The 54,332-nt window shown below is 48.3% G+C and carries 69 protein-coding genes, 3 pseudogenes and 2 riboswitches (2 of these 74 only partly in view); of the genes and pseudogenes, 58 read left to right on the top strand and 14 right to left on the bottom strand.

The features are described from left to right. The 3 genes and pseudogenes from tig to WMO29_RS04025 form a co-directional block, all read left to right on the top strand. On the top strand, positions 1-1,050 hold the 3' portion of the coding sequence (tig, locus tag WMO29_RS04035; protein WP_349163865.1) for a trigger factor. 18 nt of this gene lie to the left of the window's left edge; 1,050 of the gene's 1,068 nt are visible here — the last part of the coding sequence; the start codon falls outside the window, past its left edge; its stop codon occupies positions 1,048-1,050. 178 nt (positions 1,051-1,228) lie between these two features. Continuing rightward, positions 1,229-3,568: a ferrous iron transport protein B gene (gene feoB, locus WMO29_RS04030; RefSeq protein WP_349163864.1), complete on the top strand. Its 2,340-nt coding sequence runs from the start codon at positions 1,229-1,231 to the stop codon at positions 3,566-3,568. A 47-nt stretch (positions 3,569-3,615) separates the two neighbouring features. Then, positions 3,616-4,423: pseudogene (locus tag WMO29_RS04025) on the top strand (MFS transporter). Positions 4,424-4,471: 48 nt separating this feature from the next. On the opposite strand, the gene WMO29_RS04020 reads toward WMO29_RS04025, so the two are convergent. Both WMO29_RS04020 and WMO29_RS04015 read right to left on the bottom strand, forming a co-directional pair. Continuing rightward, entirely contained in the window at positions 4,472-5,215 is a 744-nt protein-coding gene (locus WMO29_RS04020) for a TraX family protein (protein ID WP_349163863.1), read from the bottom strand. 25 nt (positions 5,216-5,240) lie between these two features. Continuing rightward, the gene (locus tag WMO29_RS04015) at positions 5,241-6,608 is read right to left on the bottom strand and encodes an NAD(P)/FAD-dependent oxidoreductase (RefSeq protein WP_178038243.1); all 1,368 of its coding nucleotides are present in this window, start codon (positions 6,606-6,608) and stop codon (positions 5,241-5,243) included. 21 nt (positions 6,609-6,629) lie between these two features. Further along, a riboswitch (purine riboswitch) is annotated at positions 6,630-6,726 on the bottom strand. A 111-nt stretch (positions 6,727-6,837) separates the two neighbouring features. On the opposite strand from WMO29_RS04015, the pseudogene WMO29_RS04010 reads away from it, so the two are divergent. After that, a pseudogene (locus WMO29_RS04010) lies at positions 6,838-6,951 on the top strand (sporulation transcriptional regulator SpoIIID); the annotation flags it as partial. A 165-nt stretch (positions 6,952-7,116) separates the two neighbouring features. Here WMO29_RS04010 and WMO29_RS04005 read toward each other — a convergent pair. From WMO29_RS04005 to WMO29_RS03990, 4 genes are all read right to left on the bottom strand, one after another. Beyond that, positions 7,117-7,800 carry an alpha/beta fold hydrolase gene (locus WMO29_RS04005; RefSeq protein WP_349163862.1) on the bottom strand — a complete coding sequence of 228 codons (684 nt, stop codon included), beginning with the start codon at positions 7,798-7,800 and terminating at the stop codon, positions 7,117-7,119. Positions 7,801-7,828: 28 nt separating this feature from the next. Then, positions 7,829-8,431: a Type 1 glutamine amidotransferase-like domain-containing protein gene (locus WMO29_RS04000; protein WP_349163861.1), complete on the bottom strand. Its 603-nt coding sequence runs from the start codon at positions 8,429-8,431 to the stop codon at positions 7,829-7,831. Positions 8,432-8,492: 61 nt separating this feature from the next. Beyond that, positions 8,493-9,017 carry a flavodoxin family protein gene (locus WMO29_RS03995; RefSeq protein ID WP_349163860.1) on the bottom strand — a complete coding sequence of 175 codons (525 nt, stop codon included), beginning with the start codon at positions 9,015-9,017 and terminating at the stop codon, positions 8,493-8,495. 118 nt (positions 9,018-9,135) lie between these two features. After that, positions 9,136-9,660, bottom strand: coding sequence for a hypothetical protein (locus WMO29_RS03990; protein WP_040647981.1), 525 nt, complete (start codon positions 9,658-9,660; stop codon positions 9,136-9,138). 195 nt (positions 9,661-9,855) lie between these two features. Here WMO29_RS03990 and WMO29_RS03985 point away from each other — a divergent pair, with 195 nt between their 5' ends. From WMO29_RS03985 to WMO29_RS03970, 4 genes and pseudogenes are all read left to right on the top strand, one after another. Next, on the top strand, positions 9,856-10,200 hold the full coding sequence (locus WMO29_RS03985) for a hypothetical protein (protein WP_349163859.1): 345 nt from the start codon (positions 9,856-9,858) through the stop codon (positions 10,198-10,200). Between the two features lie 409 nt (positions 10,201-10,609). Further along, positions 10,610-10,762, top strand: coding sequence for a hypothetical protein (locus WMO29_RS03980; RefSeq protein ID WP_349163858.1), 153 nt, complete (start codon positions 10,610-10,612; stop codon positions 10,760-10,762). A gap of 82 nt (positions 10,763-10,844) precedes the next feature. Continuing rightward, complete coding sequence (locus tag WMO29_RS03975) at positions 10,845-12,380, top strand: recombinase family protein (RefSeq protein WP_349163856.1); 1,536 nt, start codon at positions 10,845-10,847, stop codon at positions 12,378-12,380. Then, positions 12,367-12,525 (top strand): annotated as a pseudogene (locus tag WMO29_RS03970) (sporulation transcriptional regulator SpoIIID); the annotation flags it as partial. The gene WMO29_RS03975 and the pseudogene WMO29_RS03970, both read left to right, overlap by 14 nt. 80 nt (positions 12,526-12,605) lie before the next feature. Here the strand turns inward: WMO29_RS03970 and WMO29_RS03965 are convergent. The 4 genes from WMO29_RS03965 to WMO29_RS03950 are packed head-to-tail and all read right to left on the bottom strand — an operon-like array spanning position 12,606 to position 14,708. After that, complete coding sequence (locus WMO29_RS03965) at positions 12,606-12,797, bottom strand: PspC domain-containing protein (protein WP_349163854.1); 192 nt, start codon at positions 12,795-12,797, stop codon at positions 12,606-12,608. A gap of 41 nt (positions 12,798-12,838) precedes the next feature. Then, entirely contained in the window at positions 12,839-13,699 is an 861-nt protein-coding gene (locus tag WMO29_RS03960; protein WP_349163853.1) for a hypothetical protein, read from the bottom strand. Continuing rightward, positions 13,696-14,388, bottom strand: coding sequence for a DUF1700 domain-containing protein (locus WMO29_RS03955; RefSeq protein ID WP_349163852.1), 693 nt, complete (start codon positions 14,386-14,388; stop codon positions 13,696-13,698). Before WMO29_RS03955 ends, WMO29_RS03960 begins: the two co-directional genes overlap by 4 nt. Continuing rightward, positions 14,385-14,708: a PadR family transcriptional regulator gene (locus WMO29_RS03950; protein WP_349163851.1), complete on the bottom strand. Its 324-nt coding sequence runs from the start codon at positions 14,706-14,708 to the stop codon at positions 14,385-14,387. The genes WMO29_RS03955 and WMO29_RS03950 overlap by 4 nt, the downstream gene beginning before the upstream one ends. Positions 14,709-14,960: 252 nt before the next feature. On the opposite strand from WMO29_RS03950, the gene WMO29_RS03945 reads away from it, so the two are divergent. From WMO29_RS03945 to WMO29_RS03935, 3 genes are all read left to right on the top strand, one after another. Continuing rightward, positions 14,961-15,527, top strand: a complete 567-nt coding sequence (locus WMO29_RS03945) for a carbonic anhydrase (protein ID WP_349163850.1) — start codon at positions 14,961-14,963, stop codon at positions 15,525-15,527. Positions 15,528-15,677: 150 nt separating this feature from the next. Then, entirely contained in the window at positions 15,678-16,502 is an 825-nt protein-coding gene (locus tag WMO29_RS03940; RefSeq protein ID WP_349163849.1) for a DUF5685 family protein, read from the top strand. Beyond that, entirely contained in the window at positions 16,495-17,262 is a 768-nt protein-coding gene (locus WMO29_RS03935; protein WP_349163848.1) for a DnaJ domain-containing protein, read from the top strand. Before WMO29_RS03940 ends, WMO29_RS03935 begins: the two co-directional genes overlap by 8 nt. 158 nt (positions 17,263-17,420) lie before the next feature. Here WMO29_RS03935 and WMO29_RS03930 read toward each other — a convergent pair whose 3' ends face one another. The 4 genes from WMO29_RS03930 to WMO29_RS03915 form a co-directional block, all read right to left on the bottom strand. Continuing rightward, on the bottom strand, positions 17,421-17,975 hold the full coding sequence (locus WMO29_RS03930) for a prolyl-tRNA synthetase associated domain-containing protein (protein ID WP_349163847.1): 555 nt from the start codon (positions 17,973-17,975) through the stop codon (positions 17,421-17,423). Positions 17,976-18,121: 146 nt separating this feature from the next. Further along, complete coding sequence (locus tag WMO29_RS03925) at positions 18,122-19,000, bottom strand: class I SAM-dependent methyltransferase (RefSeq protein WP_349163846.1); 879 nt, start codon at positions 18,998-19,000, stop codon at positions 18,122-18,124. After that, positions 18,984-19,427 carry a threonine/serine exporter family protein gene (locus tag WMO29_RS03920; protein ID WP_349163845.1) on the bottom strand — a complete coding sequence of 148 codons (444 nt, stop codon included), beginning with the start codon at positions 19,425-19,427 and terminating at the stop codon, positions 18,984-18,986. Before WMO29_RS03920 ends, WMO29_RS03925 begins: the two co-directional genes overlap by 17 nt. 10 nt (positions 19,428-19,437) lie before the next feature. Continuing rightward, a complete protein-coding gene (locus WMO29_RS03915; protein ID WP_349163844.1) occupies positions 19,438-20,187 on the bottom strand; it encodes a threonine/serine exporter family protein in 750 nt (249 codons plus the stop codon). Positions 20,188-20,367: 180 nt separating this feature from the next. Beyond that, positions 20,368-20,586: riboswitch (cobalamin riboswitch) on the top strand. Between the two features lie 113 nt (positions 20,587-20,699). Here WMO29_RS03915 and nikB point away from each other — a divergent pair. The 47 genes from nikB to WMO29_RS03680 all read left to right on the top strand — a co-directional run. Then, positions 20,700-21,641 (top strand): nickel ABC transporter permease, encoded by a 942-nt coding sequence (gene nikB / locus WMO29_RS03910; protein ID WP_349163843.1) that lies wholly within the window; start codon positions 20,700-20,702, stop codon positions 21,639-21,641. Beyond that, entirely contained in the window at positions 21,641-22,480 is an 840-nt protein-coding gene (gene nikC, locus WMO29_RS03905) for a nickel transporter permease (RefSeq protein ID WP_349163842.1), read from the top strand. The genes nikB and nikC overlap by 1 nt, the downstream gene beginning before the upstream one ends. Next, a complete protein-coding gene (locus WMO29_RS03900) occupies positions 22,477-24,063 on the top strand; it encodes an ABC transporter substrate-binding protein (protein ID WP_349163841.1) in 1,587 nt (528 codons plus the stop codon). The genes nikC and WMO29_RS03900 overlap by 4 nt, the downstream gene beginning before the upstream one ends. A 30-nt stretch (positions 24,064-24,093) precedes the next feature. Beyond that, a complete protein-coding gene (locus tag WMO29_RS03895; RefSeq protein ID WP_349163840.1) occupies positions 24,094-24,876 on the top strand; it encodes an ABC transporter ATP-binding protein in 783 nt (260 codons plus the stop codon). Further along, positions 24,869-25,828, top strand: coding sequence for an oligopeptide/dipeptide ABC transporter ATP-binding protein (locus tag WMO29_RS03890; protein WP_349163839.1), 960 nt, complete (start codon positions 24,869-24,871; stop codon positions 25,826-25,828). The genes WMO29_RS03895 and WMO29_RS03890 overlap by 8 nt, the downstream gene beginning before the upstream one ends. Positions 25,829-25,849: 21 nt before the next feature. Beyond that, positions 25,850-26,839, top strand: a complete 990-nt coding sequence (locus tag WMO29_RS03885) for a M14 family metallopeptidase (protein WP_349163837.1) — start codon at positions 25,850-25,852, stop codon at positions 26,837-26,839. Further along, positions 26,826-28,175 (top strand): MATE family efflux transporter, encoded by a 1,350-nt coding sequence (locus WMO29_RS03880; RefSeq protein ID WP_349163836.1) that lies wholly within the window; start codon positions 26,826-26,828, stop codon positions 28,173-28,175. The genes WMO29_RS03885 and WMO29_RS03880 overlap by 14 nt, the downstream gene beginning before the upstream one ends. Before the next feature lie 342 nt (positions 28,176-28,517). Continuing rightward, positions 28,518-28,835, top strand: a complete 318-nt coding sequence (rpsJ, locus tag WMO29_RS03875; protein ID WP_087157539.1) for a 30S ribosomal protein S10 — start codon at positions 28,518-28,520, stop codon at positions 28,833-28,835. 59 nt (positions 28,836-28,894) lie between these two features. Further along, positions 28,895-29,530, top strand: coding sequence for a 50S ribosomal protein L3 (gene rplC, locus WMO29_RS03870; RefSeq protein WP_178039251.1), 636 nt, complete (start codon positions 28,895-28,897; stop codon positions 29,528-29,530). Between the two features lie 26 nt (positions 29,531-29,556). Further along, positions 29,557-30,177 carry a 50S ribosomal protein L4 gene (gene rplD, locus WMO29_RS03865; RefSeq protein WP_158363593.1) on the top strand — a complete coding sequence of 207 codons (621 nt, stop codon included), beginning with the start codon at positions 29,557-29,559 and terminating at the stop codon, positions 30,175-30,177. Beyond that, positions 30,177-30,476: a 50S ribosomal protein L23 gene (gene rplW, locus WMO29_RS03860; RefSeq protein WP_349163835.1), complete on the top strand. Its 300-nt coding sequence runs from the start codon at positions 30,177-30,179 to the stop codon at positions 30,474-30,476. Before rplD ends, rplW begins: the two co-directional genes overlap by 1 nt. 177 nt (positions 30,477-30,653) lie before the next feature. Further along, positions 30,654-31,496 (top strand): 50S ribosomal protein L2, encoded by an 843-nt coding sequence (gene rplB, locus WMO29_RS03855; RefSeq protein ID WP_178039249.1) that lies wholly within the window; start codon positions 30,654-30,656, stop codon positions 31,494-31,496. 12 nt (positions 31,497-31,508) lie between these two features. Continuing rightward, positions 31,509-31,787 (top strand): 30S ribosomal protein S19, encoded by a 279-nt coding sequence (gene rpsS / locus WMO29_RS03850; RefSeq protein ID WP_178039248.1) that lies wholly within the window; start codon positions 31,509-31,511, stop codon positions 31,785-31,787. Positions 31,788-31,819: 32 nt separating this feature from the next. Then, positions 31,820-32,206, top strand: a complete 387-nt coding sequence (rplV, locus tag WMO29_RS03845; RefSeq protein WP_178039247.1) for a 50S ribosomal protein L22 — start codon at positions 31,820-31,822, stop codon at positions 32,204-32,206. 10 nt (positions 32,207-32,216) lie between these two features. Next, positions 32,217-32,873, top strand: a complete 657-nt coding sequence (rpsC, locus tag WMO29_RS03840; RefSeq protein WP_158363588.1) for a 30S ribosomal protein S3 — start codon at positions 32,217-32,219, stop codon at positions 32,871-32,873. Next, on the top strand, positions 32,873-33,310 hold the full coding sequence (rplP, locus tag WMO29_RS03835) for a 50S ribosomal protein L16 (RefSeq protein ID WP_158363587.1): 438 nt from the start codon (positions 32,873-32,875) through the stop codon (positions 33,308-33,310). Before rpsC ends, rplP begins: the two co-directional genes overlap by 1 nt. Next, the gene (rpmC, locus tag WMO29_RS03830) at positions 33,300-33,503 is read left to right on the top strand and encodes a 50S ribosomal protein L29 (protein ID WP_158363586.1); all 204 of its coding nucleotides are present in this window, start codon (positions 33,300-33,302) and stop codon (positions 33,501-33,503) included. Before rplP ends, rpmC begins: the two co-directional genes overlap by 11 nt. Before the next feature lie 21 nt (positions 33,504-33,524). Then, the gene (rpsQ, locus tag WMO29_RS03825; RefSeq protein ID WP_158363585.1) at positions 33,525-33,779 is read left to right on the top strand and encodes a 30S ribosomal protein S17; all 255 of its coding nucleotides are present in this window, start codon (positions 33,525-33,527) and stop codon (positions 33,777-33,779) included. Between the two features lie 18 nt (positions 33,780-33,797). Continuing rightward, positions 33,798-34,166 (top strand): 50S ribosomal protein L14, encoded by a 369-nt coding sequence (gene rplN / locus WMO29_RS03820; protein ID WP_158363584.1) that lies wholly within the window; start codon positions 33,798-33,800, stop codon positions 34,164-34,166. A gap of 11 nt (positions 34,167-34,177) precedes the next feature. Continuing rightward, positions 34,178-34,489, top strand: a complete 312-nt coding sequence (gene rplX, locus WMO29_RS03815; RefSeq protein ID WP_158363583.1) for a 50S ribosomal protein L24 — start codon at positions 34,178-34,180, stop codon at positions 34,487-34,489. 23 nt (positions 34,490-34,512) lie between these two features. After that, positions 34,513-35,052, top strand: coding sequence for a 50S ribosomal protein L5 (gene rplE / locus WMO29_RS03810; RefSeq protein ID WP_158363582.1), 540 nt, complete (start codon positions 34,513-34,515; stop codon positions 35,050-35,052). 17 nt (positions 35,053-35,069) lie between these two features. Continuing rightward, entirely contained in the window at positions 35,070-35,255 is a 186-nt protein-coding gene (locus tag WMO29_RS03805) for a type Z 30S ribosomal protein S14 (RefSeq protein WP_158363581.1), read from the top strand. 186 nt (positions 35,256-35,441) lie between these two features. Continuing rightward, the gene (rpsH, locus tag WMO29_RS03800) at positions 35,442-35,849 is read left to right on the top strand and encodes a 30S ribosomal protein S8 (RefSeq protein ID WP_158363580.1); all 408 of its coding nucleotides are present in this window, start codon (positions 35,442-35,444) and stop codon (positions 35,847-35,849) included. A gap of 205 nt (positions 35,850-36,054) precedes the next feature. After that, positions 36,055-36,594 (top strand): 50S ribosomal protein L6, encoded by a 540-nt coding sequence (gene rplF / locus WMO29_RS03795; RefSeq protein ID WP_178039246.1) that lies wholly within the window; start codon positions 36,055-36,057, stop codon positions 36,592-36,594. Between the two features lie 17 nt (positions 36,595-36,611). Next, positions 36,612-36,980, top strand: coding sequence for a 50S ribosomal protein L18 (gene rplR, locus WMO29_RS03790; protein WP_158363578.1), 369 nt, complete (start codon positions 36,612-36,614; stop codon positions 36,978-36,980). Positions 36,981-37,000: 20 nt separating this feature from the next. Further along, positions 37,001-37,510 carry a 30S ribosomal protein S5 gene (gene rpsE, locus WMO29_RS03785; protein WP_158363577.1) on the top strand — a complete coding sequence of 170 codons (510 nt, stop codon included), beginning with the start codon at positions 37,001-37,003 and terminating at the stop codon, positions 37,508-37,510. Positions 37,511-37,523: 13 nt separating this feature from the next. Further along, positions 37,524-37,706 (top strand): 50S ribosomal protein L30, encoded by a 183-nt coding sequence (rpmD, locus tag WMO29_RS03780; protein ID WP_158363576.1) that lies wholly within the window; start codon positions 37,524-37,526, stop codon positions 37,704-37,706. A 28-nt stretch (positions 37,707-37,734) separates the two neighbouring features. Continuing rightward, complete coding sequence (gene rplO, locus WMO29_RS03775) at positions 37,735-38,175, top strand: 50S ribosomal protein L15 (protein WP_178039245.1); 441 nt, start codon at positions 37,735-37,737, stop codon at positions 38,173-38,175. After that, positions 38,175-39,491: a preprotein translocase subunit SecY gene (gene secY, locus WMO29_RS03770; RefSeq protein ID WP_349163834.1), complete on the top strand. Its 1,317-nt coding sequence runs from the start codon at positions 38,175-38,177 to the stop codon at positions 39,489-39,491. Before rplO ends, secY begins: the two co-directional genes overlap by 1 nt. 148 nt (positions 39,492-39,639) lie before the next feature. Continuing rightward, entirely contained in the window at positions 39,640-40,284 is a 645-nt protein-coding gene (locus WMO29_RS03765) for an adenylate kinase (protein WP_349163832.1), read from the top strand. 2 nt (positions 40,285-40,286) lie between these two features. After that, the gene (gene map, locus WMO29_RS03760; RefSeq protein ID WP_178039242.1) at positions 40,287-41,042 is read left to right on the top strand and encodes a type I methionyl aminopeptidase; all 756 of its coding nucleotides are present in this window, start codon (positions 40,287-40,289) and stop codon (positions 41,040-41,042) included. A 22-nt stretch (positions 41,043-41,064) separates the two neighbouring features. Continuing rightward, the gene (locus WMO29_RS03755) at positions 41,065-41,343 is read left to right on the top strand and encodes a KOW domain-containing RNA-binding protein (protein ID WP_178039241.1); all 279 of its coding nucleotides are present in this window, start codon (positions 41,065-41,067) and stop codon (positions 41,341-41,343) included. Continuing rightward, a complete protein-coding gene (infA, locus tag WMO29_RS03750) occupies positions 41,321-41,539 on the top strand; it encodes a translation initiation factor IF-1 (protein ID WP_158363570.1) in 219 nt (72 codons plus the stop codon). Before WMO29_RS03755 ends, infA begins: the two co-directional genes overlap by 23 nt. Before the next feature lie 96 nt (positions 41,540-41,635). Beyond that, the gene (locus WMO29_RS03745) at positions 41,636-43,558 is read left to right on the top strand and encodes a BglG family transcription antiterminator (RefSeq protein WP_349163831.1); all 1,923 of its coding nucleotides are present in this window, start codon (positions 41,636-41,638) and stop codon (positions 43,556-43,558) included. A gap of 104 nt (positions 43,559-43,662) precedes the next feature. Next, the gene (locus WMO29_RS03740) at positions 43,663-43,992 is read left to right on the top strand and encodes a PTS sugar transporter subunit IIA (protein WP_349163830.1); all 330 of its coding nucleotides are present in this window, start codon (positions 43,663-43,665) and stop codon (positions 43,990-43,992) included. Further along, the gene (locus WMO29_RS03735) at positions 43,989-44,288 is read left to right on the top strand and encodes a PTS sugar transporter subunit IIB (RefSeq protein WP_349163829.1); all 300 of its coding nucleotides are present in this window, start codon (positions 43,989-43,991) and stop codon (positions 44,286-44,288) included. Before WMO29_RS03740 ends, WMO29_RS03735 begins: the two co-directional genes overlap by 4 nt. Positions 44,289-44,306: 18 nt before the next feature. Next, positions 44,307-45,587, top strand: a complete 1,281-nt coding sequence (locus tag WMO29_RS03730) for a PTS sugar transporter subunit IIC (RefSeq protein ID WP_349163828.1) — start codon at positions 44,307-44,309, stop codon at positions 45,585-45,587. 20 nt (positions 45,588-45,607) lie between these two features. Next, positions 45,608-46,651, top strand: a complete 1,044-nt coding sequence (locus WMO29_RS03725) for an ADP-ribosylglycohydrolase family protein (protein ID WP_349163827.1) — start codon at positions 45,608-45,610, stop codon at positions 46,649-46,651. Between the two features lie 299 nt (positions 46,652-46,950). Beyond that, entirely contained in the window at positions 46,951-48,336 is a 1,386-nt protein-coding gene (argH, locus tag WMO29_RS03720; protein ID WP_349163826.1) for an argininosuccinate lyase, read from the top strand. 249 nt (positions 48,337-48,585) lie between these two features. Continuing rightward, on the top strand, positions 48,586-48,699 hold the full coding sequence (gene rpmJ / locus WMO29_RS03715; protein WP_003497809.1) for a 50S ribosomal protein L36: 114 nt from the start codon (positions 48,586-48,588) through the stop codon (positions 48,697-48,699). Between the two features lie 222 nt (positions 48,700-48,921). Then, positions 48,922-49,290: a 30S ribosomal protein S13 gene (rpsM, locus tag WMO29_RS03710; protein ID WP_158363568.1), complete on the top strand. Its 369-nt coding sequence runs from the start codon at positions 48,922-48,924 to the stop codon at positions 49,288-49,290. A gap of 154 nt (positions 49,291-49,444) precedes the next feature. Then, a complete protein-coding gene (gene rpsK, locus WMO29_RS03705; protein WP_087308020.1) occupies positions 49,445-49,837 on the top strand; it encodes a 30S ribosomal protein S11 in 393 nt (130 codons plus the stop codon). A 19-nt stretch (positions 49,838-49,856) separates the two neighbouring features. Next, the gene (gene rpsD / locus WMO29_RS03700) at positions 49,857-50,450 is read left to right on the top strand and encodes a 30S ribosomal protein S4 (RefSeq protein ID WP_349163825.1); all 594 of its coding nucleotides are present in this window, start codon (positions 49,857-49,859) and stop codon (positions 50,448-50,450) included. A gap of 58 nt (positions 50,451-50,508) precedes the next feature. Further along, the gene (locus WMO29_RS03695; RefSeq protein ID WP_178039239.1) at positions 50,509-51,468 is read left to right on the top strand and encodes a DNA-directed RNA polymerase subunit alpha; all 960 of its coding nucleotides are present in this window, start codon (positions 50,509-50,511) and stop codon (positions 51,466-51,468) included. Positions 51,469-51,636: 168 nt separating this feature from the next. Continuing rightward, positions 51,637-52,173, top strand: a complete 537-nt coding sequence (locus tag WMO29_RS03690; RefSeq protein ID WP_349163824.1) for a bL17 family ribosomal protein — start codon at positions 51,637-51,639, stop codon at positions 52,171-52,173. A gap of 263 nt (positions 52,174-52,436) precedes the next feature. Next, positions 52,437-53,630: a pyridoxal phosphate-dependent aminotransferase gene (locus WMO29_RS03685; protein WP_349163823.1), complete on the top strand. Its 1,194-nt coding sequence runs from the start codon at positions 52,437-52,439 to the stop codon at positions 53,628-53,630. Beyond that, positions 53,620-54,332, top strand: partial view of an MBOAT family O-acyltransferase gene (locus WMO29_RS03680; RefSeq protein WP_349163822.1) — the beginning only. It continues 769 nt past the right edge of the window; 713 of the gene's 1,482 nt are visible here — the first part of the coding sequence; its start codon is at positions 53,620-53,622; its stop codon lies beyond the right edge, outside the window. The genes WMO29_RS03685 and WMO29_RS03680 overlap by 11 nt, the downstream gene beginning before the upstream one ends.

Genomic DNA, 54,332 nt, shown 5'->3' with positions numbered 1-54,332 from the left:
ACGGCTGCACTGGTGTGTACCCTGGTACTGACCGGCGGCTGTGGAAAAAGCAAGAACGCAGAAGCAGACAATAGCAGTACAGACAGTACGGCTTCCGGCATTGCGGGACAGTATCCGGACAGTAAGATTACAAAGCTTGGCAATTATAAGGGCGTGGAGATTGCGAAGGATAACGTGGAGGTAAGCGACGATGAGGTGCAGTCTGAGATCGATAACCTGCTGGCTTCCTATCCGGAATATCAGAAGCTGGACAAGACAACGGTAGAGGACGGCGACTGGGTCAATATCGATTTCGTGGGTAAGAAGGACGGCGAGGCTTTCGAAGGCGGTTCCTCCAGTGAGGGCGGATATGATCTTCTGATTGGTTCCGGCTCCTTCATCGACGGCTTTGAGGACGGTCTGATTGGTAAAAATGTGGGTGACAGCTTCGAGCTTCCGCTGACCTTCCCGGATACTTACACGCCGAACCCGGATCTGGCCGGTCAGGACGTGGTATTTGATGTGACGATCAATGCCATCGAGGAGCAGGTGGATGCGGAGTGGAACGATGCCTTCGTGCAGAAGAACACTGATTATGAGACTGTGGACGAGTATGTGGCAGCCACGAAGGAGAGCCTGCAGCAGCAGAAGGATTCCGATAAGGCTTACTACGTGATGGAAGCCATTGTAAATGATTCCGAGTTTGAATATGCGGATTCAGATGTACAGGCGCTGGTGGACACGCAGAAGCAGCAGTATGAGCAGTACGCGTCCTATTTTGGTATGAGCCTGGATGATTTTCTGAGCAACAGCGGCATGACCGATGAGAAGCTGGAGGAGAACGCAAGGTTCCAGATCGGCTGCACCCTGGCCATCGACGCCATCGGTAAGGCTGAGAACATGACCGTATCCGACGAGGAGTACCAGAGCGGCCTGGAGGAACTGGCAAGCCAGTACGGCGCAGAGTCCGGCGAGGCCTTTGAGGAGCAGTACGGCAAAGAGGACGTCGAAAACAGTATTCTGTATGATAAGATCATGGATTATGTGGTAGACCAGGCAGTCGTAAAATAAAGCAGAAAATGTCAGAGAATGTAAGGCGCTTCCGAATATCGGGGGCGTCTTATTTTTGTGTCAGGAAATGCAGAAGTTTGTCATAAATAACTTGACAAATGCGTCCATCTGTCATACCTTTACAGGAGAAGATAAATGATAATATTTCTCAATAAGACAAAAGTAAAAGAGGCAGAGTATGACATTAAGAGAATTACCGATCGGGAAGACCGCCACCGTCGTTTCAGTAGGCGGAGAGGGAGAGCTGCGGCAGCATTTTCTGGATATGGGATTGATTCCCCAGGGCGAGGTGACCATGGTGAAGCTGGCCCCCATGGGAGATCCCATGGAGCTTCGGATTCACAGCTATGAGCTGACCCTGCGTCTGGCGGACGCGGAGAAAATCGAGATTGAAAATATCCGGGACGCGAAAGAACAGAAGCCCAAAGTAAAACGGGAAGCTATCGATCATCCGGGTCTCGGCGAAGGTGGAAAGTATCATTTTAAAGAGACAGAAAATCCCCTTCCGGAGGGAACGCTGCTGACCTTTGCGCTGGCAGGCAATCAGAACTGCGGAAAGACCACCCTGTTCAACCAGCTGACCGGTTCCAATCAACATGTGGGTAACTTCCCCGGCGTTACCGTAGACCGAAAGGATGGCGCTATCTGCGGAAAAGAAAATACCCTGGTGACGGATTTACCGGGTATCTATTCCATGTCCCCCTATTCCAGTGAGGAGATTGTAACCCGAAATTTCGTGCTGAATGAGCATCCGAAGGGAATCATCAATATCGTGGACGCCACGAATATTGAGCGGAATCTGTATCTGACCATGCAGCTCATGGAGCTGGATATTCCCATGGTTCTGGCTTTAAATATGATGGATGAGGTCCGGGAAAACGGAGGCTCCATTCTCATCAACCGCATGGAGGAGATGCTGGGTATCCCGGTGGTTCCCATTTCAGCCGCGAAAAATGAGGGTATTGACGAGCTGGTGTCTCATGCCCTCCATGTGGCAAAATATCAGGAGCGCCCCCAGGAAATCGACTATTGCGACGCCAATGAGGACGGCGGCGCGGTACACCGCTGCCTGCACGCCATTATGCATCTGATCGAGGATCACGCCAGGGAAGCGCAGATTCCGGTGCGGTTCGCGGCGTCCAAGCTGGCAGAGGGCGACAAGCTGATTCTGGAAGCGCTGCATCTGGATCAGAATGAAAAAGAGATGCTGGAGCATATCGTAACCCAGATGGAGACCGAACGTGGTCTGGATCGGGCGGCGGCCATTGCCCACATGCGTTTTGATTTTATCGAGAGTGTCTGCGATGAGACGGTGGTAAAGCCTCACGAGAGTAAGGAGCATCTGCGCAGCGTCAAAATTGACCGGATTCTGACGGGCAAATATACAGCCATTCCCTGCTTTGTGGGAATTATGGGCCTGGTCTTTTATCTGACCTTCGGTGTCATCGGCGCATTTTTGTCGGATCTGCTGGATCAGGGCATTACTGCGCTTGGAACCGCTGTAGATCACTGGCTGACGGTAGGCGGTGCCAGCGACGTCATCCATTCTCTTGTGAGCGATGGTATCTTTAACGGCGTGGGCAGTGTGTTGAGCTTTCTGCCGATCATTGTCACCCTGTTTTTCTTCCTGTCCCTGCTGGAGGACAGCGGTTATATGGCCCGCGTAGCCTTCGTTATGGACAAGCTGCTGCGTAAAATCGGTCTGTCCGGACGAAGCATCGTGCCTATGCTGGTGGGCTTCGGCTGTACGGTGCCGGGCGTCATGGCCAGCCGTACCCTGCCCTCTGAGCGTGACCGGAAAATGACCATTCTGTTGACGCCCTTTATGAGCTGCTCGGCGAAGCTTCCAATCTATGGCTTCTTTGCGGCGGCCTTTTTCCCGGGAAAAGCGGCTCTGGTGATGATTGCCCTGTATTTTGGCGGAATCGTGATGGGAATCCTGATGGCGCTGCTGCTGCGTCACACCATGTTCAGCGGCGAAGCGGTCCCCTTTGTTATGGAGCTGCCCAACTACCGGCTTCCGGGCGCAAAGAACGTGGGACATCTTTTATGGGATAAGGCAAAGGATTTCCTGCAGCGCGCATTTACCGTTATCTTCATGGCGACGCTGGTAATCTGGTTTCTGCAGACCTTCGATCTGCATCTGACCCAGGTAACGGATTCCCAGAACAGTATCCTGGCTCATGTAGCCGGTGTGATTGCGCCGATCTTCAAGCCCATGGGCTTCGGCGACTGGCGGATCTCCACAGCACTGATTACGGGCTTCCTGGCCAAGGAGAGCGTGGTATCTACCCTGTCCATCCTGTTTGGCGGAACCGGAGCGTTACTGAATGTCCTGACTCCGCTGGCAGCAGTAAGCCTTTTGACCTTCTGCCTGCTTTATACGCCCTGTGTGGCAGCCATTGCTTCCATTAAGCGGGAGCTTGGCGGAAAATGGGCCGTGGCAGTTGTGATTCTCCAGTGCGTAATTGCATGGATAGCGGCGTTTGCGGTACACACGGTGGGGATGCTGCTGTAATGTTGTATACAATGTACTATCATTCCCCTGGGAGAGAAAAATAAAATATGAGTTTTTTGTTGGGTATTATTTATCTTTCTTTTATCAGCCTGGGACTGCCGGACGCCCTGTTAGGTTCGGCATGGCCGAATATGTATCCGGAGTTTCAGGTTCCGGTGTCCTACGCAGGTATGATTTCCATGATCATTGCGTTTGGAACGATTTTGTCCAGCCTGCAAAGTGATCGCCTCACCAGACGCTTTGGAACGGGTAAGGTGACGGCGGCGAGTGTGGGGATTACCGCCCTGGCGCTGTGGGGCTTTTCCGTCAGCCACAGCTTTCTCCAGCTGTGTTTATGGGCGATTCCCTATGGACTGGGAGCGGTACTTACCGGCGGAGCCGCGTGGAATAAGGGATATCGGGTTATATCGCTTTTGCAGATTGTACTTACGGCAGTTTTGATCATCAGTCTCCCCAAGTGGAAGGAAGAGAATCCTGCGGGAGAGGAAACAAGGGGTGGGAAACCGCTCACCTTCAGGGAAATTATTTCCATTCCGGGGGCAAAGGCAATCATGCTTTGTTTCTTCTGCTATTGCGCTGTCGAACAGACAACGATGCTTTGGGCAAGCAGCTACTTGAATCTTGCAAAAGGAATTGACGCCAAAACAGCTGCTTCCTTTGCCGGAATATTTTGGAGCAGAACGTTCGCAGGCCATGATAGGAGTCCAGATGGCAAGCGCCTATGTCGGCATATGTCTGATGCCACCCTTCTTTGGTCTGCTTGCAAATCACATATCGATCCGGATACTTCCTCTATACTTGCTGCTTTTTCTTGTAATTATGGGAATAATGTATGAATTGTTGAATAAGAAATAAGAAAGAGGCTGCCGCACGAAACTTAAATTCGTGCGGCAGCCCCTTTACTTAGCGGTTTACATAATTCAGAATCATTGCCAGCGTCAGCATATGCACCGGATAAAATCCATAGCACAGATACTGGAAGGGCTTGCTGTGGTAGCCCTGCCGTCCGCGGTATAGCCAGATAGGAATCAGCGCCAACAGCGCCAGTCCCTGCTGACAGATCTCAAATTCGTTCCCAAACAGGTGAATGGGATACATCAGACCACCCAGCATCTCCACATTGACCCAGTAAAGCGCAAGGAGTTGTCCCAGCAGGCACCACCATTTCCGTCCCCGGAAAAAATAGAAAATAAATACCGTCAGTATGCCCGCACCGTAGTAGTCAACCATGCCCAGGGTTCCCAGCAGCGTCCAGATTACCGTGACCAGGGCTGCCATAAGCAGGTACAGCCAGGTTTTCTGCTTTTTACGTACAGTCTCCATCAGACGGACACCGAGAAGAGCCAGAAGCAGCGTCCAGATTACGTTCTGGTGAACCGGATAAAACCAGGTTCCGCCGTACATCAGATCAAAGGGGATCTCAGAGAGAACCGCGAATAACAGCAGACGCTGGGCGTATTTTTTAAAACTGTGGGTGTGAAAATATCCTTCTACCGCCATAAACGCAAAGATGGGAAAGGCCAGTCTTCCGGCGCAGGTCAGCCAGTCCAGGGACGGGAGAAGCGTAGCCCAGAGATGATCCATCAGCATCAGCGTCATGGCAAGGATATGCAGCGCCGCGGCGCTTAAGTCGTGATTTTTTTTCATTTACTACCTCAGAATGATTGGGATTTTATAATCTGGCGGCAATCTGTCTGGCCACGTAGACTCCGCTTGCGGAAGCGTGGGACAGCGAATGGGTAATACCGCTTCCGTCGCCGATGATATATAAGCCCTCGTGACAGGTCATAAGATTGTGATCCAGCTCGACCTCCATATTGTAGAATTTTACTTCTACGCCATACAGCAGGGTATCATCGTTGGCGGTTCCGGGCGCAATCTTATCCAGTGCGTAAATCATTTCGATAATACCGTCCAGGATTCGTTTCGGAAGAACCAGACTTAAGTCTCCCGCCGCGGCGTTCAAGGTGGGCACAGTAAAGGATTCGCTGATTCTTTCCGGAGTGCTTCTGCGGCCCCGGATCAGATCGCCGAAGCGCTGGACAATGACTCCGCCGCCTAGCATATTGCTTAATCTCGCGATACTTTCTCCGTATCCGTTGGAATCCTTGAAGGGCTCTGAGAAATGCTTTGCGACCAGTAACGCGAAGTTGGTATTATTGGTCTGCTTGGCCGGATCCTCATAGCTGTGTCCGTTTACGGTGACAATTCCGTTGGTGTTCTCGTTTACGACTTCTCCCTTGGGATTCATACAGAAGGTACGCACCAGATCCTCGTATTTGGAGGTACGGTATACAATCTTGCTTTCGTATAATTCGTCTGTCAGATGGGAGAAAATTCCGGCAGGAAGCTCCACACGCACGCCGATATCCACGCGGTTGGAATTGGTATGGATATTCAGATCACGACATACCTGCTCCATCCATTTGCTGCCGCTCCGTCCTGCGGAAATTACACATTCTTTTCCCTCATAACAGGAATCCCCGTGATAGATCCGATATCCCTGCTCCAGCTTTTCCACCTTATTGATAAAGCAGTTAAAATGAAAATCCACGTTCTTTTTCAGATGATCATATAAGTGCTCCAGAACGATATAGTTAATATCCGTTCCCAGGTGTCGGACAGAAGCGTCCAAAAGATGCAGGCCATTTTGCATACAGCTGGTTTTCAGACTGGAACCGGCAGTGGTATACAGCTTTGTGCCCTCGCCGCCGAAGGCCAGATTAATCTTGTCTACATATTCCATCAATTCCAGGGCGGATTTTTTCCCGATATACTCATACAAGGTACCGCCAAAATCGTTGGTGATATTGTATTTTCCGTCTGAGAATGCCCCTGCGCCGCCAAAGCCGCTCATAATAGAACAGTTTTTGCAGTGAATACAGGATTTGATTTTATCCCCGTCAATGGGACAGTGACGTTTTTTTAATTCATTTCCCATTTCAAAAACAGCAATCCGTAAATCCGGTCTTTTTTCCAATAATTCATATGCGGTGAAGATGCCTCCCGGCCCTGCGCCTACAATCAATACATCATACATTTCCGTTACCTCCTGAAATAAAAAAATGACTACCAATAGGGTAGTCAACCAGTTTGGCGGTTGGTAGAAACGTCTGCCCATTTTGCAGACTTATACCCAATTTATTATACCTGAAAAGAGGTATGGTTTCAATACCGGGTTTTACTTCTATAGAGAATCTGTTTCCGGCAGGGTATAACCGCAGTTCTCCCTTCATAAGATGTAAAAAACGTTCTTATGGGGGAAAACCTTGAAGGATTATATCGAAGAACGCGCGGTAAACATTGCGAATTATATCATAGAAAACAATGCGACAGTGCGTCAGACGGCGAAGAAGTTTGGAATTAGTAAGAGTACGGTACATATAGTGGTGATGAAATAGAACGACAAACCAGAGTGGTGTATTGGCTAGAATAGCGATATAAAAGGAAAGGGCTGTATTTACAGCAGCCCCTCGTTCATGGCGTGATGTAAGGTTGATAAAGTGGAAGTTTCCACTCTGTTCAAACATGTAACAAATGGGAAGATGTCAAACCGTTTTCAGAAACGCATCAACCTCCTGATTAAATGTCTTTGGATTCTTGTTTGCAATAAAATGATTTCCTCGAATGATGGCTAATTTCGCATTTGGAAGATATTCAGCGATTTTCTTTGTATGTGATTCTTTGATCATATCCTTTGTTCCGCAAATGACCAACGCAGGCATTGAGATTAGCGACAATTCAGACGGCTTGATATTCGGCTCGTTTACCATTAAGCCGAGCATTTCGGCATTTCTTTTGGCAGCTTCAGACTTACCGGCAAAGCGGCTTGCAATCTTATATCCAATTTCAATTGGGATTTGCGTTGTTCGTTTCACGCCCATTGGTTCTAGGTTACCGCCGTTCAAGATTAGGCCCTTCACCATACTGGGATGCTTCATTGTAAATTTCATTGCAATGTTTGCTCCGTCCGAAAACCCCAAAATTATCGCATTTGAAATCTGATGCCCCTGCATAAAATCGTATAAATCGCAGGAGAATTGCTCAATGGTAAAGGGTGCCTCACCTCTCGGAGATTTTCCATGACCTCTTGTATCTAGCGCAATTACATGATATGCGTTTTGAAAATAATCTATTTGATTTATGAAGTAGGAGCTATCTTCGCCATTTCCATGCAAGAGTATAAGCGGTTCGCCGGTTCCTTTTTCCTGATAATATAATTTAATATCCATTTTGCCCTCACAAACTTGAATTTTCAAATTAGTCTTTGCAAATAACCTTTGAACCTTCACCGTCAATTACAATTCCCTGACGGTTGTTAATTGGGCATAGATTCAAATCCGAAAACTCAGTCATTATTTTCTCGGTAACTTTCTTAAATGGCGCTGTAAGATAATGCGGAAGAACATAGAAATCAATCAAATCAAGCCCTGCATCATCTTCTTGTGAGTAGTCCTCCGGCTTTTCATCCATTTGCTGGATATATTGGATGCTTGGAGCGCATATAATTGCGCCTGCCGACTCGCCGATCATCAATTTTCCATTTGCCAATTCCTTTTTCAGCAGCCCATTAGTTCCCGTTTTACGGAGCCGGTCCATAAGAAAAAAAGAATTTCCGCCGGTAAAATATATCACATCTGCATCTTCAAAAACAGACTGTATCGTTGAATAAGCCTCCGTTGAAATATCAATTTCAGTTACGATTGCTCCCAACTTTTTGAATAATTTTCGAGCCGAGCCGACATAACCGGTGTAGCCTTCACGCAGCGAAGCTGTTGGAATAAATGCGACTTTCTTATTTTCAATTTCTTCCTTTATCAGACTCCCTACACTTGAAAAATGCGAACATAAAAATAGTTTCATCAATATTCTCCTTTATAAATCCCGATTTCTCAGTTTCAAAAACTGGATTTTGGTGTGTGCTTTATAAATTTTTTCCAATCCACTCAAGTTCGTTCATGGAATCCTTATTTTTTTCAAGTTCATCTCTGGCTGTTGCATAATATGATTTTTTGAAAAGCATATCCCATGAAAGATATTTTGCCATACAGTCAAACTGCTTATCAATCAGCTCATACTGAATGTTGCCTACGGGAGAACCACCTACAACAATTGTGCCAACTTTTTTGTTTTTTAACTGCAATCCACGGCAGTAGCACTTATCAATGATAAGTTTCAATTGTGCTGACATTCCCCACCAATAAACTGGTGTAGCAAAAAGAATCATATCTGCGGCAGCAATTTTATCAATGGTAGAATTTGTATCATCCTTATCGACGCATCCCTTAGAGCATTGACAGACACCACATCCCTTGCATGGTGCAATGTTGAGTTTGTCGGGTTCAATGATTTCAATTTTATTCTTTTCTGACGCTCCTTTTATAAATGCATTGATTGCTGCCAGCGTATTTCCTTTTCTGGCACTTCCATTAATGATTACAATTTTCATGCGTGTATCCTCCAACTTCCGATTTTAATGTCTCTATTATACCATAATGATACTATTATAAAAAAGGAAAAAGAGCTCCTTCGAGCTCTTTTGATTCAGTTCTGTAAACTGGAATTTGTCAAAGAGGATTATTCCAATATTCCACAGTATTTCTATTTACATCATAAAAAGTAATATTACCCGCATTTATAGGCAAGACAATCGCAAAAGGTTTATTGCGGTCAATATCAACCACTTGAATTGTGTTGCCATCATCTATTTCAAGTTGTTGCACCTGCTGTTGATTCATAGAAATAAAAGCTCGTTCATTATATCCCTCTACAGTAAACTCCACAATTCCTCTTTGAATCCCCGAAAGAGTTCCACCTCCACGGAAAAAATATCCGAAGGAAAGTCCTGGACGATTGACATAGACGGAAAAAGAATGGTCACTCAAATCCTGAGGGTAAGAAATATATGCAGCCATCGTGCTGGAAACGCTTCCATCGACCGTCCAATCATCCTTAATCTTCTGCGACGAACGAATATCTGCCTCCAGCTTAGATGAAGTCACGCCGATCTCATTGTTCGTATAAAGAAAACAAACAAATAAAATACAAGCAAGAACAACCCCTATCACAATTTTAAGAAATATTTTTTTCACGCTATCAAAACTCCTTGTCAACTTTCGATTTATCACTTTAACAATAGGCCTTATAGCGAAAAAAATCAAGACAGTGGGAATATAAAAATTTAGTTCAAATTCACCCTCTCGGGCCGAGGACAAATTACGGAAGAACATTTATGATAAAGAGGACAACATATATCAATAAACGCAATGCACAGATAAGGGGGAAATATGAACTTTATAGTGAGAACACCGCTTCGGTTGAATCTGGAAGATCCGGAACAGGCAGATATTTATCAGGTATTGAAAAATCTGGACAGGCATATCTATAAGTCGCAGAATCAATTTATCGTGGAAGCTTTGAAGCATTATATCAATGATAGTGGAGCGGATGTGTTGATGGAACAGAAAGCTTCAGAAGAAAAAAGGTATGTGACAATGGAAGAACAGGAGACGATGAAAAAAGAATTGAAAGAAGAGCTGCGAAAGGAATTACTGGATGAGACGCGCGCAGAGGTTGTGAGACTCCTGGGGCAGTATGCGGCAGGCAGCCATTGGGGTAGCAGAGAAAACTGATTTGGTGCCAAAAAGTAGTGTCAAAACGAAAAAGTGACATTAAAAAGTGGTGTCTAAAGCGAGAAATGGTGTCGAAAAACGGCACCATTTTGTTATATCAGGGGTTTTAGGGGATTTTCCCCTAACCAGAGGGTATTTGGACGGTGACGTCACAAATGCGTATCTGGCCGTAGACCCCCTGGGGTTACGTTGGATAATGATGATAAGCATAAAAATACCATCTCGCAGTAAAGCTGCGTGGATATCACGCTGATTTGTCACTGCTACGGTATAAAATTCCTGAACTCAATAGAATATACTATCCCCGTAAGAATATGTCTCAACCGCCGGATATTTCACAGGACTATTCTAAGAAATTCTGTCATAGGAATGGATAAAGAAATGGAAATGAGGGGAGTGGGAGCCGGGAATGAAGAAGCGGAAGCTGAATTACAGATTTCATAATCCCAACACAGCAGAGGCGACCACTGCTTATTTGTTGAAAGTATTATTGGAAGTCAATGCTGCAAAGGTGGAGAGAGTAATTCAGGAGAAAGTATGGAGCCAGGAAAAGAATAGTTGAAAATTTCTGTTTACACAGGTCTTCTGCGTGATATAATAAAGTTGTAACAGAACGATTCAAATGTAACAGAAAGGCTTGAAATATGAATATAGCAGCTTACTGCCGTGTTTCCACAGATAAAGCCGACCAGCTTAACAGTCTGGAAGCGCAGAAAGATTTCTTTTACGAATACACAAAGCGCACCGGTGACACACTGATCCGCCTTTATGCAGACGAAGGAATCTCTGGTACAAAGATTAAAAACCGGAAAGAATTCCTGCGTATGATGGCGGATGCGGAGCATGGACTGTTTGATATGGTAGTCGTAAAAGATATTTCCCGTTTTGCCAGAAATACCGTGGATTTATTGCAAAATGTCCGCAAGCTGAAAGCGCTGGGCATTGAAACGCAGTTTCTTACGGCGAATATGACCAGCATGGGTAACAGCGAATTTGTGCTGACGCTATTCGGCGCCCTGGCCCAGGAAGAGAGCGCAAACACATCTAAGCGTGTAAAATTCGGCAAGAAAATGAATGCAGAAAAAGGACGTGTGCCAAACATTGTCTATGGATACGATAAGACCATTGGAGACTACTTTAATTTAACCATCAATGAAAAAGAGGCGGATATTGTCCGTCAGATTTATCACTGGTATACGGAAGAAGGCTACGGAACAGCTAAAATTGCCAATATGCTCAATGAAAAAGGGCTGAAAACGAAGCGGAATTGTAAGTGGAGTCAGAATGCTACCACAAGAATCCTGACCAATGAGCTGTATACCGGGAAGATCATCAATGGGAAGCAGGAGGTCGCTGATTTTCTGACCGGCCAGCGGAAAGAAAAGGACGAAACAGAGTGGATGGTAGTAGAACGCCCGGAGCTGCGTATTATTGAGGACGAAACCTTTGAACGGGTGCAGGAAATTCTTCATTCCAGACATGACACGTTTCATATTTCCCATGAGCGACAGAGCAACAGGCATCTGTTTTCTACTTTGATTAAGTGTAAAGAGTGTGGTTGGTCATTCCGCAGAACTGTCCGCAAATATAAAAATACCTATATTCGCTGGGTGTGCTCCGGTCATAACGGCAGGGGAGCAGAAAGCTGTCCCAATGGGGTTACAGTGGATGAAGAAGAACTGATTGAGGTTCTTCAGGAATATTTTACAGAGGTTCTGAAGCAGAAAAAGAAAGTTATCCGGTACGTGGTAAATGAGTTCCAGCGCATTTACAAGGCAAAGGATGAAAACCTGGAGTATGAAAAGGAACTGAATAGCGAACTATCCAGACTACAGAAAACCCGTGAAAAATATATGGACATGTATACGGATGATCTGATCAGCCGCGAAGAACTGAACGATAAAATCGGCGGAATGCGGAAAGATATCGAGCGTCTGGAAAATGAGCTGAAACTGATTTCCTATCATATAACGAAGGGTGAACAACTGGAAGCGGTATTAAATAACACATTTAAAGAAATAGAGGACATTACCGACGTACATCAGATGACGAATACACAGTTAAAAAAGATTATCCAGAAAATCGTGGTGGACAAGGATGGAAATGTGGACATTTACCTGCGAATTCTTGGTGATTTGGGATTAGAAGAATCCGTTCTAATTAACGACAACTATACATAAGGATGTGGCAGAACGCCTGTTGCATATTAATCCAGGTCTCGCGAGACAGGCCAGGAAGGTTTTGGACGTAAATAAGTCCGAGCGGCATATCCGGGGCGGCCTGGCGACCCGGGAAAAATATCTGCATCAGCATGGGAGAATGTAGGTAAGCAGGAGCAGCTGATAATGTGGATTCAATAAGATAAGGGGCCTTTATAGCAGCCCCTTATCTTAATCGGTATCATTTTAATTGTCTTCCGGAATAATAACTGCGGCAATAATATAGACCAACAGCCCTGTACCGCAGCTTCCGAGTGACAGCAGTACCCACAGAAGCCGAATCAGCGTAGGATCCATATTAAAATACTCACCGATGCCTCCGCAGACGCCGCAAATCATCTTATTTTCATTAGAACGTAATAACTTTTTCGGTCCCATATAAAAACCTCCATTATCTGTCTCTTTATCGAATGTAATACTTATAATTCAGAACCATGATGTTTCGTTTCGGATTCCCGATTCCGATGCTGTGCCCCGTCAAACTGCAGGGATATTTCTCCAATGCCACAGTCAGCGCTGATGGTGTGTGGCGCGCCATTATCTACGGAATGCTCCGAAGATAAGCCGGAATAGCTGGAACCACCGATATCAATGGAACCAATGCCGCACTCCAGTTCATAATTATAATCCGGTTCTTCACCGGCAACCATGATGGCAAGCGAACCGGTGCCGCACTCCAGTTCCAGCTCAGAACCATCAAAATATCCGATGGTCAATTCCCCTACACCCACATCAATAGACGCATCCTCTGATGCCAGCAGCGTATCAATGCTTCCTGATCCGGCTCCCATATCCAGGGAAAACTCCCGGGCCTGCAGCTTTCCGGCAGTCAGTTCGGCAGCGCCGAGATCCAAATCCATATCGTCAAACATCCGATCCGGAAGCAGAATCTGAAGTTCCAGGGCAGTATTTCCGTTCGGACGGTCATCCTCCAGAATTAATGTATCGCTATCTCGAACAGATTCTTTGAAATATTTTCCGGCGTTCCGCGTTTTTATGGAAATAAGATTGTATTCCGAGGTGCCAATGGAAACGGATGCATTCGTTACATCCAATTCCAGCTTGCGGATAGTGGAATCATAAGTGCGCTCAGCAGAATCGCCGCCGGAGCCGTTTCTGTCATGTTCCCGGATCCCGGCAAAAGAAGAGGCGGGAACATGGAGATTCTGTGCAAGCTGACTTGGCTTTGCTCCAAACAGGAAACCAACGCCGACGCCGACAATTCCCAGTACTGTCAGTACCGCGGCTGCAATAAGAGAAATTTTTGTAAAACGCTTCATCGAATCACACCTGCCTTTCGAAAAGGAAGCCTAACCAGATTGACAAGCCCCTGTACCAGTACCGGCACTACTTTAAGGGCAATCCATAACAGTGCCAGCGACAGCAGAATGCCAAGAGCTGTCAGCAGGCAGCCGGCGCCTGCGGTAGCGATTCCCAGGACCGGTGCTGTAAAGAGCTGAATGAGCCCCACGCCGATGACAAAGATTCCGGCAACGAAAATGACAATTCCGGAAACCAGAACAGCTGCCACAGTCAGAAGCGCTGCCAGGAGGACGCAGAAAAGAACTGCCAGAAGGCCAAAGCCAACCGGAATCACAAAGGGACCAAGCACAATGCACAAAAGCACAATGGCCAGCAGCTTCCACAGATTCCGTTCCTTTTTCGGAGCGGTTTTCCCGGCGCTCTCGGAATCTATGAAAGAGGAGGCGGCAGGTGCAGCCCCATTTCCGTCAAAACGCGTATCCCGGTAGCCCTGCTCGGAAAACTCCGAAGCGTCGTCGGACAGTCCGGCTTTGATTTTCCGGGCCACCTGCTCCGGGCTTCCAAGCTCTGTCAGAATCCGGGCTTCCTCCTCAGGTCCCGCGTCGTCAAAATAATCATTATAATACTGAAGGGCTTCCTCCCGCTCATTTTTAGAAATATCTGAGAGCAAATCCTGAAGCTGCTTCATAAATTCCGTTCTTGTCATGTCTTCTCACTCCCCGCAAACAAATTGGAAATCCTGATGGAATAAATTGTCCACTCGTTCCTGTACAGATTCAACTGCGCCGTTCCGGCCTCTGTAATCCGGTAATAGCGGCGGTTCCGTCCACCGAATTCCATATCGTAGGTCTCCAGACAGCCATCCTTCTGAAGCCGTCGGAGGACCGGATACAGTGTTGATTCGGAAATGTCGATGGCCTGCCGGACGTCCTGGGTAATCTTGTACCCGTAGGTGCCCTGGGCTTCATGGGATACAACCGCCAGCACAATTGCGTCCAGGAGAGCGGCTCCTGTGTTAAAAACCATGTGATCCACTCCTTATTTTATGCTGTAATAAGATATAATATTATACATCATATAGTATTATCGGATGCCTATACTATACGTTATATAATATTATCTTGTCAATAGGATTCATAAAAACTTAATAATTGGAGAAAAGGCTTTATTTGACAGGCTGTAAACCTACACTTTATAATAGAGAAAACAGAGGAAACCCCCTACGGGGATACCTGGATGCGCTGAAAACATGCGCAAACAGAGGAAAGGGCGGAGTGTATGAAACCATTTATCATGACGGCTGATAAGGCCATGAAGAAACTGAAGGACGGCAATAAAAAGTACCTGGACTCCGAGACCGGAAAGGGCAATATCTCCAAAGCGCTACGCTTGTATACCAAAGAGCACGGCCAGCATCCCTACGCGATCGTTGTCACCTGTTCCGATTCGCGGGTGATTCCCGAAAGCATCTTCTCGGCAGGCATCGGCGACCTGTTTGTGATTCGGGTAGCCGGAAATGTCATCGACGACCATCAGCTGGGCAGCATTGAATATGCAGCCAGCCATCTGGGAAGTCCTCTTATCGTCGTGCTGGGCCACACCTGTTGCGGCGCGGTGGACGCGGCGATTCATCACGATCCGGAAGGCTATATCAAGTTCATTACCGACGAGATTAAGCTGGCCATCGGCGACGAGAAGGATGATTTCAAAGCCTGCTGTCTGAATGTCCGGCGCAGTATGGCGCTCATTGAGCACAGCCTGGATATCGCGAAAATGGAAGAGAAAGGAATGCAGGTGGTCGGCGCGGTTTACCACATCGAGGATGGCCGGGTAGAATTCCTTTAGAGAAATCTGTAAAAAATTAAAAAAGAAGAAAGAGTCTAAAAGAACTGTGAAAGCCATTGACATTGACAGGATGCATGGTAAGATTAAATACTAAGCAGCATTGTGAGGAAAATGAATTCGCGAAGCCGTGAAGCATAAAGGAGTGAGCGAATGTTCGGATATATAGAATGTAATCGTTCGAAGCTTTCAAAGGAAGAGCAGGAGCGCTACCAGAGCGTCTACTGTGGACTCTGCAGAAATTTGAAAATGAGATATGGGGAACTGGAGCGGATGAGCTTAAGCTACGATATGACTTTTGTGATTCTGTTCCTTTCTTCTTTGTATGAGCCGAAAGAGAAGACGACGGATTTCCGCTGCGGCATCCATCCGTTGCGGCCCCGCAGCGGCGTGGAGAACCGTTTTACGGAATACGCGGCGGATATGACCGTGGCCCTGGCTTATTATAAGGCACTGGATGACTGGAAGGATGAAAAAAAGGCCGGAAAACGCTGGTATGGTGATAAGCTGAAAAAGGCCTATGACGAAGTGGAAAAGGCTTACCCCCGTCAGTGCAAGGCCATCACAGACAGTCTCCAGGAGCTGGATTTCATCGAGCAGGCGCCGGGCGCCAATGCAGATCAGGCCATCAACTGTTCCGGCAAGATGCTCTCGGAGCTCTTTGTGTACGAGGAGGATTTCTGGAGCAACAGTCTCAGGGTCTTCGGCTACGAGCTGGGTCGCTTCATCTATCTGATGGATGCGACTATGGATTATAAAAAGGACATGAAAACGGGTAACTATAACCCTCTTTTTGAGATGAAGAAAAAACCGGAAGAGATGGAACCGGTGTTGGGGCTTCCGTTGGGTAATGCCATGGAGGTCTTTGAAAAGCTGCCGCTGGTGCAGGACGAACACCTGCTCCGTGATATCCTCTACGGTGGCATCTGGCAGCAGTATTACGCGAAAATACGTGGAAAGGAGAAAACGGATGGTTGACGATCCATACAGAGTACTTGGGGTGTCCCGGGACGCCACCAGGGAAGAGATAAAAAAAGCCTATCGTCAGAAGGCAAAATTATACCATCCTGATCTTCATCCGGACGATCCGCAGGCAGCGGAGAAAATGAACGAGCTTAACGAGGCCTACGATATGCTGAATAACCCGGAGAAATACCGGAGACAGCAGCAGAGCTATGGCGGCTATGGGCAGAGCAGTTATGGCGGAGCAGGCAGTTACGGGCAGAATCCTTTTGGAAATGGTCCCTTTGGCAGCGGTCCGTATGGAAATAGTGGAAATGGCACTTATGGCAGCGGCCCTTACGGCGGTTTTGGAAGCTTCGAGGATTTCTTCGGTTTCTGGGGGATGCGCATGGGACCGGAGCGCCCCCGGCAGGTCTGCACCGACAGCGAAACCATGCGTCAGGCCATAGACTTCATCAATATGGGAAAATACCAGTTCGCGGATTCGGTGCTGAACGGTATGCCCGGCGCTGAGCGGAACGCCCGATGGTACTATTTAAGCTCCCTGGCCAACTATGGTCTGAATAATCAGATGCTGGCGGTGGCACAGATTCAGAAAGCATTGCAGTTAGAGCCGAATAACCCGCTTTATCAGCGGACACTCCAGAGCTTCCGTTATGCGGAAAATGTATACAGCCAGAACAGTCAGTCCTATCAGCGGCAGGCGGAAGGCATGGATAAGCTGTGCAGAAGCTTCTGTCTGGCGCAGCTGTTCTGTATGTTCTGCAGATGCTAAGCAGAGTGTGAAAATAAAAGAGATTCGTTCTTTCCATATATAATAATAGAAGAACGCCTCTCTTTTTTTAATGCTTAGAAAACTGAAATCAAATATAAATAGAATCAAAGAATCGGCGTGGCAGGTGAAATTTTAAACTTGGAACGCCAGAGGCTTTATTACAGCTTCACAAAAATAGCTTCATGATGCACCGCCGGCAGAAACTTCTCCAGCATATCCTCCGTCTTCATCCGCAGACTGGACGTATTGATGCAGGGATGGCAGCCAAATTCCTCATGGGCGGCCACGTCCTCATCGATGATGAGCTGTACCTGATTGTGCGGGTCATTCATCAAGGCCATAACCGTGGCGGATCCCGGCGTCACATTCAGCAGTTTCTCCATATACTCCGCCGGGGCAAAGGAGAGGCGGGAAGAACCGATCTGTTTGGACAGGTCTTTGGTCTTGAACTGCTTATCCCCGGGCATCAGCAGCAGGTAGAATTTCGTTTTTTGGGCGTTGCAGAGCACCAGATTTTTACAGATCTCAATACCGAGAAGCTGATCCACGCCCTGACATTCCTCGATGGTCATGGCTACTTCATGATCCACACGGGTGTAGGGAATCCGAAGTTCATCCAGCAGGTCATAGACAGCCATTTCCTTTTCCAGACGGCCCTCCGGGCTGACGGGACGGCCGGTGTAAACCTGCGGGTCAATATAAATGCTACTCATAATGATTCCTCCTTTGAACTTTTAAATATTACAGAGGCTTCGAATGGGCATCCCATGAAACATAATCTGGAATGTAAAAGAAACCTTAGCATTTAGACAGAAACACAGCGGCCGGAACCTCCAGCCGCCATTGACTTTGTAAAAAGCTATTTAGTTTCCCAGCGTCCGCTTGCGCCGCAGGGCAGCACCAGCCCGGATGCGGTTACGGGCAGCCCCACCTCCTGGGAATCGACAGTACCGTGAAACTTCTTCAGCTCTGTGGCAATCATATAGGTCAGTACTGCCGGAGCCAACCCGGTGGTATAGGAATTCACCAGGAAAAACAGCGGCTCATCGCTTAAAAGCTGCGCGCACAGGCGAATCAGCGGATGGATCGCCTCTTCAATTTTCCAGATTTCTCCTTTTGGTCCTCTGCCGTAGGAGGGGGGATCCATGATAATGCCGTCGTAATGGTTGCCGCGGCGGATTTCCCGCTCCACGAATTTTACACAGTCATCTACAATCCAGCGGATAGGAGCCTCGCCCAGTCCGGAAGAACGGGCGTTTTCCTTTGCCCAGCCTACCATGCCCTTGGAAGCGTCCACATGGGTGACAGAAGCTCCGGAGGCAGCGGCGGCCAGTGTGGCTCCGCCGGTGTAGGCGAAGAGATTCAGTACCTTTACGGGACGTCCGGCATTGCGGATTTTTTCACCGAACCAGTCCCAGTTGGCAGCCTGCTCGGGGAAGAGGCCTGTATGCTTGAAGCTGAAGGGCTTCAGATTGAATGTTAAGGTATTCTTGCCCTGGCAGAGGGGATACTGGATGGTCCATTGCTCCGGCAGGTCGAAGAATTCCCACTCGCCGCCGCCCTTTTTGCTGCGGTGGTAATGGCCGTTCATGCGCTTCCAGCCAGGCAGCTTTCGCTCCGTATCCCAGATAACCTGGGGATCCGGACGCACCAGCAGATAGTCGCCCCAGCGTTCCAGCTTTTCTCCTTTCGAAGTATCCAGTATCTCATAATCGGTCCAGTTATCTGCGATCCACATGACAATCTCCTTTGGTCTTTAAAAATAAGCGGAAAATACTGTCCACCACCATGATGGACAGGGCGATCATTCCCGCCACAATCAGTGTCTGAATAATATAATAGGAAGTCATTCCGTCGGAACGGATGACAGAGTGGGCGATGCGGAACATGCCCGCGCCCGGCACCAGCGGTAAGATGCCCGGGATGACGAAAATCGTGACCGGAGCCTTCAGGACCCTTGCGAAAATCTGGCCGCAGAGGGAGACGAGACAGCCGGACAGAAAGGTGGACATGGCCACAGACAGATTGATTCCGATGAGAAACAGATAGATCCACCAGCCCACCGCGCCGGTGAAACCGGCCCAGATGATATATTTGCGCGGTACGTGCAGCAGAAAAGAAAAGGCCACAACGGAAAAAAACGCGCCGATAACCTGTATCAGCATAAAAGCCTCCTTACTGAATGAAACGAAGTCCGATGACAATACCCATAGCTACAGAGGCGGCGACCACAAAGGCCTCCATCATCCGGGCGGAGCCGGAGATATAATCCCCGTGCAGGGTGTCAAAGACCGCGTTGGTGATGGCTACGCCGGGAACCAGGGGCATGATGGCCGCGATGATGATGGAATCCAGGTTCCCTATAATAGGAAGAAACTTCAGAAGTCCGCCTGCGAACAGTGAGATTACCACGGCGCTCAGCAGGATTCCGAAGAAGGCGGGCAGCTTCATGCGGTTGCACAGATACAGGCAGATGGCCATGAAAAATCCGGCCACGCCCGCCACAAAGGCCTCCTGCCAGGTTCCGCCGTAGGTCAGTGCAAAGGCCGCGGCCACGCCCGCGTTGGCCAGCAGAAAGGCCTGGGGAGGGTGCGGTTCCTTTTTCAGCTTTTTTATCTGCCGGAAGGCTTCCTTCAGTTCCAGCTCCCCGCTGCAGAGTCCTCTGGAAATACTGTTAATTTCGTCGATGATACTCAGGTTCGTGCCACGGCTGTGAATCCGGCGGGTCACCGTCATGGACTGGATGGACGGGTCGTCCAGAGTGACCAGAAAGCCGGTCACCATCACGAAAGCTTCGGCGGTCTTCAGCCCCGACAGCTCCAGCATCCGCTGCATGGTATCCTCCACCCGGTAGGTCTCAGCCCCGTTGGCCAGCATCAGCTCCCCCGCCATGACGGCGGTGTCGAGCAAAAGTTTGTAATCCATTTGTCTGATTTCCTTATACCTGATTTTGTATTGAGAATAATCTATGCCCATTATACCTATGTAAGAGAAGCGGGTCAAGGAAAGTATGGATAGAAAGAGAAATAATTCCTGTTTCCGAAGGGACAGGCTGAATTACCGGAAGATAAAAATGGAAAAATCTTGACAGATATAGAGAAATCAAGTAAAATAAACGGGCATAGTGTTGTCAGTCGCGTACGGCGGCTGATAAAGAATAGAGAATCATGTGGAAATCATGGACGGTACCGCCACTGTATACATAAAGAATGATCCTTAGATGAAAGTCCGCCATTGGGGTAAACCTGAGAAGGCGTGGAGAGTTCGCTGGGCTTCTTCCCTGAATATGTGAGTCAGGAGAACTGCTATGCAGCAACCTTAGCGGACGATCTATTTGCGAAGGCTTATTTCCCATGTAAAATCGGTCATGGATGCAAAAGCATCCATGGCTTTTTTGTGTAATGAAGTCGCTTTTCTTATTGAAACGGAGGAAAACAGTGAAAAAGAACAGGCTCGTATCCAGACTTATCCAGATGTGCGTAGTGCTGATAGGCATTTCCTTTCTGACCTTTTTATTAACCTACCTTGCGCCGGGCGATCCGGCCACAGCTATGTATGATTCCCTGGGAATTACTCCGAGTCCGGAAATGCTGGAGCAGGCCAGGCAGTCCATGGGACTGGACAAACCCTTTTTACAGCAATATGTGGACTGGATAGGCGGTATTTTTCACGGAGATTTTGGAACCTCCTTCAGTAAAAGCGCCCCGGTACTGGATCTGCTGATGAAAAGACTGCCGGCAACGTTCCGGCTGGCCCTGTTTTCCCTGGGACTGATGTTAATTATTTCGGTTCCCCTTGGAATTCTTTCAGCGGTCAGACAGGACGGGATAGCGGATTATATCGTTCGCTTTCTTTCTTTCCTGGGTATTTCGCTTCCGGGCTTCCTGATTGGCCTGATCTTATTATATGTCTTCGCTTTGAAGCTGGGACTGGTAAAGGTGGCGAGCAGCTCCGTCGGAATGGAACAGATGCTGTTGCCGGGGATTACGCTGGCCATTGCCATGGCCTCCAAATATTCCAGACAGGTGCGCACGGCGGTGCTGGAGGAGTTGCACCAGGATTACGTGACAGGCGCGAGAGCCCGTGGAATGAATCAGTGGGAAATACTGTTCCGCCAGGTTCTTCCCAACGCCATGCTTCCGCTGGTTACCATGCTGGGGCTTTCCTTTGGATCACTTCTCGGAGGAACCTCGGTGGTGGAGATTATTTTCTCCTACCCGGGACTGGGTATCCTGGCGGTGGGAGCGGTAAAGGCGCGGGATTATCCGCTGATCCAGGGCTTCGTATTATGGATAGCCCTGATCTATATGGTGGTAAATCTGCTGGTGGATATATCCTATCATTATATTGATCCGAGGATCAGGGAGGGGGAGGACTGATGAAAAAGAATACAAGATTTGCGGTGCTTTCCATTCTGGTTTTCCTTATCCTGGCAGTGGCATTCCTGGCGGACAAAATCGTTCCCTACGATCCGTTGAGCGCGTCACTGAGCGACGCGTTCCAGGCGCCCGGAAAAGAACACTATTTTGGAACCGACGCGCTGGGACGGGACGTGTTCTCCCGGGTGCTCTGCGGGGCGACCACCAGTGTATACAGCGTACTGATTCTGGTGGCGGTAATCCTGGTTGTGGGTACCTTTCTTGGAATCATAGCAGGGTATTTCGGCGGGGTGACAGACGCGGTAATCATGAGAGTGGGCGATATGATGATCGCCTTCCCAGATCTGATTCTGGCTATGGCAATCGCTGGAATTCTTGGGCCAAGCCTGAAAAATTCCATGATTGCAATCGCGGCGGTAAGCTGGACCAGATACGCCAGACTTTCCAGAAGTCTGGTGCTGAAGATACGGAACAGGACTTATATATCGGCGGCGGAAATCTCAGGATCCAGACATGGCAGAATCCTGATGAGATATATGCTGCCCAACGCGCTCCCCACGATGATCATTACGGCGGCGACGGATATCGGCACCATCATGCTGTCGCTGGCAAGCCTGTCCTTCCTTGGTTTTGGAATCCAGCCCCCTACGCCGGAATGGGGATATATGCTGAGCGAGGGAAGAACTTATATACTGAGCAGCCCGTGGCTGCTGTTTTGTCCGGGACTTGCGGTCTTTATTACGGTAGTCATCTTTAATCTCTGGGGTGACTGTATTAGAGATATGATAGATCCAAATGCAACAGAAAAACGAAGAAAGAAGAGGAGAAAGAGAAGATGAACGGAAAAAAACTGATTGCCCTTGCCCTTAGCCTGTGCCTTGCGGGCAGTATCACAGCATGCGGCGGCAGCGCAGGAACAGAGCAGAAAGCAGCGTCAGACGGAGGAAGCGCGAAAACACAGCTAAATGTGGCGACAGAGTTGACCAGCGCAACCCTGGATCCGGCAGATGACTGGAACAGCTGGTTTGTGATGCGCTGGGGCGCGTTGGAAACGCTGACCCGTTTTGAGGACGACGGCACCGTGTCACCGTGGTTGGCAGAAGACTGGTCTGTAGCGGACGATCAGCTGACCTGGACTATAAAGCTGAAAGAAAATGTAACCTTCTCCAATGGAGAATCGATGACGGCGACAAAGGTTCAGGAATCCCTGGAGAGATTATTTGAGGTGACAGATCCCAATAAGGGCGGAAATGGAAACCCCTGGAATTATTTCACATATGACAGTATCAGCGCAGACGATGAAGCCTGGACTGTGACGATTGTAACAAGTGAGCCGACCGTAGACCTGCCGGGCTGCCTTGCGTATCCCTGGTATGGCATTATCGATGTGGCTGGCTCTGCGGATCGCGATATCGCTGCGGACGGACCGATTTGTACAGGACCCTACTGCTTTGTATCCAACGATCCGGAGCATGATATCCAGCTGGTAAAAAATGACAATTACTGGGACGGTGAAGTACCCTTTGAGACGGTCAATGTCATGAAGCTCGGGGAGGCTTCTGCCCGCGCAATGGCCCTGCAGGACGGTTCAGCCGACATGGGAATCAATATTGCGGCGTCTGACAGAGCGGTCCTGGAGAATGCGGGTACCTATCAGATTGACGTCACCGGTGGAAACCGTGTCTGCAACTGGTTTATCAATTTTGACGGAGTGCTGGGCAATGATACCCTGAGAAAAGCGGTGATGACGGCAATTGACGGTCAGACCGTGTGCGATGTATCCACAGGCGGATCCTATACTTACACCAATAATACGCCGGTACCCGGCTATGATTTGGATAACCCGTACAGCTACGATCCGGAGGCAGCTAAGACTATGCTGGACGAGGCCGGTATCGTAGACGGCGATGGAGACGGATACCGCGAACTGGACGGCAAAAATATCGACATCAATATAGTAGCGACAACCAGCCGTCAGCAGGACGTGATTGCGCAGGCGTATGGGGTTCAGCTGGAAGCAATCGGAATCAAGAGCACCATTTCCATGCCGGAAAATGTAGTAGACCTGCGGGTATCCCAGGGCTTTGATCTGATGTTCAACAATGAAGTAACCACACCTACCGGAGATCCGGAGAACTTCCTGAAGCACTGGTACGGAAAGATTACCGATACAAGCTTTAATTACGGAAATTATCATAATGAAGAATACGACGCGCTGTATGAACAGCTGATCGGTGAATTTGATACGGAAAAGCGGACGGAAATCTTTACACAGATGCAGGAAATCCTGATGGAGGACGTGGCGACCATCTGCAGCGGCGCCTATAATTTCAATCTCTGCTCAGCGGCTTCCGTGGAAGGCGTTCACAGCTATGTGTGCGATTACTACTGGGTAACAAAGGATATCACACCGGCGTCATAAAGAAGAATATATAGAAAAGGGGACTTTCCCATGCTGGATATAGAGAACATAACAGTTGCATATCATGGACAGCCGTTTTTGCGTGATTTCTCCCTGCACATGAAGAGAGGGGAAATTATCAGCCTGGTAGGTGAAAGCGGAAGCGGAAAGACTACGGCGATACGTTCCATTCTGGGACTTCTGCCACAGGAAGGAGAGCTGGTATCCGGCGATATTTTGTTTGAGGGAAAGTCTCTTCCTGAATACAGTGAAAAGGAAATGCAGAAGCTCCGGGGATCCAGGATATCTATGATTTTCCAGGATTCCGGAGCCATGCTGAATCCGATACGTAAAATCGGCTCGCAGTATATAGAATACATTCAGAAGCATGAAAAGCTGGGCCATAAAGCGGCGGAAGAAAAGGCGGTGGCCATGCTGGAAGCCATGCGGCTGTCGGAGCCGGAGCGTATCATGAAGAGCTATAGCTTCCAGCTGTCCGGCGGTATGCGTCAGAGGGTCGGAATTGCCATGGCCATGACCTTTGAACCGGAGCTGCTGCTGGCCGACGAGCCCACAGCTGCCCTGGACGTGACGACACAGGCGCAGATCGTGCGTCAGATGATGGAGCTGCGGAAAAATCACGGAACCTCCATTATCCTGGTAACCCATAATCTGGGCGTGGCGGCATATATGTCAGATCGGATTGTGGTTATGCAGAATGGAAGGATTGTGGAAGAGGGAGACCGGAAGACAATACTGGAGCAGCCGGGCTGCGCATACACCAGAAAACTGCTGGCTGCGGTTCCGAATATGTATGGAGAAGGCTATGTGTAAGGAAAAAACACCAATTTTGGAGACTCGTCATTTAAATAAGGTATTTACAGCCCCCGACGGACGCCCTTTGTACGCAAACAACGATATATCTTTGAAATTTTATGAAGGCGAGACCCTGGGAATTGCCGGGGAAAGCGGATGCGGCAAGAGTACGCTGGTGCGCGTGCTGTCGCTGCTTGAGCCACCCACCGATGGGGAACTTCTCCTGTTCGGCGAAAATGTCGCGGATTGGAAGGGGGAGAGAAAGCGGAAAATGCGCCGTCATATTCAGATGGTATTTCAGGATCCGACGGACTCATTTTCTCCCAGAATGAAGGTAAAGGATATTTTGTGCGAACCGCTGGAAAATTATGGACTGATAAAACCGTCGGAAAAAGCAGCGAAGGCGCGGGAGCTTCTGAAGATGGTGGAGCTTCCGGAGGAATTTGCAGAGCGGTATCCGCACAGTATGTCAGGCGGCCAGAAGCAACGTGTGGCGATTGCGCGCGCATTGGCCCTGGAGCCGGAGGTCCTGATTTGCGATGAAGCCACATCGGCGCTGGACGTATCGGTTCAGAAAAGTATCGTGGAGCTGTTGGTAAAGCTTCAGAGAGAGAAGCATACGTCGATTATTTTCATCTGCCATGACGTGGCGCTGATCCGCTCCGTCTCCCACAGAACGGCAGTTATGTATCTGGGTTTTGTGGTGGAGCTTGCGGAAGGAAAGAAGCTGGGCCGCGGCATCTGTCACCCTTATACAGAGGCGTTAAAAAGCGCGGTGTTTTCCCTGGATATGGATTTTGAAAAAGAGATAGAAAGCCTGGATTCCGAGATTCCAAGCCCCTTGGAGCGTCCGACAGGCTGTCCGTTCCGGAACCGCTGTGAAAAATGCATGGAGATCTGCGCTGCAGAGAGGCCGCAGCTCCGGGAGGTGGAGAAAGGACATTGGATTGCCTGTCATCTGTATGCATGACAAGAAAGAGAGGACTATATCATGTGGAAGATTGCAGGATTTTCTTTACAGCCGGGAGAAAAAAGAAGAGTGACGATAGAAATCCCGGTGGAAGAAGCAGGAGAGGAAAAAATGTATCCGATGCCGGCGACATTGATTTGCGGCTGCGGAAAAGGAAAGACCGTTCTGATTACAGCGGGAATCCATGCGGGAGAATACCCGGCTATTCCCGCCGTGATACGGGCGGCAGGGGAGATTCAGCCGGAGGAGCTGAACGGAAACCTGATTTTTATTCACTGCGTCAATACCAGCGGATTTTTTAAGAGAACCTTTGGCCTGATTCCGGAGGACGATTTCAATCTGAACGGACAGTATCCGGGAAAAGAGGGCGGAACTACGGGAGAACGGATTGCGGATTATTTTGTGCGCAATTTTTTCGATGAAATCGATTTTATGATGGATATGCATTCCGGGGGGCAGCAGGAGCCCCTGACGCCCTGTCTCTTCTATCCGCTGGCGGAGGCTGTGACGGAGGAAGCGCTGGCTGCGGCGCGCGCCCTGGATATCCCGTGGCTGATAGCTTCGACGGCTACGGCGGGGCAGTATTCTTACGCCGCGAATTATCATAAGGTTCCCGGACTTCTGGTAGAACGGGGATATGGCGGATTCTGCAAAAAGGAGTGGGTAGACGCTTATTACAGAGATATTTTCCTGCTTTTGAAGCATTTGGAAATGTATGGTGATGTTGAAACAGAGGAACAGGTGTGTAAAAAAACGGTAGTTCCCAGAACCATCTATCTTACCTCGGATACGAAGGGAATCTGGCATACGGATCTCCATGAAAATGTGGAAGTGGCCCGGGGAGAGCTTCTGGGATACTGTACGAATTTTTACGGAGAGGTAATCAAGAACTATTACGCGGAAGAGGATGGGGTTGTCTTCTATTATAATACAGGTTTATCTGTGGAAGAAGGCACAGCCCTGGTCGCGTATGGAATAAGGGAGTATATGATAGCAGATGAGGCAGGCTGAGCGGGGAGATTTAACACAGGGAGCCATTGGCAGAGGAATGCTTTTATTTGCGCTGCCGTTTCTGGGGAGCAGCCTGATTCAGCAGCTGTATAATACCGTCGATCTGATTTTTGTGGGAAGGCTTCTGGGCACGGACGCGGCGGCAGCCGTCGGCGCGGGAAGTCTTCTGATTACCCTGGTTCTGGGCTTCTTTACCGGAATGAGCGTGGGAGTAAGCGTGTCGGTATCCCATGCGTACGGAGCAGGAAATCAGAAAGAACTGCATGATCTGATTCATTGCGCGGCGGGACTGGCGCTGGCGGCTTCTGCCCTGCTGATTCTGTTCGGGATATTTCTCACGCCGGCTATGCTGCGTCTGATGAATACGCCGGAAGATATTATGGATCTGGCCGTTGCCTACATCAGAATTTATTTTCTCAGTATGCTCCCCATGGTTTTTTACAATATCGGTTCCGGAATCCTAAGAGCCTTCGGGAATTCGCGCTCGCCGATGAATTATCAGCTGATAGGCGGAATTGCCAATGTGGCGGGAAACGCGTTCTTCCTGTGCGTGCTACACATGGGAGTGGAAGGAGTGGCGCTGGCCTCCCTGGTATCGCAGATGATGGCGGCTGTATTTACGGTAGGCCATCTAATGAAGCCGGATTTCGAATGCCGGTTACGGATCAGTGATATTGCGCTTAAGAAGCAGGTCTGCGGGAGAATCCTGAAAATCGGGATTCCGGCGGCAATTCAGTCTATGGTGATTACGCTGAGCAACCTGATTGTCCAGGCGCAGATCAACAGCCTCGGAATCGTAAGCATTGCGGCCTTCACTGCTTATTTTAAGATGGAAAATTTTGTATATCTTCCCATCATGGCGTTTGGACAGGCCAACACAACGTTCTGCGGACAGAATTACGGAGCGGGAAAATGGCAAAGAATGCGGAAGGGAACGGGAGTCAGCATTCTGATGGGAATCCTTGTTACCGTGACCATAAGCACGCTCCTTCTGACGCACGGATATGGCGTATTCAGCCTGTTTTCTCAAAATGCGGAAGTGATAGAGCTGGGAATCCGCATTGCGCAGGTAACCTTTCCCTTCTATTTTATATATGTATTTCTGGAGGGCTTTTCCGGAGCGCTGCGGGGAACGGGAAAGACGGTGGGGCCGATGGCGGTTATCCTTGTAAATATGTGCGGAATCCGTATGCTGAGTCTCTGGTTCCTGATGCGGCATTATCACAGCGCGGAAGGAGTGGCCGGAATCTATCCGATCACCTGGATAACTACGGCTGTCTGCCTGGGCGTGATGTATTGGCGGCAGAACAAAAAACGGAAACTTGAAATTGGTTAAAATCACTAAAAAGTGGGCGGAAAGTTTGTGAAATTTATAAAAACTTTTCCTCCACTTTTTTTGAAAAAAACCTTGCAATTCCACAGAACTTCCTGTATAATTGCAACTGTTGTGACATTGATAGCTATGAAGCGTGAGGTTGCTGCCCGTGAGGCAGGTTTTCCGTGGAGCGAATGTCAAGTTAGGAAACTGGCGACAAGTCACTGTACAAAATAACTGTCCATGCAGAGCCATGGAAACAACGTGTTGTTCGAATTCAGAGTTGGGACACACACGGGAGAGTGTACAGTCACCGCTTGTCGTACTGGTCTTTAAAAGTACGAAAAGGAGGCGACTTTTTTTATGGCAAGTCAAGTAATGAGAATCACACTGAAAGCGTATGACCATCAGCTGGTGGATGCATCCGCAAAGAAGATCATCGAAACTGTAAAGAAGAATGGAGCACAGGTGAGCGGACCGGTTCCCCTTCCTACCAAGAAAGAGGTAGTTACCATTCTGAGAGCTGTACACAAGTACAAAGACTCCAGAGAGCAGTTCGAGCAGAGAACTCATAAGAGACTGATTGATATCATTACCCCGACCCAGAAGACAGTAGATGCTCTGTCCAGACTGGAGATGCCGGCAGGTGTTTACATCGATATCAAAATGAAAAACAAGTAATCCTTCAGCTAGAATGAACACATTCGTGTTCCGCTGTAGAGAAATAAGGAGGAAAAGAAATGAAGAAAGCTATTTTAGCAACAAAAGTCGGAATGACGCAGATTTTCAATGAAGACGGCGTACTGACACCGGTTACAGTTCTTCAGGCAGGCCCCTGTGTAGTAACTCAGGTTAAGACTGTAGAGAACGACGGATACAGCGCAGTGCAGGTCGGATTCACAGACAAGAGAGAAAAGCTTGTGAACAAGGCTCAGAAGGGTCATTTCAACAAGGCAGGCGTATCTTACAAGAGATATGTGAGAGAGTTCAGATTTGAAGATGCTGAGAGCTACGCTCTGGCACAGGAGATTAAGGCTGACATCTTTGCCGCTGGCGACAAGATTGACGCAACCGCTATTTCCAAGGGTAAAGGATTCCAGGGTGCTATCAAGAGACATGGTCAGCACAGAGGACCCATGGCTCACGGTTCCAAGTTCCACCGTCATGCTGGTTCCAATGGTGCCTGCTCCGATCCGAGCAAGGTATTCAAGGGAAAAGGAATGCCTGGTCAGATGGGCCACAAGAAGATCACCATCCAGAACCTTGAGGTTGTCCGCGTAGACGCAGAGAAGAATCTGCTTCTGGTAAAAGGCGCAGTACCGGGCCCCAAGAAGTCTCTGGTTACTATCAAGGAAACAGTAAAGGTTAGCAAATAATCTTTAGCGGAAAGGAGGACTTACAGATGGCAACAGTATCTGTTTACAATATGGAAGGAAATGAAGTTGGCACAATCGACTTAAACGATGCTGTATTCGGTGTAGAAGTAAACGAGCACCTGGTACACATGGCGGTTGTAGCGCAGCTTGCAAATAAGCGTCAGGGAACGCAGAAGGCAAAGACCCGTTCTGAAGTATCCGGCGGCGGAAGAAAGCCCTGGAGACAGAAGGGAACCGGTCATGCAAGACAGGGTTCAACAAGAGCTCCCCAGTGGACTGGCGGCGGCGTTGTGTTCGCACCCACACCGAGAGATTACACCATTCGTCTGAACAAGAAGGAGAAGAGACTGGCACTTAAGTCTGCTCTGACCTCCAGAGTTCTTGAGAACAAGCTTATCGTAGTAGACGAGCTGAAGTTCGACGAAGTTAAGACAAAGAATTTCGCAAACGTCATGAACAACCTGAAGGCTTCCAAGGCTCTGGTAGTTCTGAACGAGAACGATGCAAACGTAGTATTATCCGCAAGAAATATTCCTACAGTTAAGACTGCTTTGACCAATACCATCAATGTGTTCGATATTCTGAAGTACAACACAGTTATCGTAACCAAGGCAGCTGTAGCAACAATCGAGGAGGTGTACGCATAATGGCAGACGTAAAGTACTATGATGTCATCCAGAAGCCGGTTATCACCGAGAAGAGCATGGATGCTATGGGCGATAAGAAGTATACTTTCCTGGTTCACACAGATGCAACCAAGACTCAGATTAAAGAGGCTGTTGAGAAGATGTTTGCCGGAACAAAGGTAAAGAGCGTCAACACCATGAATCTGGATGGAAAGAAGAAGAGACGTGGAACAGCAGTAGGTAAGACTGCTAAGACTAAGAAGGCTATTGTACAGCTGACCGCTGAGAGCGCAGATATCGAGATTTTCGAGGGGTTATAAGACTTGGCGAAACAGAGCCGAAGGCGATAGTTGAGCCTTAGTCGGACCCCGTTCGCGAACCTTGGCGAGGTGTTTTCGAGCCTAGTTGAGCGAACGTCCCCGATAAACTGTGGATTATAGGCGGCTCCAACCGCCTGACAACTAATAATTTGAACAGAACGAAAGGAGAGAAATGTAATGGGTATCAAGACATATAATCCATATACACCTTCCAGAAGACACATGACTGGTTCTGATTTCTCTGAGATTACCAAGAAGGAGCCGGAGAAGGCACTGCTGGTATCCCTGAGCAAGAACGCAGGTCGTAACAACCAGGGTAAAATCACTGTAAGACACCGCGGAGGCGGAAGCAGAAGAAAATACAGAATCATCGATTTCAAGAGAAATAAAGACGGTATCCCCGCAACTGTAATCGGTGTAGAGTATGACCCGAACCGTACAGCAAACATCGCACTGATCTGCTACGCAGACGGCGAGAAAGCATATATCCTTGCACCCCAGGGCCTGAAGGATGGCATGAAGGTCATGAACGGACCGGAAGCCGAGGTAAGAGTAGGAAACTGCCTGCCCCTTTCTGAGATTCCCGTAGGTACACAGGTACACAACATCGAGCTGCATCCGGGCAAGGGCGGACAGATGGTTCGTTCCGCAGGAAACAGCGCACAGCTCATGGCTAAGGAAGGCAAGTACGCAACACTTCGTCTGCCGTCCGGAGAGATGAGAATGGTTCCTTTAAATTGCAGAGCTACTATCGGAGTTGTAGGAAATGCTGAGCACAACCTGATCAACATCGGTAAGGCAGGACGTAAGCGTCACATGGGTATCCGCCCGACAGTCCGCGGTTCCGTAATGAACCCGAACGACCATCCGCATGGTGGTGGAGAAGGAAAGACCGGTATTGGTCGTCCTGGTCCCTGCACACCGTGGGGCAAGCCCGCTCTTGGTTTGAAGACGAGAAAGAAGAACAAGAAGTCCAATAAGCTGATCGTTAGAAGAAGAGACGGCAGAACATTCAAGTAAGGAGGAAAACACATGGCTCGCTCATTAAAAAAAGGACCATTTGCAGATGAGAGCTTACTGAAAAAGGTAGACGCAATGAATGAAGCAGGCGACAAGGCCGTTATTAAGACCTGGTCCCGCCGCTCCACTATCTTCCCGCAGATGGTTGGTCATACAATCGCAGTTCACGACGGAAGAAGACACGTTCCGGTATATATCACAGAGGATATGGTAGGACATAAGCTCGGAGAGTTCGTTCCGACCAGAACCTACCGTGGACACGGAAAAGACGAGAAGAAGTCTAAGCGTTAATCGTCAAATCATTTGAAAGGAGACTCATCCAAATGGCTAAGGGACATAGAAGTCAGATTAAGAGAGAAAGAAATGCCCAGAAGGATACAAGACCGTCAGCAAAGCTTTCCTACGCTCGCGTATCTGTTCAGAAGGCATGCTTCGTATTAGATGCCATTCGTGGCAAAGATGTGGAGACAGCACTTGGTATTGTAATGTACAATCCGCGTTACGCTTCCACTCTGGTAGAGAAATTATTAAAGTCAGCAATCGCAAATGCTGAGAACAACAACGGAATGAACCGTGATAACCTTTACGTAGCAGAGTGCTACGCAAACAAGGGACCGACAATGAAGAGAATCAGACCGAGAGCACAGGGCCGGGCTTACAGAATCGAGAAGAGAATGAGCCACATCACAATCGTGCTTGATGAGAAATAGGAGGTAAAGCATGGGACAGAAAGTTAATCCGCACGGCCTCAGAGTCGGCGTTATTAAAGATTGGGATTCCAGATGGTATGCAGAAGATTCCTTCGCTGATTATCTTGTAGAGGACTACAACATCCGTAAATTCCTGAAGAAGAAGCTCTACAGCGCAGGAGTAGCTAAGATTGAGATTGAGCGTGCTTCTGACAGAGTAAAGATCATCATCTACACCGCAAAGCCGGGCGTTGTTATCGGTAAGGGCGGTTCTGAGATTGAGAAGGTAAAGGCTGAGCTCGCTCAGTATACCGATAAGAAGCTTATCGTAGACATCAAAGAGATTAAGAGACCGGACCGCGACGCACAGCTGGTTGCTGAGAACATCGCACTTCAGCTGGAGAACCGTGTGTCCTTCCGCCGCGCTATGAAGTCCACCATGGGCAGAACCATGAAGGCAGGCGCTAAGGGAATCAAGACGGCTGTTGCAGGCCGTGTTGGCGGAGCCGATATGGCTCGTACCGAGTTTTACAGCGAGGGAACTATCCCGCTGCAGACACTGAGAGCAGATATTGACTACGGATTCGCTGAGGCAGATACCACCTACGGCAAGATTGGCGTAAAGGTATGGATCTACAAAGGCGAGGTACTTCCGACGAAAGGAAACAAGGAAGGGAGCGATAAATAATGTTAATGCCGAAGAGAGTAAAGCGTCGTAAACAGTTCCGCGGTTCCATGGCTGGTAAGGCCCTGAGAGGCAACAAGATCACCATGGGCGAGTTCGGTATCGTCGCTACAGAGCCGTGTTGGATTAAATCAAACCAGATTGAGGCAGCCCGTATTGCCATGACCCGCTACATGAAGCGTGGCGGTAAAGTCTGGATCAAAATTTTCCCGGATAAGCCGGTTACAGCAAAGCCTGCCGAGACTCGTATGGGTTCCGGAAAGGGTACACTGGAGTACTGGGTAGCAGTCGTTAAGCCGGGCCGTGTAATGTTCGAAGTTGCAGGCGTACCGGAGGAAACAGCTAGAGAAGCACTTCGTCTTGCAATGCACAAGCTGCCCTGCAAGTGTAAGATCGTTTCTAAAGCAGACTTAGAAGGCGGTGATAACAGTGAAGAGTAATAAGTATGTTGAAGAATTAAAGGCAAAATCTGCTGCGGAATTAAATGAGGAATTAGTAGCTGCGAAAAAGGAACTGTTCAACTTAAGATTCCAGAACGCAACCAATCAGCTTGATAACACTAGCAGAATTAAGGAAGTTCGCAAGAACATCGCCAGAATTCAGACTGTTATCGCGCAGAAGGCGAATGCGTAATAAGGCGGAAGGAGAATTATCGTGGAAAGAAATCTGAGAAAAACACGTGTCGGCAAGGTCGTAAGCGATAAAATGGACAAGACCATCGTTGTTGCTGTTGAGGAGCACGTTAAGCATCCGCTGTACAAGAAGATTGTAAAGGATACTTACAAGCTGAAGGCTCATGACGAGAACAATGAGTGCCACGTAGGTGATACCGTAAAGGTTATGGAGACGAGACCGCTGTCCAAGGACAAGAGATGGAGACTCGTTGAAATCATGGAGAAAGCGAAATAAGGTAAGGAGGTTACCGGAATGGTACAGCAGGAAACCAGACTCAAGGTGGCAGACAATACCGGTGCAAAAGAGCTTCTTTGCATCCGCGTAATGGGCGGTTCCACCAGAAGATATGCAAACATCGGTGACATCATCGTTGCCAGCGTCAAAGATGCAACACCCGGCGGAGTTGTAAAGAAGGGCGACGTTGTAAAAGCCGTAGTCGTTCGTACAGTAAAGGGCGCTCGTCGTAAAGACGGATCTTACATCAAGTTTGACGAGAATGCGGCAGTTATCATCAAGGATGACAAGAATCCGAGAGGAACCCGTATTTTTGGACCAGTAGCAAGAGAGCTTCGTGAAAAGCAGTTTATGAAAATTGTTTCACTTGCTCCGGAAGTATTATAGGAGGGTGCCAAATGTCTACAGTTAAGATTAAAAAAGGTGATACCGTTAAGGTTATTGCCGGCGCAGACAAGGATAAAGAGGGCAAAGTTATTGCCGTCAATCATAAAAACAACACTGTAATCGTAGAAGGCGTTAATATGATTACAAAGCACACCAAGCCTTCCATGGCAAACCAGAATGGCGGAATTATTCACCAGGAGGCTCCTATCGACCTGTCCAACGTAATGTACAGCCTGAAGGGCAAAGCTACAAGAGTTGGCTTCAAGATGGATGGAGACAAGAAAGTCCGCTATGCGAAAGCAACTGGCGAAGTAATTGATTAATCAAGGAAGGAGGTCGCAGAAAGTTGAGTAGACTGAAAGAAAAGTATACGAATGAAATCGTAGACGCAATGACAAAGAAATTTGGATACAAGAACATTATGGAAGTTCCGAAGCTCGACAAGATCGTCATCAACATGGGTGTTGGCGAGGCAAAGGACAATGCGAAGGTTCTGGAATCTGCTGTAAAGGATATGGAGACCATTACCGGACAGAAAGCAGTTCTGACCAGAGCAAAGAACTCTGTTGCGAACTTCAAGATCAGAGAGGGTATGGCAATCGGCTGCAAGGTTACACTTCGCGGCGAGAAAATGTATGAGTTTGCTGACCGTCTGATCAACCTGGCACTTCCCCGTGTGCGTGACTTCCGTGGTGTAAACCCGAACGCATTTGACGGACGCGGAAACTATGCGCTGGGTATCAAAGAGCAGTTAATTTTCCCCGAAATTGAATACGATAAGGTAGACAAGGTAAGAGGTATGGATGTTATCTTCGTTACAACTGCAAAGACTGACGAAGAAGCCCGCGAGTTACTGACATTATTCAATATGCCGTTCACAAAATAGGATAGGAGGAAAATTTCATGGCTAAGACAGCAATGAAGGTTAAGCAGCAGCGGAAACAGAAATTCGCAGTTAGAGAGTACAATCGCTGCAGAATCTGCGGCCGTCCGCATGCATATCTGAGAAAATACGGAATCTGCAGAATCTGCTTCCGTGAGTTAGCATACAAGGGCCAGATCCCTGGCGTTAAGAAAGCAAGCTGGTAAAAATCCATCTGGACACTTAGTGAAGCCAAGTCCGCAGGGCGAAGGCTGAACTTAGTGCGAGGTCGTTCGCGACCCTTAACGAAGGCAAGGCGATAGCCGCAGCCTGAGGTTAGTGGAGCGAACTTCCTTGCAGCTGTTACCGATTTACCGCTTGTATGAACCAAAATAGGAGGTATAGAACAAGTCATGGCATTAACAACGAATGATCCCATCGCGGATATGCTTACAAGAATCCGTAATGCAAACACCGCTAAACATGATACTGTTGATGTACCCGCTTCCAAGATGAAGATCGCAATTGCGAACATTCTGGTAGACGAGGGATACATTGCAAAATACGATCTCGTAGAAGATGGAAACTTCAAGACTATCCGCATTACCCTGAAGTATGGTAAGGATAAGAATGAGAAGATCATCTCCGGTCTGAAGAGAATCTCCAAGCCGGGTCTGCGTGTATACGCTAACAAAGAGGAGCTGCCGAAGGTACTGGGCGGCCTGGGAGTTGCTATCATCTCCACAAACAAGGGCGTAATCACAGACAAGGAAGCTCGCGCACAGGGCGTAGGCGGAGAAGTACTTGCATTTGTTTGGTAATCAGTATTGTAGTTGGCTGAGAACCTTTCAATAGGAAACACCACGGTCACTAGGCTCGAAAATACCTCGCCAAGTGTCCGGGTGTACTTTCGCACTAAGTTCGAGCGTCGCCGTGAGGCTCGCTCTCACTAAGTGCTCAATGCAACTGAAAACAGAGAAGCCAAAGCAGCTTCTCCGAAAATCTAAGTTTTAGGAGGAAAAAGGCATGTCACGAATTGGTAGACATCCGGTAGCCGTTCCCGCTGGCGTAACAGTAACCATCGAGGAAGGCAACAAGGTGACCGTTAAAGGTCCGAAGGGCGAACTGGTAAGAGTACTGCCCGCAGAGATGGAAATTAAGCTTGAAGATGGTCAGGTAGTCGTTACAAGACCGAATGACCTGAAGAAGATGAAATCCTTACATGGTCTGACAAGAACTCTGATTCACAACATGGTAGTTGGCGTAAGCGAGGGATATCAGAAGACTCTTGAAGTAAACGGTGTAGGTTACAAAGCACAGAAGTCCGGCAATAAGCTGACCCTGTCTCTTGGATATTCTCATCCGGTAGAGATGATCGATCCGGAAGGACTTGAGTCTGCAGTAGACGGCAACAAGATTATCGTTAAGGGTATCGATAAGGAAAAGGTTGGCCAGTACGCAGCAGAGATCCGCGACAAGAGAAGACCTGAGCCGTACAAGGGTAAGGGAATCAAGTATGCTGATGAAGTTATCAGACGTAAAGTCGGTAAGACTGGTAAAAAATAAGTAAGGAGAGTATAAAAATGGTTAGTAAGAAGTCAAGAAGCGAAGTTCGCGTAAATAAGCATAGAAAATTACGTAATCATATCAGCGGAACTGCTGAGAGACCGCGTTTGGCTGTGTTTAGAAGCAATAATCATATGTATGCTCAAATTATTGACGATACAGTCGGAAATACTCTGGTAGCAGCATCCACTATGGAAAAGAGTGTAAAGGCTGAGCTTGAGAAAACCAACAACGTTGATGCAGCAGCATACCTTGGAAAAGTAATCGCAGAGAAGGCTCTGGAAAAGGGTATCAAGACCGTTGTCTTTGACAGAGGCGGCTTTATCTATCAGGGCAAGATTCAGGCACTGGCAGACGCAGCCCGTGAGGCTGGATTGGAATTCTAGGAAAGGAAGGAAAAAGACAGATGAGACATGAGATTATCGACCCGAGTCAGCTTGAATTAACTGACAAGGTAGTGTCAATTAAGCGTGTAAGCAAAACTGTCAAGGGTGGTCGTACCATGCGTTTCACCGCTCTGGTAGTTGTCGGTGACGGCAACGGACATGTTGGCGCCGGTCTTGGAAAAGCGACTGAGATTCCGGAAGCAATCCGCAAGGGCAAAGAGGATGCCATGAAGAAGCTGGTAACCGTTGCAATTGACGAGAACAACAGTATTACACATGATTATATCGGAAAGTTCGGCAGCGCATCCGTACTGCTGAAGAGAGCACCGGAAGGTACTGGTGTTATCGCTGGAGGCCCGGCTCGTAACGTGCTGGAGCTTGCAGGTATCAAGAATATCCGTACCAAGTCTCTTGGTTCCAACAACAAGCAGAACGTAGTTCTGGCTACCATCGAGGGTCTGAAGGCACTGAAGACTCCGGAAGAAGTTGCTAAGAACCGTGGAAAATCCGTAGAAGAGATCACGAACTAGGAGGATACGGACAATGGCAGATAAGTTAAAGATTACATTGGTAAAATCCCCGATCGGAGCCATCCCGAAGCAGCGCGCAACTGTAGAGGCACTTGGCCTTCGTAAGGTAAACAAGACAGTTGAGATGCCGGATAACGAGGCAGTCAGAGGAATGATCTGGCATGTAAGACATCTGGTAAAGGTAGAAGAGATTTAATTATAATAACGGAATAGGAGGTGTCACAATGGACTTATCAAATTTACAGTACGCAGAAGGTTCCAAGCAGAGCGGAAACTTCCGTAGAGGTCGTGGACACGGTTCAGGAAATGGTAAGACAGCTGGTAAGGGTCATAAGGGTCAGAAGGCTCGTTCTGGAGCACCGAGACCGGGCTTTGAGGGCGGTCAGATGCCGTTATACAGAAGACTTCCGAAGAGAGGCTTCACAAACAGAAATTCCAAGGTTATCGTTGGAATTAATGTAAGCGCTCTGGAAGTATTCGAGAACGACGCAGTTGTATCTGTAGAGACTCTGCTGGAGCAGGGAATCGTTAAGAATCCGAAGGATGGCGTTAAGATCCTTGGAAATGGAGAGCTTACAAAGAAGCTCACAGTACAGGCAAATGCTTTCTCCGAGGGAGCAAAAGCAAAAATTGAGGCTCTTGGTGGAAAAGCAGAGGTGATCTAATGTTCAAAACATTACAGAACGCATTTAAGATCAAGGATATCCGACAGAAGCTGATTTATACCTTTCTGATGCTTGTGGTTGTCAGACTTGGTTCTCAGCTGCCGGTTCCGGGCGTGAATCGCACCTTTTTTGCGAACTGGCTTGCAGCTCAGACCGGTGATGCATTCAATCTTCTGGATGCTTTCACCGGCGGCTCTCTGGCCAGCATGTCCATTTTTGCGTTAGGTATCAACCCGTACATTACATCTTCCATTATCATCCAGCTCCTTACTATCGCAATCCCCAAACTTGAGGAAATGCAGAAAGATGGCGAGGACGGACGGAAGAAGCTTCAGAATATCACCCGTTACGTAACTGTAGCGCTGGCTCTCATCGAGGGTATTGCCATGACCGTAGGTTTTGGTAATCAGGGTCTTCTGGAGAACGCGACCTGGTACAACATGGCTGTTGTAGTGGTTGCGCTGACAGCCGGTTCCGCATTTTTAATGTGGGTCGGTGAGCGTATCAACCAGAACGGTGTAGGAAACGGTATCTCTATCGTCCTCCTGATCAACATCGTATCCCGTATGCCGGATGATTTTGTAGCGCTGTATACAAAATTCATGAGCGGCAAGAGCGTGGCTATGGCAGTGCTGGCAGCGGTTATTATCGCGGCTGTCATCCTTGTAACGGTTGTATTCGTTATCATTCTTCAAGACGGAGAGCGCAGAATCCCCGTTCAGTACAGCAAAAAACTTCAGGGCAGAAAGGTGATTGGAGGACAGAGCACCAACATTCCGATGAAGGTCAACACCGCAGGAGTTATTCCGGTCATCTTCGCTTCATCCCTGATGTCATTCCCGGGCATCATTCTTGCTCTTCTGGGTAAGAGTGCAGGAACCGGAATCGGTGGCAAGATTATCACCGGCTTAAGTTCCAGCAGCTGGTGTAATCCTCAGCAGCCCATCTATTCGCTGGGATTGCTGCTTTACATCGTATTGGTAGTCTTCTTTGCTTACTTCTACACATCCATTACCTTCAATCCCTTGGAGATTGCGGATAACATGAAGAAGCAGGGTGGCTTCATCCCCGGCATTCGTCCGGGCCGGCCTACTTCAGACTATCTGACAAAAATTCTGAATTACATTATTTTTGTCGGTGCAATCGGCCTGATTATTGTATGTGTCGTACCGATCTTCTTCAATGGAGTATTCGGAGCAAGTGTTTCTTTCGGAGGAACATCCATCATCATCGTGGTAGGTGTTGTTCTGGAGACCATCAAGCAGATCGAATCTCAGATGGCAGTACGTTATTACAAGGGCTTCTTGAACGACTAAGAGGTAAACTTCTGTTACTGTGAACGAAGTGAACAGTAACACGCTTCCGGCCTGTGCGGGACCCCGTTTCCGTACAGGCTTTCGGAAGTTTTATGGCAATTTTGCAGAGGAAATGCGAACAGCGCATTTCAAGAAGAGGAGTAACATTATGAAAATCATCATGTTAGGAGCACCGGGCGCCGGAAAGGGCACACAGGCGAAGAAAATAGCTGACAAATATCAGATCCCGCACATTTCCACGGGTGATATTTTCAGAGCAAATATAAAGGAAGGCACAGAGCTTGGCAAGAAAGCAAAGTCCTACATGGATCAGGGACAGCTGGTACCGGATGAGCTGACATTGGAGCTTATCATGGATCGGTTCCAGAATCCGGACTGTAAGAACGGCTATGTGCTGGACGGTTTCCCTCGTACCATTCCGCAGGCTGAGGCATTGACCGAAGCACTGGCAAAGAAGGGCGAGACCATTGACTACGCAATCAACGTGGAAGTACCGGATGAGAATATCATCAACCGTATGGGCGGCCGGAGAGCCTGCCTGGCATGCGGCTCCACTTATCATATTGTATATGCTCCGACCAGGGTTGAGGGCATCTGCGATCGCTGCGGCGAGAAGCTGGTTCTTCGGGACGACGACAAGCCGGAGACCGTAAAGAACCGTTTGAATGTATACCACAATCAGACTCAGCCGCTGATCGAGTATTACACCAGGCAGGGCAAACTTGCAGAGGTGGACGGAACTCAGAGTATGGAAGACGTGTTTAACGCCATTGTCAAGATTTTAGGAGCGTAATTATGTCGGTTACAATTAAATCTGCCAGAGAAATCGAATTGATGCGCACAGCAGGCAAGCTGCTGGAAGAGGTTCACAACGAGCTTGCGGCTTTTGTAAAGCCGGGCATTTCCACCCTGGACATCGACCGTCTGGGCGAGAAGCTGATCCGGGAGAGAGGATGTATTCCGAACTTTCTGAATTACAACGGATATCCGGCATCCATCTGCGTATCCGTCAACGACGAGGTCGTACATGGAATTCCCCATGCGGAGCATATCCTTCAGGAGGGCGATATCGTCAGCCTGGACGCAGGTCTGATTTACAAGGGCTATCATTCTGACGCGGCCCGGACCCATGCGGTAGGCAAGGTAAGTCCCGAGGCGCAGAAGCTGATGGATGTCACCAAGCAGAGCTTCTTCGAGGGCATCAAGATGGCGAAGGCCGGAAATCATCTGCATCAGATTTCCGCAGCGATTAACGATTACGTTGACCAGTTCGGCTACGGCGTTGTCCGTGATCTGGTGGGCCATGGAATCGGAACCCATCTCCATGAGGATCCGCAGATTCCCAACTTCCGTCAGCATCGCAGAGGCATCAAGCTGGTGCCGGGTATGACCCTGGCTATCGAGCCCATGATCAATGCGGGTACCTGGGAGGTTGCATGGCTGGACGACGACTGGACTGTAGTGACCGATGACGGTTCCCTTTCCGCTCATTACGAGAACACCATTCTGATTACCGATGGTGAGCCGGAAATTCTGACTCTGACACTGTAAAAAGTGATCGATGGAGAAATCTATGGAGAGAGTGGAGACAGGAATGTTCGCCAGATCAAAGGCCGGACATGATAAAGGTAAATTATATATCATATTAAGAACAGAAGGCGAATATGTATATCTGACAGACGGGAAGCTTCGCCCCATGGCAAACCCGAAAAAGAAAAAGATTAAGCATATCCAGCCTATGTACAGGACACCCGAAGGCCGGGACCTGACGAAGATAACCGATGTTGACGTAAAACGGGCCATTGTGCTTCACGAAAAGGAGGAAGAACATGTCAAAAGCGGATGTAATTGAAATCGAAGGAACAGTAGTGGAGAAGCTGCCGAACGCAATGTTTCAGGTAGAGCTGGAGAACGGACATCAGGTTCTCGCCCACATCAGCGGAAAGCTCCGCATGAACTTTATCCGGATTCTGCCGGGTGACAAAGTAACGATTGAAATGTCCCCGTATGATCTGTCCAAGGGACGGATTATCTGGAGAGATAAATAAGAGTTACAGATATGAAATCAGAGAAGCTATGGCATACCCGAGTATGCCATGGCTTTTTGTGTTAGATAAACTAGGGAACAGACTGAGGACGGGAAGATGGAGAAGGACGGAAGAGTAATCTTAGAACTGCTTCAAAATAAGGAATATGTCACGGCAGAGGCGCTGGCAGACGCAATGAAGCTGAGCATCAAGACCGTTCGCCTTCGCATCAAGAGTTTGAATGAAACGGGGCGGGGGAACGGCTACAGCATTCAGGCCAAACCACGGAAGGGATATTATCTGTGCGTGGAGGATCCGGAAAAATGGGAGAGTTTTTTAAAAAAAGAAGAAAGCCGTGAGCAGATTCCCAATTCTGCCACAGAGCGGATTCATTTTCTGTTGGCGTATCTTTTATATCATGAGGAATATATCAAAATTGATGAGCTGAGTGATTTCCTGTTTGTATCGAGAAATACGCTGAGCGATTCACTGAGACAGGTGGAGCGGATTGTCAACCGATATGATTTGCAGATCGACAGAAAGCCCAATTTCGGCGTCCGAATCGTGGGACGGGAATATAATTTCCGAAGATGTATCGGAGACTGTTTTGTGAGACGTGATGTATTTGGGGAGTTGGAGGAACGGAAGAAGAGACAACTGGCCAGTATCGCGGATTCGGTTCTGAGCGTCATGAAGGAAACCGAAATTCATATGACGGAGACCTCGCTGGACTCTTTTATTTATCACGTTTATGTGGCAATCAAACGAATCCGGCTGGGACACGGGATTACGGAAGGGGAGACGGATCCGCTGTTTACGGAAGAAAGGATGGCGGAAGGTCTGCAGCTTACCGTAAAGGAATGGGAGTTTGTGGAGTGGCTGGCCGTGATTTTGTCCCAGAGATGGCAGATAGAGATCAGTCACGCGGAGAAGAATTATATTGCGCTTTATCTGGCGGGAAAACGGACCATAGAGTTAGATGATATTTCGGAGACGAATTTTATCATAGATGAAGAAATCGGCAAGACAGTAGACATTATACTGGAAATATTGCTGGATGAGTTTAATATTGATCTGCGGGGAAATTTCCATGTCCGCATGATGCTGAATTCCCATCTGGTTCCTTTTCGAACCAGGATTCGCTACGGTATTTCCCATAAAAATGAATTGCTGCCGGAGATCAAAGAAAATTATGTATTCCCCTATACGATGGCCGTTCGCATCGGAAAAATGCTGGAAGAGCTGTATCATAAGCCCATTTCCGAGGATGAAATCGGGTATTTTGCCATGACCTTCGCGCTGGGGATCGAGGAAATGAAACGAAGTCAGGTCAGAAAATCCAACATCCTGATTGTATGCAATTCCGGAAAGGGTAGCTCGTATCTGCTGAAATACCGCTATCAAAAGGAATTTGGCGAATATCTGAATGAGATTTATATCAGCGACAGGATTGGCGTTAGCCGGTTTGATTTTTCAAAGGTAGATTATGTATTTACGACTGTGCCGATTTCCGAAAGAGTACCGGTTCCGATTATTGAAGTGGGCTGTTTTTTGGAAAATGAAGATGTGATCCGAGTAAAAAAGGTTCTGGCGAAAGGACATACTCCCTATCTGCAGCAAATTTACCGTCCGGAGCGTTTCTTTGTGGGAATTCATGGAGAGAACCGGGAAGAAATTTTACGTAATTTCTGTAAAGCAATAGAGCGTAGGGAAAAGCTGCCTGAGGGCTTTCTGGATGAAGTTATGAAGCGGGAAAGTCTGGGTGATACCGATTTTGGTAATCTGGTCGCAATGCCGCATCCCTATAAAATTCTGGAGGACGAAACGAAGGTATTCGTGGGAATACTGGACAAACCGGTGCTCTGGAGCAGAAATCAGGTTCAGATTGTTTTCCTCATTTCCGTAGGAAAGCAGGATAACCGGCTTCCGTACTTTTACGAAGCAACCACACGGGCGATGGACAGCAGTGAAGGAATCCGGCGTCTGATACAGGAAAAGAATTATGAGGTTCTTACAGAGCTTCTGGAGAACCATGTGTAAAAAGTACCACATTTTATGTGGTACTTTTTTGTGTGGTAAATAAAATATGGTGCTTTATAATTTAACTATAAAGTAAATCGCGATTTCTTATTGGAGGTTACACTATGTCATATGAAAACATCATTGTAGAGCTGATCGTCAAGGGCGGCGACGCGAGAAGCAATGCGCTGCTGGCCATCCGGGCAGCCAAGGAAGGAAATTTTTCTGAAGCGGAAAAACTGATGCAGGAATGCAACCGTCAGTTGGTAGAAGCTCATGAGATACAGACAGACATGATACAGGAAGAGCTGAATGCGGAGGAAAAAAGAGCCGTAGATCTTCTGATGGTACACGGACAGGATCATCTGATGAACGCCATGACCGTCCGGGATCTGGCTGTAGAATTTATCGAGCTGTACAAGATGAGATATGCGGATAAGGAGGGAGAAGCATGAAATATGTAACGTTGTTGTGTGCTATGGGAATGTCTACCAGTCTTCTGGTGAATAAAATGAAGGATGCGGCAAAAAAATCGGGAGAAGAAGTTACGATTGTGGCAATGGCGAAGGACGCTTTCGACGCGTATAATGGCGAGACAGACGTACTGTTGATCGGGCCGCAGATTCGGCATATGTACGATGAGTTGAAGGAAAAATATGAACCGAAGGGCATCAAGGTGGGTTTGATTAACAGCATGGATTACGGCATGATGAACGGACAGAAGGTTTTGGATTTTGCATTGAATTTATAAGGATAGGAGAGGGTACTTATGATTACAGCATTGTCAGATAAATTACAGGCTTACTTATTGCCGGTAGCAAATAAGATAGCGAAGAACAGATACTTACAGGCTATGAAGGACGCGTTCCTGATTTCTGTACCGTTTACCATGTTCGGTTCTCTGGTGCTGGCTCTGGCCAACATCCCTTATATGGAGAAGCTGATGGGCGCGGATGCGGTAGCAGCGTTTCAGTCCGCCATTGGGCCGATTCAGAATGTGACCTTCAATCTGATTGCAGTCATGGTAGTACTGGGAATCGGATACAGTCTGGGAAAACATTACGAACTGAACGAGATCTATACCGCGATTTGTTCGCTGGCAGGCTTCCTGATTGTTACGCCTATCGTGGAGCTGGCGGATGGCGGCAATGGATTTGCCCTGAATGATTTGGGAACCATGTCGATCTTTACCGGTATTATTATCGCAATTCTGTGTACGGAGATTTACCGGCTTATTGTAAAGAAAAATATGGTTATCCATATGCCGGACAGCGTTCCGCCCATGGTGGCAGATTCTTTCCTTTCCGTTATCCCGGTTGCAGTGGTGCTGCTGGTATGCTTTGCAATTCAGTTCCTTTTCGCAAAAACAAGCTTTGGAACCTTAAATGGTTTTGTATACAAAATGATTCAGGTGCCGATTTCCAAGATTGGAACCAGCTTCCCGGCGACCATGCTGGCAGGAGCGCTGTGTAACCTGTTCTGGTTCTTCGGCCTTCACGGTAACAGCATCGTATACAACTCCGTGCTCAGCCCGATTTTCAAGGCCATGTCTCTGGAAAATCTGGCAGCCTTCCAGGCACATCAGGCGATTCCGCATATTATCACAGAGGAGTTTGCATGGTACTTCGGCGGATTTAACGGCAGCTTTATTGCATACCCCATTCTGATTTGTATCTTCCTGTTCTTCCGGAATAAGAAGGAGTGGAAAAATCTAGGAGAAGTAGCGCTGATTCCGGGAATCTTCAGTATTTATGAGCCCATCGTATTCGGCTTCCCGCTGATGCTGAATCCCATGCTTCTGATTCCCATGCTGCTGACACCGGCAGTATCCTGCGCAATTGGTTACATCTTTATGTACACCGGCATCTGCCCGCCCTGCACCGGCGTCTCCGTTCCCTGGACCACACCGATGATCTTAAGCGGAATTATTACGACCAACTCCCTGATGGGCGGAGTCGTACAGCTGATAACGATTGTGGCACTGACGGCCCTGTGGTATGTATTCCTGAAAATGCTGTATAAGCAGGATGAAAAGGCCGTTGTAAAATAAAACAGAATGAGGAATGAAAAATGGATCGGAAAACAGTTTATGACAAAATATTGGGAAGTATGGTATACTGCGCTCTGGGCGACGCCATGGGCGCGGTAACAGAGAATCTGAGCTTTGATCAAATTCGGGATAAATACCCCGGAGGCGTCCGGGAACTGATTGCGCCGGACAAGACGGCCTTTGCCTATGGCAATACGCCGGGACAGATTACCGATGATTTCTCCCAGACCTATCTTCTGACAGAAGAAATTATCAAAAATAATGGCGTGATCAGCCCGGACTGTGTGGAAGAGATGCTGATTCGCTGGTCGAATATTCCGAAATATTTCAACCGGTTCGCGGGACCGACGACCCGCAGTGCCATCGCGGCGATCCGGGCGAAGAAAGAGGGACGGGAATATGTGGTGAATGAAGTCATCGATTATGCCCGTCAGGCCACCAACGGCAGCGCCATGAAAATCTCTCCAGCAGGCTTTTTCAATCCGGGAGACGTGGATAAGGCCATTGAGGACGCGGTATGCGTCACCAGAGTTACCCACGATAATCAGCTGGCGATTTCGGGAGCCTGCGCTACGGCTGCTGCTATCAGCAGGGCATTTGATGAGAAGGCCAGTGTGTACGATATCATTCAGGCTGGTATCTATGGAGCCCGCAAGGGAGAGGAGATCGGCATGCGAATTTCGAGAACCGTAGGCGGTCCCAGCGTGACTGAGCGTATCGGTATGGCAGTGGCCATCGCCATGCTTCCAGAATCCAAAGAAGATCGCTTGAGAAAGATTTACAATCCGGTGGGAACCGGTCTGCATGTGTCGGAGGCAGTGCCCGCGGCCTTTGGAATTATCCTTATCTGTGATGGAGACAACTGGGAGAGCGTGTGCGAAGCAGTGAATGTGGGCTATGACACAGACACGGTAGCGGCGATCGTCGGCTCTATCGTAGGAGCCTTGAAAGGTACTGCTGGAATCAGCGAAGAGCTGTTCGAAATCCTGAACCGGGAGAATGAAATTGCCCTGGAGGAGACTGCGGAAAAGGTGACAGCGCTGGTATATGACAAAATGAAATAGAATAGAACCAAAAGGAAAGAGCCCCTGGCGCATGGAAAATTCTATGCTCTGGGGGCCTTGTGTCTGTATGATATACTGAGAATAAAAAAGAAACGAGCAGGCCGCTTTAGCAAAAGCTGTACGGTTGTAAAACTCATTTCTTCCATTATTAATCTATCGTGCTTTTTATGAAAAGTCAAGAATACTTTGAAGGATTTCATGGGAATTTCTGCGTCTACTTGACGAATACAGCCCTGGCACGGTATAATAATTCAATTAAATAGCAATTCCAATACAGCAAATAAAAGGAGTAATTACAAATGGCAAGTCTGTGGGGCGGAAGATTTGAGAAGGATATGGATGATATTGTAAAGAAATACAATGCATCTATTTTTTTTGATCAGAGAATGTACAATGAGGACATCGAGGGCAGTATTGCCCATGTGACCATGCTGGGAAAGCAGGGCATCGTGTCCGAGGAGGAGAAGGAGCAGATTATCGCGGGCCTGAAGGCGATTCGTCAGGATATTGCGGAGGGCAAGATCGTATTCAACGTGGATGACGAGGATATCCATATGGGAATCGAGAGCCGGCTTATCGAGCGTATCGGAGATGTGGGTAAGAAGCTGCATACATCCAGAAGCCGCAATGACCAGTGCCAGGTGGACATCCGCCTGTACCTGCGAAAAGAGATTTATGAGATTCTGAACAGCCTCTGCTATCTTGAGAGCGTGATCCTGGAGAAAGCGGAGAAGTACGCGGATCAGATTACCGTGGGCTTTACCCATCTGCAGCATGCGCAGCCGATTACCATTGGCTTCATGTTCATGGCTTATTTCCAGATGTTCAAGCGGGATATCGAGCGGCTGATGGATACGGTGGAGCGTCTGAATTACAATCCGCTGGGAGCCTGCGCCCTGGCCGGAACCACGATGCCCATTGACCGTCATCTGACCAGTGAGCTGCTTCATTTTAAAGCGCCCACTGAAAATGCCATGGATACCGTCAGTGACCGTGACTATAGCCTGGAGTTTTTAAGCGACGCGTCCATCTCCATGATGCATCTGTCCCGCTGGGCGGAGGAGTTCGCATGGTGGAATTCTTCGGAGTTCTCTTATATCGCCATCGACGACAGCTTCTGCACCGGAAGCAGCATTATGCCCCAGAAGAAGAATCCGGATATGGCCGAGCTGATCCGTGGCAAGGTAGGCCGTGTATACGGCGATCTGATGCAGCTTCTGACCGTCATGAAGGGAACTGCCCTGGCCTACAATAAGGATTTCCAGGAGGATAAGGAGAGCGTCTTTGACGCCATCGACACCTGGAAGGCTACCATCGACATCTTCGCGAAGATGCTGGACAAGACCGAGTTCCGTATGGATCAGATCGAGAAGCAGCTCAGTAAGGGCTTCCTGAACGCTACGGATATCGCGGAGCATTTCGCAAAGCAGGGCATCCCCTTCCGTGAGGCGCACTCTATCGTAGGTCATATGGTAAAGGCCTGCGAGAACAAGGGCTGCGATTTCGAGGATCTGACCGACGAGGATCTGCAGGCCATCGACAAGCGCGTGACTAAGGAGCTGCTGGGTGATATCAGCATCAAAACCTGCGTAGACGCCCGGGTATCTTTCGGCGGAACCGCTCCGTCCGAGGTACGCCGCCAGATCGAGGTGGGCCGCCAGTGGCTGAACAGCCTGGAGCGCTAAAAGCAGTGAAAACAGAAGAAAAAAATTGGCAGCATAAATAAAAAAATACTTGCATTCTGAATCCCCGTGTGTTATCATACTAGACGTATGATCTCCACGGGGATTCTGCGCCTGTTTTTAAGAAACGGGTTTTGGAAGATTCGTGAGATCGGGAACAAGAAACGCCTTGTTTTTCGGCATTTTTCCACATCAAAACCCAGTTGTGGAAGAGTAAAGAAGAACGAAAGATGTGAAAGGAGGATTTTTACGATGAAAGTAAGATCATCTGTAAAACCCATTTGCGAGAAGTGCAAAATCATCAAAAGAAAAGGTAGTATCAGAGTAATTTGCGAGAATCCGAAGCACAAGCAGCGCCAGGGTTAATTCCGCAGATTGTGATAAATCTCGTTTCATATATATTTGTGAGCAGGAGATTATTCACAATGATATTGCTTAAAACGGAGAAATGCGTACCGCAGAGTATCTGAAAGGTCGGATAAATATCCGGCTGGATGCGAACACCGCATCCCATTTAGGAAAGTGTCATCGGGCACCTATTAAAAAACGCCCGGAACCCAATTTTTTATTAAATGGAGGAATAATCAAATGGCTCGTATTTCTGGTGTAGACTTACCAAGAGAAAAGCGTGTAGAGATTGGCCTGACTTACGTATACGGCATCGGCCGCGTAAGCGCAACCAAGATTCTGGAAGCAGCAAAGGTAAATCCGGATACCCGTGTAAGAGACCTGACTGACGACGAAGTCAAGAGAATCAGCGAAGTAATCGACGCTGACTACATGGTAGAGGGAGATTTAAGACGTGAGATCGCGATGAACATCAAGCGTCTGCAGGAGATCGGATGCTACAGAGGTATCCGTCATCGTAAGGGACTGCCGGTTCGTGGTCAGAAGACTAAGACCAATGCAAGAACTCGCAAGGGTCCGAAGAGAACAGTAGCTAATAAGAAAAAGTAGGCATTGAGCACTTAGCGAATGCAAGCGCAAGGCGCGCAGCATGAGGTTAGTGCGAAAGCCCACCCGGACACTTAATGAATTCCGAGCAAAGCGAGAGAATGAATTTAGTGACCGTGGTGTTACCTTAATAATTAAGAAAGTAGGTTAGTTTAAAATGGCGAAAGTTACAAAGAAAGTGACAAAAAAGCGCGTAAAGAAAAACGTTGAACGCGGACAGGCACATATTCAGTCATCTTTTAACAACACAATCGTTACCCTGACAGATACCGAAGGAAACGCTCTGTCATGGGCAAGTGCCGGTGGTCTGGGATTTAGAGGTTCAAGGAAATCTACTCCGTATGCTGCACAGATGGCAGCTGAGACTGCAACCAAGGCAGCTTTAGTACATGGACTCAAGACTGTAGACGTTATGGTTAAGGGACCGGGTTCAGGCCGTGAGGCAGCAATCCGTGCACTTCAGGCATGTGGTCTGGAGGTAACCAGTATTCGTGATGTAACACCCGTTCCGCACAACGGATGCCGTCCGCCCAAGCGTAGAAGAGTCTAATTTAGGAGGTACGTAAGTTATGGCAGTCAATCGTGTTCCGGTTTTAAAAAGATGTCGTTCCCTTGGTCTGGAGCCGACAGTATTAGGAATTGATAAGAAGTCCACAAGAGAGTTAAAGAGAGCAAACAGAAAGATGTCCGAGTACGGACTTCAGCTTCGTGAGAAGCAGAAAGCAAAATTCATCTACGGCGTACTTGAGAAGCCGTTCCGCAACTACTACAAGAGAGCGGACAGAATGAAGGGCCAGACCGGTGAGAACCTGATGGTTATCCTGGAGAGCAGACTGGACAACGTTGTTTTCCGTCTTGGCCTTGCGAGAACCAGAAGAGAGGCTCGTCAGATCGTTGATCACAAGCACATTCTGGTAAACGGCAAGCAGGTGAACATCCCGTCCTACCTTGTAAAGGCTGGCGATGTGATCGAAATCAAAGAGAAGTGCAAGGGCTCTCAGAGATACAAGGATATCGTAGAGGCAACTGCAGGAAGACTGGTTCCGGAGTGGCTTGAGGCTGACCTCGAGGCTCTGAAGGGAACTGTAAAAGAGCTTCCGAGCAGAGAAGTCATCGACGTTCCGGTTGATGAGATGCTTATCGTCGAGCTGTATTCTAAGTAATTCTGAATATATATCGACAGCATAACACCCAAACAAAATGTGAAGGAGGAGCCTTTTAGTGTTCGAGTTTAATAAACCGAAAATTGAGATTGCAGAGATTTCAAATGATAAGAAGTATGGAAAATTTGTGGTTGAGCCGCTTGAGAGAGGCTATGGTACGACACTGGGCAATTCACTGAGAAGAATCATGCTTTCTTCGTTACCGGGTGCAGCAGTCAGCCAGGTGAAGATCGAAGGCGTTCTGCATGAGTTCAGTTCTATTCCGGGAGTTAAGGAAGATGTAACTGAGATCATCATGAACATCAAGAATCTGGCCATTCGGAATACAAGCGACAGCAACGAAGCGAAAGTCGCCTACATCGAGTTCGATGGAGAGGGCGTAGTCACAGCAGCTGATATTCAGGCAGATCCCGATATCGAGATTCTGAACCCGGAGCTTGTCATCGCTCATCTGAACGGCGGCGCAGACAGCAAGCTGTACATGGAGCTGACGATTACGAAGGGCAGAGGCTATGTGAGTGCAGATAAGAATAAGAATCCGGATCTCCCCATCGGAGTGATCGCGATCGATTCTATCTATACACCCGTTGAGCGTGTAAATATGACAGTGCAGGATACCCGTGTAGGTCAGGTAACTGACTATGACAAGCTGACACTTGATGTGTATACAAACGGAACCCTGGTTCCGGATGAGGCTGTCAGCCTTGCTGCAAAGGTACTGAGCGAGCATCTGAGCCTGTTCATCGACCTGTCCGAGAATGCCAAGACCGCAGAGGTTATGGTAGAGAAAGAGGACAATGAGAAGGAAAAAGTGCTTGAAATGAGCATTGACGAGCTGGAGCTTTCCGTTCGTTCCTTCAACTGCTTGAAGAGAGCAGGAATCAATACAGTAGAAGAACTTTGCAACAGAACTCCGGAGGATATGATGAAGGTTCGTAACCTGGGTCGTAAGTCCCTGGAGGAGGTACTTGCAAAACTGAAGGAGCTGGGTCTCCAGCTGAACCCAAGCGAAGAGTAATCTTCGCTTGGGTGATACTTCTTGAACTAGCTTCGAGAAGGTACCGATATTCCTAGCGAAGAATAAAATTCTTCGCCAGGATGATATGTAAACACTATGGAAGAAAGCCCTCCCCAGTAAGACCGAAGACGCATGGGGATGCGGCTCCACAGATGGAGGAAAATCAAAATGGCAAAGTATAGAAAACTGAGCAGAACATCCAGCCAGAGAAAGGCTCTCCTGAGAAATCAGGTAACCGCTCTTCTGGAGAACGGCAAGATTGTAACAACCGAGGCTAAGGCGAAGGAAGTTCGCAAGATTGCTGAGGGACTGATCGCACTGGCAGTAAAGGAGAAGGACAACTTCGATACCGTTACTGTTACCGCTAAGGTTCCGCGTAAAGACGCTGACGGAAAGCGCGTAAAAGAAGTTGTAGACGGAAAGAAGGTTACCGTATACGACGAAGTAGAGAAGACCATCAAGAAGGATCAGCCGTCCAGACTGCATGCCAGACGTCAGATGCTGAAGGTTCTCTACACTGTAACTGAGGTTCCGACCGCAGCAGCAGGAAAGAAGAAGAATACCAAGAAGGTTGACCTGACAGCGAAGCTGTTCGATGAGATCGCACCGAAGTACGCAAGCCGCAATGGTGGTTACACCAGAATCGTAAAGATCGGCCAGCGTAAGGGCGATGCAGCTATGGAAGTAGTTCTGGAGCTGGTATAAGCCTTAACGAATTGTTCGAGATTTTTTGATTGAACTTAGAATGCCCCCGGGCTGGAGAAATCCGACGCGGGGGCATTTTTATGACACGAACTGGAAAATTCTGGGCGAACCATCCGGCGCAGAATATGGGTGAAATATGCATTTTTCTTGCACTTTCTTTCCATGGATAGTAAAATAATATCAAGTATGTAATGCGCTTGCGCATAAGGCGCACTTTTCATCATGCAGTCTGGATAAAAAGGATCCACAGAGGAGGACAAATTATGATATCGCAGGAATGCTACGAGCTTGGCAGCAAAAGCTCTGTTATAAGAGAGATTTTTTCCTACGGACTGAAGAGAAAGGCTGAGATAGGCGAGGATAAAGTCTATGATTTCAGCCTGGGCAATCCCAGCATCCCGGCGCCGGAATCCGTGAAAAAGGCGATTTTGGAGCTGATGGAGCTGCCGCCGGAAAAAGTCCACGCATATTCTCCGGCACCGGGTGATCCGAAGGTGCGTACGGCCATTGCAGATTCTTTGAATCGTCGTTTCGGCGAGAGCTTCCGAATGGAAAATATCTTTATGACCTGCGGAGCTGCAGCTTCCCTGAATATCTGTCTGAAAGCCCTGCTAAACGCAGGAGAAGAAGTCATTACCTTTGCGCCGTTCTTCCCGGAGTATCGTGTCTGGGTCGAGGGCGTGGGTGCTACCCTGAATGTAATTCCGGCGAAGCTGCCGGATTTCCAGATTGACGCAGCAGCCTTCGGACAGGCTATCACACCGAAGACCAAGGTGGTTATTGTAAATACCCCGAATAACCCCTCTGGAGTTGTCTATTCCGAGAAAACAATCAAGAATCTTTGCACAATACTGAAAAAGAAATCCGAGGAGTATGGTGCGCCCATTTATCTGATTACTGATGAACCTTACCGGGAGATCGTGTACGATGATATTAAGGTGCCTTACCTGACAAAGTATTATGACGACACGTTGGTTTGCTATTCCTATAGCAAATCCCTGTCCCTTCCGGGCGAACGTATCGGGTATATCGTAATTCCGGATCGTATTGCTGACCATGAGCATGTGGCTCCGGCTATTGCGGGCGCTGCCCGGGTGCTGGGCTTCGTGTGCGCGCCGTCCCTGTTTCAGCAGGTGGTGGCAAAATGTGTGGATGATACCGGAGATATTTCCGCCTATAAGAAGAATCGGGACATTCTGGTGGACGGCCTCAAGCGAATCGGCTACACTTGTGTAAAACCTCAGGGAGCCTTCTATCTGTTCATGAAGGCGTTGGAAGAGGACGCCTACGCTTTTTGTGAGCGTGCAAAGAAGTTTGACCTGCTTCTGGTACCCAGCGACGATTTTGGCTGCCCGGGCTATGTGCGGATTTCCTACTGTGTATCCGAGAAGACCATCGTGGATTCCATGCCGGCCTTTGAGAAGCTGATGGAGGAATATAGAACGAATGCTGTTTAATTCGCTGCAATTTGCAATCTTTTTCCCTGTGGCGGCGCTTATTTACTTCGTAATTCCGAAGAAAATGCGCTGTCTCTGGCTTCTTCTTGCAAGCTACGTATTTTATATGAGCGCCAGCCCGAAATACGTGGTCTTTCTGCTGTTCTCCACGCTGGTCACCTACGCTGGCGGCCTATTGGTGGAGCGGGCGGAAGCGAAAAAGAAGAAATTTTATATGGGGCTGACCTTTCTGTGCAGCCTGGGCGTGTTGGGCCTTTTGAAGTATTTTGATTTCTTGCTGGGTAATGTAAATGCATTGCTTGGGCTTGCGGGGATTGCTCCTGTAAGCAAGCCTTTCAGCATCGGCCTGCCGGTGGGAATCTCCTTTTATACCTTCCAGTCCCTGGGCTATATGGTGGACGTCTATCGGGGCGACACAAAGGCAGAACGGAACATTCTGAATTACGCCCTGTTCGTGTCCTTTTTCCCGGTGATTTTGTCTGGCCCCATCGAGCGATCCGGCAACCTGCTCCGGCAGATTCGGGAACTTCCGGAAAAAGCCCTGTGGAATTATGGGCGGGTGGCGGGTGGCCTGACGCTGCTCTTATTTGGCCTGTTCCAGAAAATGGTCATCGCGGACCGGATTGCCATTCTGGCCAATCAGGTCTTTGACAACTATCACATGTATGGCACCTTCGGCCTGACCGTGGGAGCCATTGCCTA

It is taken from the genome of Laedolimicola intestinihominis (genome assembly GCF_040096155.1).
GTDB lineage: Bacteria > Bacillota > Clostridia > Lachnospirales > Lachnospiraceae > Laedolimicola > Laedolimicola intestinihominis.
Note: the sequence above shows the minus strand (reverse complement) of the source record. Positions and strands in the feature narration are given on the sequence as shown.

Coding starts and splice junctions, on each gene's coding strand:
- WMO29_RS03975 (WP_349163856.1), top strand. CDS start 10,845: ATGAATATAGCAGCTTACTGCCGTGTTTCCACAGATAAAGCCGACCAG.
- WMO29_RS03685 (WP_349163823.1), top strand. CDS start 52,437: ATGATATCGCAGGAATGCTACGAGCTTGGCAGCAAAAGCTCTGTTATA.
- WMO29_RS03995 (WP_349163860.1), bottom strand. CDS start 9,017: ATGAAAATTGTAATCATTAATGGAAGTGCCAGAAAAGGAAATACGCTG.
- WMO29_RS03765 (WP_349163832.1), top strand. CDS start 39,640: ATGAAAATCATCATGTTAGGAGCACCGGGCGCCGGAAAGGGCACACAG.
- WMO29_RS03755 (WP_178039241.1), top strand. CDS start 41,065: ATGGAGAGAGTGGAGACAGGAATGTTCGCCAGATCAAAGGCCGGACAT.
- WMO29_RS03930 (WP_349163847.1), bottom strand. CDS start 17,975: ATGAGTAGCATTTATATTGACCCGCAGGTTTACACCGGCCGTCCCGTC.
- rpsK (WP_087308020.1), top strand. CDS start 49,445: ATGGCGAAAGTTACAAAGAAAGTGACAAAAAAGCGCGTAAAGAAAAAC.
- rplD (WP_158363593.1), top strand. CDS start 29,557: ATGGCAACAGTATCTGTTTACAATATGGAAGGAAATGAAGTTGGCACA.
- rpmD (WP_158363576.1), top strand. CDS start 37,524: ATGGCAGATAAGTTAAAGATTACATTGGTAAAATCCCCGATCGGAGCC.
- WMO29_RS04005 (WP_349163862.1), bottom strand. CDS start 7,800: ATGGATATTAAATTATATTATCAGGAAAAAGGAACCGGCGAACCGCTT.
- rplB (WP_178039249.1), top strand. CDS start 30,654: ATGGGTATCAAGACATATAATCCATATACACCTTCCAGAAGACACATG.
- rplP (WP_158363587.1), top strand. CDS start 32,873: ATGTTAATGCCGAAGAGAGTAAAGCGTCGTAAACAGTTCCGCGGTTCC.
- WMO29_RS04015 (WP_178038243.1), bottom strand. CDS start 6,608: ATGTATGATGTATTGATTGTAGGCGCAGGGCCGGGAGGCATCTTCACC.
- rplF (WP_178039246.1), top strand. CDS start 36,055: ATGTCACGAATTGGTAGACATCCGGTAGCCGTTCCCGCTGGCGTAACA.
- WMO29_RS03935 (WP_349163848.1), top strand. CDS start 16,495: ATGGTTGACGATCCATACAGAGTACTTGGGGTGTCCCGGGACGCCACC.
- WMO29_RS03805 (WP_158363581.1), top strand. CDS start 35,070: ATGGCTAAGACAGCAATGAAGGTTAAGCAGCAGCGGAAACAGAAATTC.
- rpsJ (WP_087157539.1), top strand. CDS start 28,518: ATGGCAAGTCAAGTAATGAGAATCACACTGAAAGCGTATGACCATCAG.
- rpsE (WP_158363577.1), top strand. CDS start 37,001: ATGAGACATGAGATTATCGACCCGAGTCAGCTTGAATTAACTGACAAG.
- WMO29_RS03940 (WP_349163849.1), top strand. CDS start 15,678: ATGTTCGGATATATAGAATGTAATCGTTCGAAGCTTTCAAAGGAAGAG.
- WMO29_RS03985 (WP_349163859.1), top strand. CDS start 9,856: ATGAACTTTATAGTGAGAACACCGCTTCGGTTGAATCTGGAAGATCCG.
- map (WP_178039242.1), top strand. CDS start 40,287: ATGTCGGTTACAATTAAATCTGCCAGAGAAATCGAATTGATGCGCACA.
- rplN (WP_158363584.1), top strand. CDS start 33,798: ATGGTACAGCAGGAAACCAGACTCAAGGTGGCAGACAATACCGGTGCA.
- WMO29_RS03690 (WP_349163824.1), top strand. CDS start 51,637: ATGGCAAAGTATAGAAAACTGAGCAGAACATCCAGCCAGAGAAAGGCT.
- rplR (WP_158363578.1), top strand. CDS start 36,612: ATGGTTAGTAAGAAGTCAAGAAGCGAAGTTCGCGTAAATAAGCATAGA.
- WMO29_RS03725 (WP_349163827.1), top strand. CDS start 45,608: ATGGATCGGAAAACAGTTTATGACAAAATATTGGGAAGTATGGTATAC.
- WMO29_RS03965 (WP_349163854.1), bottom strand. CDS start 12,797: ATGGGACCGAAAAAGTTATTACGTTCTAATGAAAATAAGATGATTTGC.
- WMO29_RS03895 (WP_349163840.1), top strand. CDS start 24,094: ATGCTGGATATAGAGAACATAACAGTTGCATATCATGGACAGCCGTTT.
- WMO29_RS03890 (WP_349163839.1), top strand. CDS start 24,869: ATGTGTAAGGAAAAAACACCAATTTTGGAGACTCGTCATTTAAATAAG.
- rpsS (WP_178039248.1), top strand. CDS start 31,509: ATGGCTCGCTCATTAAAAAAAGGACCATTTGCAGATGAGAGCTTACTG.
- WMO29_RS03960 (WP_349163853.1), bottom strand. CDS start 13,699: ATGAAGCGTTTTACAAAAATTTCTCTTATTGCAGCCGCGGTACTGACA.
- WMO29_RS03955 (WP_349163852.1), bottom strand. CDS start 14,388: ATGACAAGAACGGAATTTATGAAGCAGCTTCAGGATTTGCTCTCAGAT.
- WMO29_RS03925 (WP_349163846.1), bottom strand. CDS start 19,000: ATGTGGATCGCAGATAACTGGACCGATTATGAGATACTGGATACTTCG.
- WMO29_RS03740 (WP_349163830.1), top strand. CDS start 43,663: ATGTCATATGAAAACATCATTGTAGAGCTGATCGTCAAGGGCGGCGAC.
- rplX (WP_158363583.1), top strand. CDS start 34,178: ATGTCTACAGTTAAGATTAAAAAAGGTGATACCGTTAAGGTTATTGCC.
- feoB (WP_349163864.1), top strand. CDS start 1,229: ATGACATTAAGAGAATTACCGATCGGGAAGACCGCCACCGTCGTTTCA.
- WMO29_RS03915 (WP_349163844.1), bottom strand. CDS start 20,187: ATGGATTACAAACTTTTGCTCGACACCGCCGTCATGGCGGGGGAGCTG.
- WMO29_RS03730 (WP_349163828.1), top strand. CDS start 44,307: ATGATTACAGCATTGTCAGATAAATTACAGGCTTACTTATTGCCGGTA.
- WMO29_RS03880 (WP_349163836.1), top strand. CDS start 26,826: ATGAGGCAGGCTGAGCGGGGAGATTTAACACAGGGAGCCATTGGCAGA.
- WMO29_RS03745 (WP_349163831.1), top strand. CDS start 41,636: ATGGAGAAGGACGGAAGAGTAATCTTAGAACTGCTTCAAAATAAGGAA.
- WMO29_RS04000 (WP_349163861.1), bottom strand. CDS start 8,431: ATGAAACTATTTTTATGTTCGCATTTTTCAAGTGTAGGGAGTCTGATA.
- rplV (WP_178039247.1), top strand. CDS start 31,820: ATGGCTAAGGGACATAGAAGTCAGATTAAGAGAGAAAGAAATGCCCAG.
- WMO29_RS03950 (WP_349163851.1), bottom strand. CDS start 14,708: ATGGTTTTTAACACAGGAGCCGCTCTCCTGGACGCAATTGTGCTGGCG.
- rplC (WP_178039251.1), top strand. CDS start 28,895: ATGAAGAAAGCTATTTTAGCAACAAAAGTCGGAATGACGCAGATTTTC.
- rpsH (WP_158363580.1), top strand. CDS start 35,442: ATGGCATTAACAACGAATGATCCCATCGCGGATATGCTTACAAGAATC.
- rplW (WP_349163835.1), top strand. CDS start 30,177: ATGGCAGACGTAAAGTACTATGATGTCATCCAGAAGCCGGTTATCACC.
- WMO29_RS03885 (WP_349163837.1), top strand. CDS start 25,850: ATGTGGAAGATTGCAGGATTTTCTTTACAGCCGGGAGAAAAAAGAAGA.
- nikC (WP_349163842.1), top strand. CDS start 21,641: ATGAAAAAGAATACAAGATTTGCGGTGCTTTCCATTCTGGTTTTCCTT.
- rpsC (WP_158363588.1), top strand. CDS start 32,217: ATGGGACAGAAAGTTAATCCGCACGGCCTCAGAGTCGGCGTTATTAAA.
- rpmJ (WP_003497809.1), top strand. CDS start 48,586: ATGAAAGTAAGATCATCTGTAAAACCCATTTGCGAGAAGTGCAAAATC.
- secY (WP_349163834.1), top strand. CDS start 38,175: ATGTTCAAAACATTACAGAACGCATTTAAGATCAAGGATATCCGACAG.
- infA (WP_158363570.1), top strand. CDS start 41,321: ATGTCAAAAGCGGATGTAATTGAAATCGAAGGAACAGTAGTGGAGAAG.
- rpsM (WP_158363568.1), top strand. CDS start 48,922: ATGGCTCGTATTTCTGGTGTAGACTTACCAAGAGAAAAGCGTGTAGAG.
- WMO29_RS03900 (WP_349163841.1), top strand. CDS start 22,477: ATGAACGGAAAAAAACTGATTGCCCTTGCCCTTAGCCTGTGCCTTGCG.
- argH (WP_349163826.1), top strand. CDS start 46,951: ATGGCAAGTCTGTGGGGCGGAAGATTTGAGAAGGATATGGATGATATT.
- WMO29_RS04020 (WP_349163863.1), bottom strand. CDS start 5,215: ATGAAAAAAAATCACGACTTAAGCGCCGCGGCGCTGCATATCCTTGCC.
- WMO29_RS03980 (WP_349163858.1), top strand. CDS start 10,610: ATGAAGAAGCGGAAGCTGAATTACAGATTTCATAATCCCAACACAGCA.
- rpsD (WP_349163825.1), top strand. CDS start 49,857: ATGGCAGTCAATCGTGTTCCGGTTTTAAAAAGATGTCGTTCCCTTGGT.
- rplO (WP_178039245.1), top strand. CDS start 37,735: ATGGACTTATCAAATTTACAGTACGCAGAAGGTTCCAAGCAGAGCGGA.
- WMO29_RS03945 (WP_349163850.1), top strand. CDS start 14,961: ATGAAACCATTTATCATGACGGCTGATAAGGCCATGAAGAAACTGAAG.
- WMO29_RS03920 (WP_349163845.1), bottom strand. CDS start 19,427: ATGCTGATACAGGTTATCGGCGCGTTTTTTTCCGTTGTGGCCTTTTCT.
- WMO29_RS03735 (WP_349163829.1), top strand. CDS start 43,989: ATGAAATATGTAACGTTGTTGTGTGCTATGGGAATGTCTACCAGTCTT.